49 protein-coding genes (2 of these 49 running past the window's edge) are annotated in these 57,671 nt (G+C 62.1%); 23 read left to right on the forward strand and 26 right to left on the reverse strand.

Features of this window, described 5'->3' with window-relative positions:
- Positions 1-90, forward strand: the final stretch of a protein-coding gene (gene rarD, locus ASD64_RS10800; protein ID WP_056105079.1) for an EamA family transporter RarD. 837 nt of this gene lie to the left of the window's left edge; only the last 90 of its 927 coding nucleotides appear in the window; its start codon lies beyond the left edge, outside the window; it ends in the stop codon at positions 88-90.
- On the opposite strand, the gene ASD64_RS10805 is transcribed toward rarD, so the two are convergent.
- Positions 74-685, reverse strand: a complete 612-nt coding sequence (locus tag ASD64_RS10805; RefSeq protein ID WP_056104785.1) for a TIGR00730 family Rossman fold protein — start codon at positions 683-685, stop codon at positions 74-76. The two genes, rarD and ASD64_RS10805, sit on opposite strands and share 17 nt — an antisense overlap.
- A gap of 111 nt (positions 686-796) precedes the next feature.
- Between ASD64_RS10805 and ASD64_RS10810 the strand changes: the two genes are divergently transcribed.
- The 6 genes from ASD64_RS10810 (at position 797) to pssA (ending at position 6,748) form a co-directional block, all read left to right on the forward strand.
- Positions 797-2,293, forward strand: coding sequence for a LysM peptidoglycan-binding domain-containing protein (locus ASD64_RS10810; RefSeq protein WP_056105081.1), 1,497 nt, complete (start codon positions 797-799; stop codon positions 2,291-2,293).
- Positions 2,294-2,393: 100 nt separating this feature from the next.
- Positions 2,394-2,726, forward strand: coding sequence for an ArsR/SmtB family transcription factor (locus ASD64_RS10815; RefSeq protein WP_056104787.1), 333 nt, complete (start codon positions 2,394-2,396; stop codon positions 2,724-2,726).
- Between the two features lie 45 nt (positions 2,727-2,771).
- Entirely contained in the window at positions 2,772-4,664 is a 1,893-nt protein-coding gene (locus ASD64_RS10820) for an ABCB family ABC transporter ATP-binding protein/permease (protein ID WP_056104790.1), read from the forward strand.
- An 86-nt stretch (positions 4,665-4,750) separates the two neighbouring features.
- A complete protein-coding gene (locus tag ASD64_RS10825) occupies positions 4,751-5,125 on the forward strand; it encodes a YciI family protein (RefSeq protein ID WP_056104792.1) in 375 nt (124 codons plus the stop codon).
- 91 nt (positions 5,126-5,216) lie between these two features.
- Complete coding sequence (locus ASD64_RS10830) at positions 5,217-5,915, forward strand: phosphatidylserine decarboxylase (protein ID WP_056104793.1); 699 nt, start codon at positions 5,217-5,219, stop codon at positions 5,913-5,915.
- Positions 5,916-5,923: 8 nt separating this feature from the next.
- Complete coding sequence (pssA, locus tag ASD64_RS10835) at positions 5,924-6,748, forward strand: CDP-diacylglycerol--serine O-phosphatidyltransferase (RefSeq protein WP_056104794.1); 825 nt, start codon at positions 5,924-5,926, stop codon at positions 6,746-6,748.
- Positions 6,749-6,842: 94 nt separating this feature from the next.
- On the opposite strand, the gene ASD64_RS10840 is transcribed toward pssA, so the two are convergent.
- The 3 genes from ASD64_RS10840 to ASD64_RS10850 form a co-directional block, all read right to left on the reverse strand.
- Positions 6,843-9,071 (reverse strand): AMP-binding protein, encoded by a 2,229-nt coding sequence (locus tag ASD64_RS10840; RefSeq protein ID WP_056104797.1) that lies wholly within the window; start codon positions 9,069-9,071, stop codon positions 6,843-6,845.
- A gap of 334 nt (positions 9,072-9,405) precedes the next feature.
- Positions 9,406-10,461 (reverse strand): pentapeptide repeat-containing protein, encoded by a 1,056-nt coding sequence (locus ASD64_RS10845; protein ID WP_056104798.1) that lies wholly within the window; start codon positions 10,459-10,461, stop codon positions 9,406-9,408.
- Positions 10,462-10,591: 130 nt separating this feature from the next.
- The gene (locus ASD64_RS10850) at positions 10,592-11,482 is read right to left on the reverse strand and encodes a DMT family transporter (RefSeq protein WP_056104801.1); all 891 of its coding nucleotides are present in this window, start codon (positions 11,480-11,482) and stop codon (positions 10,592-10,594) included.
- A 188-nt stretch (positions 11,483-11,670) separates the two neighbouring features.
- Between ASD64_RS10850 and ASD64_RS10855 the strand changes: the two genes are divergently transcribed.
- On the forward strand, positions 11,671-12,177 hold the full coding sequence (locus tag ASD64_RS10855; RefSeq protein WP_056104802.1) for an OsmC family protein: 507 nt from the start codon (positions 11,671-11,673) through the stop codon (positions 12,175-12,177).
- A 109-nt stretch (positions 12,178-12,286) separates the two neighbouring features.
- Here the strand turns inward: ASD64_RS10855 and ASD64_RS10860 are convergent, their stop codons facing one another.
- Positions 12,287-12,913 carry a hypothetical protein gene (locus tag ASD64_RS10860; RefSeq protein ID WP_056104804.1) on the reverse strand — a complete coding sequence of 209 codons (627 nt, stop codon included), beginning with the start codon at positions 12,911-12,913 and terminating at the stop codon, positions 12,287-12,289.
- A gap of 90 nt (positions 12,914-13,003) precedes the next feature.
- A complete protein-coding gene (locus ASD64_RS10865; RefSeq protein ID WP_056104806.1) occupies positions 13,004-13,765 on the reverse strand; it encodes an SDR family NAD(P)-dependent oxidoreductase in 762 nt (253 codons plus the stop codon).
- A gap of 309 nt (positions 13,766-14,074) precedes the next feature.
- On the opposite strand from ASD64_RS10865, the gene ASD64_RS10870 reads away from it, so the two are divergent.
- Positions 14,075-14,479, forward strand: coding sequence for a DoxX family protein (locus ASD64_RS10870; RefSeq protein WP_056104808.1), 405 nt, complete (start codon positions 14,075-14,077; stop codon positions 14,477-14,479).
- 39 nt (positions 14,480-14,518) lie between these two features.
- On the opposite strand, the gene purF is transcribed toward ASD64_RS10870, so the two are convergent.
- From purF to ASD64_RS10925, 11 genes are all read right to left on the reverse strand, one after another.
- Positions 14,519-15,988: an amidophosphoribosyltransferase gene (gene purF, locus ASD64_RS10875; protein WP_056104810.1), complete on the reverse strand. Its 1,470-nt coding sequence runs from the start codon at positions 15,986-15,988 to the stop codon at positions 14,519-14,521.
- Between the two features lie 81 nt (positions 15,989-16,069).
- Complete coding sequence (locus ASD64_RS10880; RefSeq protein WP_056105083.1) at positions 16,070-16,714, reverse strand: CvpA family protein; 645 nt, start codon at positions 16,712-16,714, stop codon at positions 16,070-16,072.
- A gap of 27 nt (positions 16,715-16,741) precedes the next feature.
- Positions 16,742-18,157, reverse strand: a complete 1,416-nt coding sequence (radA, locus tag ASD64_RS10885; RefSeq protein ID WP_056104812.1) for a DNA repair protein RadA — start codon at positions 18,155-18,157, stop codon at positions 16,742-16,744.
- 9 nt (positions 18,158-18,166) lie between these two features.
- Positions 18,167-19,657 (reverse strand): replicative DNA helicase, encoded by a 1,491-nt coding sequence (locus ASD64_RS10890; protein ID WP_056104815.1) that lies wholly within the window; start codon positions 19,655-19,657, stop codon positions 18,167-18,169.
- Positions 19,658-19,850: 193 nt separating this feature from the next.
- The gene (locus ASD64_RS10895) at positions 19,851-20,816 is read right to left on the reverse strand and encodes a small ribosomal subunit Rsm22 family protein (protein ID WP_056104817.1); all 966 of its coding nucleotides are present in this window, start codon (positions 20,814-20,816) and stop codon (positions 19,851-19,853) included.
- A 223-nt stretch (positions 20,817-21,039) separates the two neighbouring features.
- On the reverse strand, positions 21,040-21,363 hold the full coding sequence (locus ASD64_RS10900; protein WP_056104819.1) for a YnfA family protein: 324 nt from the start codon (positions 21,361-21,363) through the stop codon (positions 21,040-21,042).
- 81 nt (positions 21,364-21,444) lie between these two features.
- Positions 21,445-22,764, reverse strand: coding sequence for an SAM-dependent methyltransferase (locus ASD64_RS10905; protein WP_056104822.1), 1,320 nt, complete (start codon positions 22,762-22,764; stop codon positions 21,445-21,447).
- 169 nt (positions 22,765-22,933) lie between these two features.
- Entirely contained in the window at positions 22,934-23,512 is a 579-nt protein-coding gene (rplI, locus tag ASD64_RS10910; protein ID WP_056104824.1) for a 50S ribosomal protein L9, read from the reverse strand.
- A 240-nt stretch (positions 23,513-23,752) separates the two neighbouring features.
- Positions 23,753-24,001 carry a 30S ribosomal protein S18 gene (rpsR, locus tag ASD64_RS10915; protein ID WP_006203718.1) on the reverse strand — a complete coding sequence of 83 codons (249 nt, stop codon included), beginning with the start codon at positions 23,999-24,001 and terminating at the stop codon, positions 23,753-23,755.
- Positions 24,001-24,489 carry a 30S ribosomal protein S6 gene (gene rpsF, locus ASD64_RS10920; protein WP_056104826.1) on the reverse strand — a complete coding sequence of 163 codons (489 nt, stop codon included), beginning with the start codon at positions 24,487-24,489 and terminating at the stop codon, positions 24,001-24,003. Before rpsF ends, rpsR begins: the two co-directional genes overlap by 1 nt.
- A 288-nt stretch (positions 24,490-24,777) precedes the next feature.
- Positions 24,778-25,155, reverse strand: coding sequence for a YkvA family protein (locus ASD64_RS10925; RefSeq protein ID WP_056104827.1), 378 nt, complete (start codon positions 25,153-25,155; stop codon positions 24,778-24,780).
- A gap of 262 nt (positions 25,156-25,417) precedes the next feature.
- On the opposite strand from ASD64_RS10925, the gene ASD64_RS10930 reads away from it, so the two are divergent.
- Positions 25,418-26,578, forward strand: coding sequence for an iron-containing alcohol dehydrogenase (locus tag ASD64_RS10930; RefSeq protein WP_056104829.1), 1,161 nt, complete (start codon positions 25,418-25,420; stop codon positions 26,576-26,578).
- A gap of 4 nt (positions 26,579-26,582) precedes the next feature.
- Positions 26,583-27,017: an acyl-CoA thioesterase gene (locus tag ASD64_RS10935; protein WP_056104831.1), complete on the forward strand. Its 435-nt coding sequence runs from the start codon at positions 26,583-26,585 to the stop codon at positions 27,015-27,017.
- Here ASD64_RS10935 and ASD64_RS10940 read toward each other — a convergent pair.
- The 5 genes from ASD64_RS10940 to topA all read right to left on the reverse strand — a co-directional run bounded on the left by ASD64_RS10940 (position 27,014) and on the right by topA (position 34,616).
- Positions 27,014-28,195 carry an MFS transporter gene (locus tag ASD64_RS10940; RefSeq protein WP_056105085.1) on the reverse strand — a complete coding sequence of 394 codons (1,182 nt, stop codon included), beginning with the start codon at positions 28,193-28,195 and terminating at the stop codon, positions 27,014-27,016. The two genes, ASD64_RS10935 and ASD64_RS10940, sit on opposite strands and share 4 nt — an antisense overlap.
- Before the next feature lie 162 nt (positions 28,196-28,357).
- On the reverse strand, positions 28,358-29,098 hold the full coding sequence (locus tag ASD64_RS10945; protein ID WP_056104833.1) for an NUDIX hydrolase: 741 nt from the start codon (positions 29,096-29,098) through the stop codon (positions 28,358-28,360).
- A 135-nt stretch (positions 29,099-29,233) separates the two neighbouring features.
- The gene (locus tag ASD64_RS10950; RefSeq protein WP_056105087.1) at positions 29,234-29,668 is read right to left on the reverse strand and encodes a DUF983 domain-containing protein; all 435 of its coding nucleotides are present in this window, start codon (positions 29,666-29,668) and stop codon (positions 29,234-29,236) included.
- Positions 29,668-31,974: a ribonuclease R gene (gene rnr / locus ASD64_RS10955; protein ID WP_056104835.1), complete on the reverse strand. Its 2,307-nt coding sequence runs from the start codon at positions 31,972-31,974 to the stop codon at positions 29,668-29,670. The genes ASD64_RS10950 and rnr overlap by 1 nt, the downstream gene beginning before the upstream one ends.
- Before the next feature lie 5 nt (positions 31,975-31,979).
- Positions 31,980-34,616 carry a type I DNA topoisomerase gene (gene topA, locus ASD64_RS10960; protein WP_056105088.1) on the reverse strand — a complete coding sequence of 879 codons (2,637 nt, stop codon included), beginning with the start codon at positions 34,614-34,616 and terminating at the stop codon, positions 31,980-31,982.
- A 275-nt stretch (positions 34,617-34,891) separates the two neighbouring features.
- Here topA and ASD64_RS10965 point away from each other — a divergent pair, with 275 nt between their 5' ends.
- Positions 34,892-35,092: a hypothetical protein gene (locus ASD64_RS10965; protein WP_056104837.1), complete on the forward strand. Its 201-nt coding sequence runs from the start codon at positions 34,892-34,894 to the stop codon at positions 35,090-35,092.
- An 84-nt stretch (positions 35,093-35,176) separates the two neighbouring features.
- On the opposite strand, the gene ASD64_RS10970 is transcribed toward ASD64_RS10965, so the two are convergent.
- Positions 35,177-35,554 (reverse strand): hypothetical protein, encoded by a 378-nt coding sequence (locus ASD64_RS10970; RefSeq protein WP_056104839.1) that lies wholly within the window; start codon positions 35,552-35,554, stop codon positions 35,177-35,179.
- Between the two features lie 179 nt (positions 35,555-35,733).
- On the opposite strand from ASD64_RS10970, the gene ASD64_RS10975 reads away from it, so the two are divergent.
- From ASD64_RS10975 to ASD64_RS10990, 4 genes are all read left to right on the forward strand, one after another.
- A complete protein-coding gene (locus ASD64_RS10975) occupies positions 35,734-36,480 on the forward strand; it encodes a cytochrome c biogenesis CcdA family protein (protein WP_056104841.1) in 747 nt (248 codons plus the stop codon).
- 144 nt (positions 36,481-36,624) lie between these two features.
- Positions 36,625-37,974 (forward strand): bifunctional UDP-N-acetylglucosamine diphosphorylase/glucosamine-1-phosphate N-acetyltransferase GlmU, encoded by a 1,350-nt coding sequence (gene glmU / locus ASD64_RS10980; RefSeq protein ID WP_056104842.1) that lies wholly within the window; start codon positions 36,625-36,627, stop codon positions 37,972-37,974.
- Between the two features lie 157 nt (positions 37,975-38,131).
- Positions 38,132-39,958 carry a glutamine--fructose-6-phosphate transaminase (isomerizing) gene (gene glmS, locus ASD64_RS10985; RefSeq protein WP_056104845.1) on the forward strand — a complete coding sequence of 609 codons (1,827 nt, stop codon included), beginning with the start codon at positions 38,132-38,134 and terminating at the stop codon, positions 39,956-39,958.
- A 216-nt stretch (positions 39,959-40,174) separates the two neighbouring features.
- The gene (locus ASD64_RS10990; RefSeq protein WP_056104847.1) at positions 40,175-40,924 is read left to right on the forward strand and encodes a DUF502 domain-containing protein; all 750 of its coding nucleotides are present in this window, start codon (positions 40,175-40,177) and stop codon (positions 40,922-40,924) included.
- On the opposite strand, the gene recG is transcribed toward ASD64_RS10990, so the two are convergent.
- Positions 40,876-42,984: an ATP-dependent DNA helicase RecG gene (gene recG, locus ASD64_RS10995; RefSeq protein WP_056104849.1), complete on the reverse strand. Its 2,109-nt coding sequence runs from the start codon at positions 42,982-42,984 to the stop codon at positions 40,876-40,878. The genes ASD64_RS10990 and recG overlap by 49 nt on opposite strands.
- 285 nt (positions 42,985-43,269) lie before the next feature.
- Here recG and ASD64_RS11000 point away from each other — a divergent pair, with 285 nt between their 5' ends.
- Together ASD64_RS11000 and mfd are read left to right on the forward strand one after the other, a co-directional pair.
- A complete protein-coding gene (locus ASD64_RS11000; RefSeq protein ID WP_056104851.1) occupies positions 43,270-43,554 on the forward strand; it encodes a succinate dehydrogenase assembly factor 2 in 285 nt (94 codons plus the stop codon).
- Positions 43,555-43,575: 21 nt separating this feature from the next.
- A complete protein-coding gene (gene mfd, locus ASD64_RS11005) occupies positions 43,576-47,064 on the forward strand; it encodes a transcription-repair coupling factor (protein WP_056104853.1) in 3,489 nt (1,162 codons plus the stop codon).
- Between the two features lie 92 nt (positions 47,065-47,156).
- Here the strand turns inward: mfd and ASD64_RS11010 are convergent, their stop codons facing one another.
- Both ASD64_RS11010 and ASD64_RS11015 read right to left on the reverse strand, forming a co-directional pair.
- Complete coding sequence (locus ASD64_RS11010; RefSeq protein WP_056104855.1) at positions 47,157-47,837, reverse strand: DsbA family oxidoreductase; 681 nt, start codon at positions 47,835-47,837, stop codon at positions 47,157-47,159.
- A gap of 193 nt (positions 47,838-48,030) precedes the next feature.
- Complete coding sequence (locus ASD64_RS11015; RefSeq protein WP_056104858.1) at positions 48,031-49,848, reverse strand: extracellular solute-binding protein; 1,818 nt, start codon at positions 49,846-49,848, stop codon at positions 48,031-48,033.
- A gap of 235 nt (positions 49,849-50,083) precedes the next feature.
- Here ASD64_RS11015 and ASD64_RS11020 point away from each other — a divergent pair, with 235 nt between their 5' ends.
- From ASD64_RS11020 to ASD64_RS11040, 5 genes are all read left to right on the forward strand, one after another.
- Positions 50,084-50,707, forward strand: a complete 624-nt coding sequence (locus ASD64_RS11020) for an invasion associated locus B family protein (protein ID WP_056104860.1) — start codon at positions 50,084-50,086, stop codon at positions 50,705-50,707.
- A gap of 238 nt (positions 50,708-50,945) precedes the next feature.
- Positions 50,946-51,998 (forward strand): glycerophosphodiester phosphodiesterase family protein, encoded by a 1,053-nt coding sequence (locus ASD64_RS11025; RefSeq protein ID WP_056104862.1) that lies wholly within the window; start codon positions 50,946-50,948, stop codon positions 51,996-51,998.
- A 1,042-nt stretch (positions 51,999-53,040) separates the two neighbouring features.
- On the forward strand, positions 53,041-55,416 hold the full coding sequence (locus tag ASD64_RS11030) for a hypothetical protein (RefSeq protein WP_156460097.1): 2,376 nt from the start codon (positions 53,041-53,043) through the stop codon (positions 55,414-55,416).
- A gap of 113 nt (positions 55,417-55,529) precedes the next feature.
- Entirely contained in the window at positions 55,530-57,362 is a 1,833-nt protein-coding gene (locus ASD64_RS11035; protein ID WP_056104865.1) for a type I restriction-modification system subunit M, read from the forward strand.
- Positions 57,359-57,671, forward strand: the 5' end (the start) of a protein-coding gene (locus tag ASD64_RS11040; RefSeq protein ID WP_056104867.1) for a restriction endonuclease subunit S. 1,028 nt of this gene lie beyond the right edge of the window; only the first 313 of its 1,341 coding nucleotides appear in the window; it begins with the start codon at positions 57,359-57,361; its stop codon lies off the right edge, out of view. The genes ASD64_RS11035 and ASD64_RS11040 overlap by 4 nt, the downstream gene beginning before the upstream one ends.

The following is a 57,671-nucleotide window of genomic DNA, read 5'->3' on the forward strand; positions in this document are numbered from 1 at the left end:
TTCGCCCTGATCTGGGTGGCGCTTGTGATCTATTCTTGGTCGATGCTGAACGCCAAGGCCTCGGCGAACGCGATCACATCTTCTCAATAAGCGAAGGCACGCCTTCGGCGGGGCTGTCGGCGACGGACGCCGCAGCCAGGATCGCCGCCACGATGGCTTCGGGCTCCCGCACGACGATAGGCCTGACCTGATGCGCGGTGTGGATGAAACCTTCGGCAGCCATATGCGCGATCAGGGAAAGCATCGGATCCCAGAAGCCGTTGATGTTGCCGAACACCATCGGCTTGCGGTGATGGCCTAGTTGCGCCCAGGTCATGACCTCGACGATCTCCTCGACCGTGCCGATGCCGCCGGGCAGCGCCACAAAGGCGTCTGATTCCTCGAACATCTTCTGCTTGCGCTGATGCATGTTGTCGGTGATGACGATCTGGTCCAGACGGTCGAGCGCCGTTTCGGTCGCTTCCTTGTTCACCAGGAAGCGGGGAATGATGCCGGTGACCTTGCCGCCGGCTCGAATGGCGCCGTCCGCGACCGCGCCCATGATGCCCTTGGTGCCGCCGCCGTAGATGAGGCGCAGGCCCGAACGGGCAATCGAGCGGCCGAGCAGATGGCCCGCTTCAAGATAGGCCGCATCGCGACCCGGAGATGAGCCGCAATAGACACAGACGGATCGAATCGTGTTCATGTCTGATTGGTGCTGGTGCCGGCGGCGGCGGTCAAGTCCAATGCGGTCTTTTCTTGTCGGTTTCCGCAAAACAGGGTAGACCGCGTCAAGTGGCTAAGGGGCAAGAACAATATGGCGATTACACCGGTGAAGGCTTTTCTGTTTGCTGTTGGCGGCTGTGTCGCCGCCGCAGGCGTGGCCTATGTTTCTGGTGCCCTCGATCCCTATCTTAACCCACAGGCACCAAGCGTAGCATCGCTGTCCCAGCCTGCAACCACTGCACCGGGAGCGGAAGCGACGACCGAGACGCAATCCCGGCTTCCGGCTGCTTCCGGGACCAATGCGATGGCGCCCGCCGCCGATGCCATGAAGCCAGCCGCCGACGCGATGAAGCCGGCAGGGGAGGCTGCATCCACCACGCAACCGGCACCTCCCGGCGTGGTCGCGCCGACCTTCGATGTCGTGCGCGTCGAGGACAACGGTTCGGTCGTGATCGCCGGCAATGCTGCCCCGAACGCCAAGGTCGAGATCGTTCATGGCTCTACCGTGCTCGGCGAAACGACGGCCGGTTCAGATGGCGCTTTTGCCATCGTGCTGGACGATCCGCTGAAGCCGGGCGACTACCAGATCGTTCTGCGCTCGACCGCGCCGGACAGCGTTGTCGCCACCTCGACCCAGACCGCAGTCGTCTCCGTTCCGGAGCAACCGGGCGGGCAAGTGCTTGCCATGGTCGAGGAACCCGGCAAGCCGGCCGAGCTTCTGACGGTTCCGAAGCCGGCAGCCCAACCCCAGGCCGAAGGTTCGCAGGCTGAGCCCGGACCAACGGAAGCTCCGATCAACATTGCGCCTGCCGCACCTTCGGCCACCGGCGATGCGGCGGCGCCCGAAGCATCGGCAGCCCCGGCTGCCGGGGTCAAGATCGTCGTCGAAGCGGTTGAAATCGACGGCAGCAAGGTCTTTGTCGCAGGCTTGGCCGATGCCGGCCGCAAAGTGCGCGCCTATGCCAACGAAATCCTGCTCGGCGATGCCGTGACTTCACCTGACGGCCACTTCCTGATCGAGGCGGCGCGCGACCTGCCGGTCGGCGAATACACCATCCGGGTCGATGGGCTGGATGCCGATGGCGCCAAGGTCGTCGTGCGGGCCACCGTGCCGTTCCAGCGTGAGCCGGGCGAATCGATCGCTGCCGTTGCGCCGGCCGCACCGGCAACGACCGAAACCAAGCCTGCCGAGGCTGCTTCGGCTGGAGCCGCTGCTTCGCAGCCGGCTGCGCCGGAAACGCCTGCCGCATCCGGCGAACAGAAGCCAGCCGAAACGGCGGCAGCGGCCCCCGCCGCCTCGACATCGGCCAGCGAGCCGCCGGCCACGACCGTCGCGCCGAAGCTTGAACATGTCGACAGCGCCGTCATCATCCGGCGCGGCGATACGCTGTGGCGTATTTCGCGTCGCGTCTATGGCCATGGTGTGCGCTATTCGACCATCTATCTGGCCAATCAGGAGCAGATCAGCGATCCGGACCGCATCTGGCCGGGACAGGTGTTCAAGGTGCCTGAAACGTCCAAGGAAGGCGACACCGCCGACTACAAGGCCATGGGCGACCAGATCACCTCGACGCCTGCGCAACAGTAAAACCTGTTGGCAGGCGGCCCGGCCGCCTGCGCGACGCGCTTTGGATTTCCTGAAAACCGCACTTGCTGAAACGGTGTTCATCGTATATCGACGATAAACGATGAATATTTCCCTCTCCGACAACGGTTCGAACTTCGGCCTGTCCGAAGGGCCGGCGCTCGCGGCCAAGCTGACGGCTTTGGCGCATCCGACCCGCATCGAGATCCTGCGCCACCTTTCTGCGCACCGCTCATGCTGTTGCGGCCAAGTGGTCGAGCGGCTCGACCTTGCGCAATCGACGGTATCGCAGCACCTCAAGATACTGGTGGCGGCGGGGCTTGTGCGGTTCGAAGCCGATGGCCAGCGCTCCCGCTATGCCGTCGACCGGGAGGCGCTCTCTGCCGTTTCGAGCGCGGTCGCGACCTTCACCGAATCCTGCTGCTCAGGCTGCTGAACTCTTACCCCGCAAAGCGAAACGCTTTCTGCAAGGCAAACAATCGTGGCTAACAAGACCGTCTCCGCCGATTCCGGCTCGACCTTCAACACGCTGGTGAATCTCTGGCCTTACATGTGGCCGGCGGATCGGGCCGACCTCAAGGCCCGCGTCGTCTGGGCCAGCGTGCTGCTGGTTGCCGCCAAGCTGACGCTGGTGGCCGGTCCGTATTTCTTCAAGTGGGCGACCGACGCGCTTGCCGGCGACGCAAAGGTTCCGCCGCCGCTGCCGGCGTTCCTGCTGGTGCCGGTCATGCTGGTCGTGGCCTACAATGTCGTGCGCGTGGTGCAACTCGGCTTCAATCAGTTGCGCGACTCGCTGTTTGCCCGCGTCGGTCAGCATGCGGTGCGCCAACTCGCCTACCGCACCTTCGTCCATATGCACCAGCTTTCGCTGCGCTTCCATCTTGAGCGGCGCACCGGCGGCCTGTCGCGCATCATCGAGCGCGGCACCAAGGGCATAGAGACCATCGTGCGGTTCACCGTTCTGAACACGGTGCCGACGATCCTCGAATTCGCGCTGACGGCTGGCATCTTCGCCGTCGCCTACGGCTGGAAATATGTGGCCGTGGTGGCGGTTACGGTGTGGATCTACACCTGGTTCACGGTACGGGCGAGCGACTGGCGCATCGACATACGCCGCGACATGAACGACAGCGACACCGACGCCAACACCAAGGCCATCGATTCGCTGCTCAACTTCGAGACGGTGAAATATTTCGGCAACGAGACCATGGAAGCCGAGCGCTTCGACCGCTCCATGGCCCGCTACGAAATCGCCGCCACCCGCATCTGGACCTCGCTTGGCTGGCTGAATTTCGGCCAGGGCGTGATCTTCGGCATCGGCATGACGGTGGTCATGGCGATGTCGGCGCTGGAAGTGCAGGCCGGAACGCAGACGGTGGGCGATTTCGTCTTCATCAACGCCATGCTGATGCAGCTTTCGATCCCGCTCAACTTCATCGGCTTCATCTACCGTGAAATCCGCCAGGGCCTCACCGACATCGAGCAGATGTTCGATCTGCTCGATGTGAAGCAGGAGGTGACCGACAAGCCGGGCGCGAGGAATCTCACCGTCGGCGCGGGCAAGGTCGAGTTCCGCGATGTCCATTTCTCCTATGAGGAAAACCGAAAGATCCTGAAGGGCGTGAGCTTCGAGGTGCCGGCCGGCAAGACGGTCGCCATCGTCGGTCCCTCGGGCGCAGGCAAATCGACCATCTCGCGGCTGCTGTTCAGGTTCTACGATATCCAGTCCGGCGGGGTTCTGATCGACGGCCAGGACATCCGCGACGTGACGCAGGAAAGCCTGCGCGCCTCGATCGGCATGGTGCCGCAGGACACCGTGCTGTTCAACGACACCATTGCCTACAACATCCGCTATGGACGCCCTCAAGCGGCCGAGGCAGACGTGCGCCAGGCTGCCGAACTCGCGCAGATCGGGCCGTTCATCGAGCGCCTGCCGGACGGCTATCGCACCATGGTCGGCGAACGCGGGTTGAAATTGTCGGGCGGCGAAAAGCAGCGCGTGGCGATTGCCCGCACGATCCTCAAGGCGCCGCCGATCCTCATCCTCGACGAGGCCACGTCGGCGCTGGATAGCCATACCGAGCAGGAAATCCAGGCTGCTCTCGACCTGGTCAGCAAGGGGCGGACCACCATCGTCATCGCGCACCGCCTGTCGACGGTGATTTCGGCCGACGAGATCATCGTCTTGAAGGACGGCCAGATCGCCGAGCGCGGCACGCATGCGGCGCTGCTTCGCGAACATGGTCTCTACGCGTCGATGTGGGATCGCCAGCGCGAGGCGACCGAGGCGGAGGAGCGGCTGCGCATCGCCCGCGAATCCGACGAACTTGGCGTCGTCGTGCGCCGCCGTACCTCGGAGGTATCGCAAGACTGACACCGGGGGCTGGATCGCGCCGGGTGGAATGCGATAGTTTGGCGTTCTGGGACCGACGCCAACCCGCACGACGAAAGGTACATTGGATGTACTATGCAATCCTCGCTTATCACGTCGAAGACCTTGTCGAATCCTGGTCGCCGCAAGAGGATGCGGCCTTGATGACGGAACTCCACAAGGTCCACGACCGGCTGACGCATGAAAAGGCGCTTGGGCCGGCTGCCAGGCTGGGCGCAACCAACGAGGCCTGTACGCTGCGCGGACCGGGAGACGGAATGGTCATCGACGGCCCGTTCGCGGAAACCAAGGAGCAGTTGCTGGGCTTTTACGTCGTGGATTGCGCGACGCGCGAGGCTGCTGTCGAGGCCGCACGTGACCTGCGTCGCGCCAACCCTACGGCGGTCTATGAAATCCGGCCGGTCTTGCTTTACCTCCCGGGCACCTCTCTCGAGGCCGGCTAATTCGTCACTACGACAGTTCGATTGCCGCGTTGCGGCCAGGCATTGTTTCCGCTAGACAGGCCGCACCTGAAACGGCCCCGGTCCCGACTCGATGCAACTTGCCGATACGATCCGAAACGTATTCGTTCCGATCCATCGCGAAGGCTATCCGTTCATCGCCGTTTTCGCGGCGGTGACGCTGGTTGTCGGCTATTTCTCGTCGGTTCTGTTCTGGATCTGCCTCATCCTCACCGCCTGGTGCATCTATTTCTTCCGCGATCCCGAGCGGGTGACGCCTGTCGACGACCGGCTGGTCATCAGCCCTGCCGATGGCGTGGTGTCGGCGGTCGGCCCCGCTGTGCCGCCGCGCGAACTTGGCCTTGGCGGCGATGAGATGACGCGCATTTCCGTGTTCATGAACGTGTTCTCCTGCCACGTGAACCGCGCCCCGGTGCGCGGACGCATCACCCGCATCGAGCATCGGCCAGGCCAGTTCCTGAACGCCGAACTGGACAAGGCCAGCACCGAGAACGAGCGCAACGGCGTGGTCATCGACAGCCCCAACGGCACCGTGGCGGCCGTGCAGATCGCGGGTCTGGTGGCGCGCCGCATCGTCTGCTGGGCGGAAGCTGGCGGCGCCATTGCCATTGGCGAGCGCTTCGGCCTGATCCGTTTCGGTTCGCGCGTCGATGTCTATCTGCCGGCCGGTGCCGTGCCGCGTGTCGCGGTCGGCCAGACGGCGGTGGGGGGTGAAACCGTGATCGCCGAGTTCGGCGGTACGGCGTCCGCTCCCCTGGTCTGCGTCTCGTAGCCGGCCCGATGACGCCTCCCTTCAAGAAATTCGAGGCACACGGGTCCGGCGGGCCGCGCATCCGCGAAATCCCGCTGCGGCTGATGTTTCCCAATCTCATCACGGTGCTGGCGATCTGCGCCGGCCTGTCGGGTATCCGCTTCGCCTTCGAGGGCCGCTTCGAATCCGCCGTCGTGATGGTGCTGATTGCGGCTTTCCTCGACGGCGTCGATGGCCGGTTGGCGCGGCTGCTCAAGGCCACCTCCAAGTTCGGCGCTCAGATGGATTCGCTGGCCGACGTGATCAATTTTGGCGTAGCGCCCGCATTGGTGCTCTATGCCTTCCTGCTCGACCGGGCCGGTTCGCCGGGCTGGATCGCCGCGCTTTTGTTCGCGATCGCCTGCGGCATGCGCCTGGCCCGCTTCAACGTGCTTGAGGAAGATCAGGACCGCCCCACCTGGCAGGGCGAGTATTTCGTCGGCGTACCGGCTCCGGCTGGCGCAGTGGTGGTCATGCTGCCGCTTTACCTGTCCTTTCTGGGGCTCGAGCCGACCAATTATGCAGCCTTCATCGGCACCGCCTTCACCGTCATCATCGCCTTCCTGCTGGTCAGCCGCCTGCCGGTCTATTCGGGCAAGAGCGTGAAGATTCCGGGCGACCGCATGCTCCTGGTCATCCTCGCCGTCGTCCTCTACATTCTGCTTCTGGTGAGCTATCCGTGGTACACGCTGACCGCCTCGGTCGGCGTTTACCTGATTTTCCTGCCGTTCAGCGTGCGCGCCTATTCTCGCCGGGCCAAGAAGGAAGGCGAAGCCGAACTGCCGCCCGACGTCGATGCGCGGTCGTCGGAATAGCGGGCTCGAATAGCCGCGAACCCCTACATTATAGTTTAGCGAAAACAAAGGCTTGAATCGGTTTCCCGATTCAGGTTCTGAATTGTGCAAGCCGCTAAGCGGCGGCGCTCAGCCCCAGATGATCGAGCGCCAGCCGTCGCGCCGACATGTAGTCGGTCTTGCCCGAGCCGAGGACCGGGATCTCCTTGACCTTGATGATGTCGGCAGGCACCGCGAGTTCAGCCGCACCCGCCTTCTTGCCATATTGTCGCAAAGCCTCGGGGCTGGCGTCGGCCGCCGTCGTGACCAGTACGATGCGCTCGCCGCGCCGCTTGTCGGGCACCGAAACCGCCGCGTGATGTTCTTCCGGCCACAGCGACTGCACCAGCATCTCGACCGCGCCGAGCGACACCATTTCGCCGGCCACCTTGGCGAAGCGCTTGGCACGACCGCTTATGGTGATGAAGCCTTCCCGGTCGACCGACACGATGTCGCCTGTGTCGTGCCAGTTGCCGGTGACCGGCTGCAGTTCGCCGGGCCGGTCGGCGGTCATGTAGCCCATCATCAGGTTGGGGCCGGACACCCACAGGCTGCCCCCTTCGGCAATGCCCTCGACCGGCTCGAGCCTCATGCGCATGGCCGGCAGAAGCCTCCCGACCGTGCCTTCGCGGCCATGGATGGCGGTGTTGACGGCCACAACGGGCGCGGCCTCGGTGAGCCCATAGCCTTCAACGATCTCGGTCTGGAAGCGCTCGCGCCAGATGCGCCGTGTCTCCGGCTTTACCGCTTCGGCTCCCGCCACGACGAAGCGCAGGCTGGAGAAGTCGCCGTCCTTGGCGTTGCGCGCATAATTGGCCAGGAAGGTGTCGGTGCCGAACATCACCGTGGGGCGGATCTTGCCGGCGATTTCAGGGATGATCTTGTAGTGCAGCGGCGAGGGGTAGAGGAACAGTTTGATGCCGGCTACCAAGGGCAGGATTGTGCCGCCGGTCAGCCCGAACGAATGGAACACCGGCAAGACGTTGAGAAGTGTGTCGGCCGGCGACACGCTGATGCGCGCTTCGGCCTGCATGGCGTTGGCGACGAGGTTGCGGTGCGACAGCACCACCGCTTTGGGGGTTCCTTCGGAGCCCGATGTGAACAGGATAACGGCCGGCTTTCTTGCCTCCTGCACGCGCAGGGGCCTACGCCACAATAGCGCGGCGGCGGCCTTGTCGAAGACGGAAATTCCGGCTCGAATGTCCTCGAGCCAGAGCAATTTGGCGCCGCCGGCCTCGACCGCTTCGACGATATCGGCAAGCCCGGCTTTTTCGATGAAGGCGCGCGACGAAATCACCGTGTGGATCATTGCCGTGCGGATTGCGGCGGTAACGCTTGCCGGGCCGGCGGTGTAGTTGATCATTGCCGCGACCTGACCGGCGGACGAGAGGCCAAGCAGCGACAGGACGACGCCGTTGGTGTTGGGCAGCATCAAGCCGACTGCTTCGCCCGGCGCCGTTGCCCGCATGAAGCGGCTGCCGAGAATGCGGGAGCCGCTCAGCAGCTTGCGGTAGCTCAGCGCGCCGCTGACGATATCCTCCACGATCGTGTGTCCCGCGCCGACGCGGTCGGCGGCATCGCGCACGGCCTGAAACAGGCTGCGGTTGGGTTCGGTCGCAGAAAACCGCGCTTCCGCCACCCGGTCGAACAACGCGTTGGTCGAGCTTCCGGCCGGGTCCGGCGTCTGAGCCAGCATTTCCGCGACGGTCACCGGTTCAAGCACCGCAACCGAAAGGCTTGGGAACCAGTGGCGCGGTGCCTTGGCCGCTTCGATCCTGGAGAAGGGCAGCGAGCGCGCCCCGCCGACGAAGATCGGCACGATGCGGGCGTCCGACTGCAGGGCGATGCGGGCAAGGGCGCGATAAAGCCGGAAGGACTTCACATCCGGTTCGACGGCTTCGGGAATATAGACGGCAAGCCGGCCCTTGCCCTTCAAGACCCGCACCAGGCGGCGGCTGACGAAGACGTGCTCGGCATTGAAGGCGATTGTGCGGGCAAGTTCCCGCCACGGCTCCAGCCACGGCGATCTGGCCGACACCGGATCGAGGATGTGCAAAGTGTTGTCCGGCAGCAGGCAAAGCATCAGGGCCGGGTCGATGCGCGACTGGTGCGTTACGACATAGATCACCGGGGCAGCGGCCTTGCGCGCCACTTTGATGCGGCTGTCTTCGATCCGGTAGGCGAGCTTGAACGGCACATAGAGCAGCGCCTGGGTCAGGCTGAGGCCCAGCCGCACTTTTTCGATAACACCGATCAGGAACCAGGCTGCGGCGACACCAGCGAGCAACGCGAAGGTCAGGACCATGCGGGCATCACTCCCAACGTATCATAGCACGGTTCTTCCCGACCGTTCCGGCAGGAAAAGTAACGAAAGTAGGATCGGCGTCAACCAAAAGCATTAGAGTTTGGAAGGCCTCGCTTTTCTCGACTTTGCCCTCATGAAATGACGCTGGAAAGAAAAAGCCGGCGTTCGAGCCGGCTTTAAAGGAGGACGGGCAGGGGTTTGGGGGACTTGGGGACGCCCGTCGCGCCAACAATGCGCCGTTGGCGGAAAGGTTCCACAAAAAATCAGATTTCGGGCGACGGCATCTGTGCCGTCACCCCAGCGCGTCCGGTGGCTTCAACTCTTTCACAGAGTATCAGCGTTTGAAAAGCGCATCGCGGATCGAGCCGCGGAACTGGTAGGCGTTCGGGTACTTCGCCATTGCGTCTTCCGCTTTCATTGTTTGGCAAGGGCGATCCAATTGGTCAGCCAGCAATTGTCTGCTTTCTAGCGGCAATGGATTGCCATGAAGATCGGTTGGCGGGGTGCACAGCGAAATCTTCCTGAGCACTTCGATCTTCACGATACGGCGCGGCACTTTGTAGATCTCCGTCGGGAAAATCCTGTCTTCGTTGTCGAATGTCAGGGGTGGATAGTCCGCCCAGGCGCGCAACCCTAGAAAATGGGCGCGTGGGTTTTCGATCCAGTTCAAGGTCGCTCCGCTTATGTTGCATCGTATCAGGTCGGGTGGCGTGTCGAAGGTATATATGGCGGACTGGATGAGGTCGCATCGAGCGAACCGCGCGCCATCGAAGCGACCGGAGAGGAGAGAATTCCTCATCTCGATCCCGTCGATCTCGGTACCCTGGAAATCGGCATCCGGGAAATGCACCCAATTCATCTTCCAGTCGCGAAGCTTGGCGCCGGCCAGCCGAATCCCTTTGGGGGCGTTGGCGAACGCATTTGCCAATTCGTCGCCGCTCCTATTGCCATGGTCGAGTGTTACCTTGTGGAAGCGCGGGGGCGTTCCGCATTTGCCTTGCGCGCTATCCCAACTGCCTACCGCCTTGCAGGAAAGGTCGAGCTCCTCGTCAATCTCGCCGGCGCCATAAACGAGCGTCAGGGCAGCACCCTTGCCGATATTGCCGCCGGTCGGCTGGAGCAATCTATCCCACGCCTTGTTGATTTCTTCAGCGTGTCTCGTTGTGCGTTCCACCTCGCGATCCTGAAAGTCGTTGCGAATCTGGATAAACGTCAGGACGACGGCAAGGAAGCCAACGAAGCTCGCGATGGCCACAATTGTCTTTGCGGCTTCGCCCCCGATGAAGCGGGTGTTCAGCGCCTTTAGGTCATTTTCTGGCACGTGAAAGATCACGACGACAATAAGCGCCGCCACCAACGGCCACACCCAAAGAGGAATGTCGCTCAGCATCTGTCCCCCAGTCGAATGCCGCGACGCCATGGTGCGCCTGGCGTCGTGCGATGTCCATCCGGTTGCGGCTACGTGGTGTGGTGTGCTGCGCAGCGACGCGCGTGCTGACACCCTTGTGTCAGGTGAACGGCTAGCCTGCGGGCCTGCCGAACCGCTCGCTGGCGACGATGATCAAGCCGGCGCCTACGATCAACGCCGCGCCGATGAACACCTCGGCTCGCGGCACGTCGCCCCAGATGGCGAAGCCAAGCGCGAAAGCCCACACCAGAGACGTGTATTCGAACGGCGCGATGATCGACACGGGCGCCCGTTTCATGCCCTCGAACAGCAGGAACTGCGCCAGGCCGCCAAGCACGCCGACGCCGACCAAAAGGGCAAGAGAGCGTGGATCGGGCGTCTGCCAAAGTTGCAGCAGCGGCAGGCCGGCAATGACCAGGAAAAAAGCGTTGTTGAGAATGAGCTGGATCAGCGTGCGTTCCTGCAGGGCGATCTTGCGCAAAAGCACGATGGACAGCCCCCAGAGGAAGGCTGCCGCCAGCACGAGCAGAACCGGCATGGAAAATCCGAGCCGAGCCGGGTCGCAGGCGATGAATACGCCGACGAAGCCCAACAGCACGGCTGCCCACCGAATGGCCGGCACCTTCTCGCCGAGCAGAGCGATCGACAGCACGGTGACGATGATGGGAGCGGCGAAATAGATCGTCGTCAGCTCGGCCAATTGCAAATGCTTGGCCGCCGTGTAGTAGCAAAGCCAGGCGATGAGGATGAGGAAGCTGCGCAACAGCATGGCCCGCACGATGGGCGAGCGGGCGGCTTGTGCATAAACCTTCGCGCCTCCGACAAGGCCGCAGCCGATCAGGATCGTGGCGCTGCGGAAAAACAGGATCTGCAGGACGGTGATGTCGGCTACCAGCAGCTTGATGGCCGCATCCTGGGTGGAAAAAAGCAGGTAAGCCAGGCTGGTCAACAAAATGCCGGCCAACACGCTTTGACGCGACTCCAATATGGCGACGTTGGTCATGCGATCTCCCGGCATGGAGGCGTGGCCGGAAAATCGGCCAGACATGCACGCTTCACGCTTACACGATGCCGATGCCCCGAACTGCTGTGCCAGGCCGGCTCATGCTTTGGCTCAGAGCGGTGCGATATTGTCGTGCCGGCCTGTTCGGTGCGTAGTAGAGTGCGAAAAACGCCGAGCGGGAGTGGGCAATGGACGCCGCCGAATTGAAAGCCATGCAATCGCCGCTCAAGGATGCCTATCGCGAGGATGCTGCGCAGGCGGTCATCACGCTGCGGGCGAAGGGTACGCTCGACGATCAGAAGATCGCCTGCAAGGTGGAGACGGGTAGGGCGCTGGCCGTGGCCGGGCTGCACCCCGCCACCGGCGGTTCAGGGCTTGAATTGTGCTCCGGCGACATGCTGCTCGAAGCGCTGGTGGCCTGTGCCGGGGTGACGCTGAAGGCGGTTGCCACGGCACTGGAGTTTCGGTTGGGTTCGGCCACGGTCGAGGCCGAAGGCGACCTCGATTTTCGCGGCACGCTTGGCGTCGCCAAGGATGCGCCGGTTGGGTTTCGCGCCATTCGGCTGGCGTTCCGTCTCGACACGGACGAACCGCAGGAGCGCATCGACGCGCTGCTCAAGCTTACCGAGCGCTATTGCGTGGTGTTCCAGACGCTCAACTCCCGACCGCAACTGTCAGTCAGCGCCGAGCGCTGACATCTGGATTCCCAAAGTGAACGGGCGGACCGGATATCCGGTCCGCCCGTGCCAGGGCTTTCAACGCAACACCGGCCGCGTCGTTGTAGACGCGGCCTCGGTGCGATCCTCAATTGGCGGCGAAGCAGTAGAACAGGCCGTCGCCGCCCGTGCCTTTCAGCGCTTCCTGGCTGCAGCCGCCGCGCGAGGCGTGCGAAGAGTTCCACGATTTGGCGGCTGCCGAATCGTCAAGCCCAGTACGGTCGGAATGGCCCAACATCGCCACCCCTTCCGCGCCGCTCAACGTCCAGTCGCCGCACGTCTGGTCGAGGACTTTGGTCCCGTCCGCATTGGAGCCGGTCAGGATATCGTGGCGGTTGGGGGTGTCGCCACGCCCGTTGATGACTTCGCCCTTCTCGCTGAGCGCCGTCTGCTTGGTCAGGTTGTTGGCGTCGCCATGCAAGGTGGCGACATCGTCGGCGATCTTCTCGCCCTTGGCGTTGAACCATGGACCGCTGCCGATGCGGTCGCGGGCGTCGGTGTCGCTGGTCGAAAGATAGGCATGCCATGTCTTGCCGGTCGCGCCGGCGGCTTCCGCAAGCGACGTGCAATGCGCATCGGCGCCGGCAAGGCCGCCAAGATCGGCACCCTTGCCCGAGCCGGCGCTGGTCACGAAGAAACTCATCGAAGTGTCCTGGGCGAATGCTGCGCCGCCGGCAGCAAGGGTCAGGGCAGTCAGGATCAGCAATGTTCGCATGATGGTGTCCTCCAGCTTGTTGACGGTCGTTGCCTGCTGGAAAACGATAGGGGGCGGCGGAATCGTCCACCAATCACGACTTCGTGTGGCTTATTCCGGCATGCGGTAGGACACCCAGCGGTCGTGCCTGGCTTGGTAGATCATGCCGGTCTCGGTCAGTGCGGGGCTGGCGAGCGTGACGATGCGGGCGGCAATGTCGGAAGGATGCGGCAGCGTTTCCGGATTTTCGCCGGGCACGGCCTGCGCGCGCATCGCTGTGCGCGTGGCGCCCGGATCGACCGCGTTGACGCGCAACGGCATGTTGCGGGTTTCGTCGGCCCAGGAGCGCGCCAGCGCTTCGACCGCGGCCTTGGAAGCGGCGTAAGGGCCCCAGAAGGCGCGAGCCGAATGCGCCGCACCCGATGAAATGAGGATGGCGCGGCCGGCGTCGGACAGCCTAAGCAGCGGATCGACCGAGCGGATCATGCGCCAGGTTGAGGTGACGTTGACGGTCATGACCTTGTCGAAGGTTTTGGCTTCGACATGGCCGAGCGGTGATATGGTGCCCAGCACGCCGGCGTTGGCGACGAGGATGTCGAGCTTGCCCCAGCGCTCGTGGATGGCGCCGCCGAGGCGGTCGATGCCGTCCATGTCGGCCAGATCGAGCGGAACCAGCGTTGCCCCGCCCTTGCCGGTCCTGTTGCGCTCGGCCTTGATCTCGTCGTCCAGTTCTTCCAGTCCGCCGACCGTGCGCGCCACGGCAATGACATGCGCGCCGGCAGCGGCCAGATGCCTTGCAATGAAATAGCCTATGCCGCGCGAAGCGCCGGTAACGACGGCGGTGCGGCCGGTGAGGTCGAGGGCAGGGGTCATTCGGCTATCCAACTGAAGCGTGGGCACCAGATAGGACGAATCCGCCAAAGAAGGAACCCTGTGAGGGGTGATCCATTTTGCCCCAGTCCACTGCATGTCTCCCGAAAGTGGGAGCCGGTTTCGGGACAAAGACATGCATGAACGCAAGTGGCTAAAGCATCGGACCGAAAAGTGGATCCGGTTTTCGGAAATCTGATGCTCAAACAAAGGATCGCGAGACGCTCTAGCGGAATTTTCGGGCCCGGATGTCGGGAATGCCTGCCACTCGGCGTCCTTGGAGCGAAACACGCATTGTTGGAGAAGCAACCCATGGGCAGAACCGTAGCAATCCTGATCGCAAGGCTGATCTTCGCCGGCGTCTTCGCCATGGCCGCCGCCTTCAAGTTCGCCGGCATGGCGGATACGGCAGCCTATATTGCCGCTGCCGGATTTCCGTTTCCGTTGCTTCTGGCTTGGCTCGCGGCGTTCTTCGAAGTGGGGCTGGTCTTGGCATTCCTGACCGGTGCCTTCTTTTCCGAGGCATCACTTCTGGCAGGCGTCTATGTGATCTTTCTGGCGTTCGCCTTCCACGGCCCGTCGCATTGGGAAGGCAACCAGGCCGAGTTCGGCTTCTTCGTCGATCACTTCACCTTCCTGGCCGGGCTGCTCTATGCAGCCATGCACGGGCCGGGCGGGAAGTTCACGGTGAACCACGGCCTGATCTGGAAGCCTTGAGCGATCCGCAAGGCACTTCGACGATTGAAGCCAGGAAGCTTACGATCCGCCCGCCGCCAGCAGCGACAGGGTGCGCACATTGTCGGAGCCTTCGAAATCGGCCAGCCGGGTCGGGTAATCGCCGGTGAAGCAGGCATCGCAGAACTGCGGCTGTTCATTGTTGCGGCCAGCCTCGCCGACAGCGCGGTAGAGACCGTCGATCGACAGGAAACCCAGCGAATCCACGCGGATGAAGTCGGCCATCTCCTCAACCGACATGCGCGAGGCGAGCAGCTTCGACTTTTCGGGCGTATCGACGCCGTAGAAGCAGGAGGCGCGCGTCGGCGGGGATGCGATGCGCATGTGAACTTCCCTGGCGCCGGCGTCGCGGACCATCTGCACGATCTTCTGGCTGGTGGTGCCGCGCACGATGGAATCGTCGACCAGCACGACCCGCTTGCCCTCGAGCATGCGGCGATTGGCATTGTGCTTCAGCTTGACGCCCATGTGACGGATGGAATCGCCGGGCGAAATGAAGGTGCGTCCGACATAGTGGTTGCGGATGATGCCGAGTTCGAACGGCATGTTGGCTTCCTGGGAAAAGCCGATTGCCGCAGGAGTGCCGGAATCCGGCACCGGCACGACGAGGTCGGCCTCCACCGGGTTTTCGCGGGCAAGTTCGGCGCCGATGCGCTTGCGCACCTCATAGACGTTGCGGCCTTCGACGGAGGAGTCCGGGCGCGCGAAATAGACGTATTCAAAGATGCAGAAGCGCGTCTTCTGCTGCTCGAAGGGGAACAGGCTTTCGACGCCCTTGGTGGTGACGACCACCATCTCGCCGGGCTTCACGTCGCGCACGAAGCGCGCGCCGATGATGTCGAGCGCACAGGTTTCGGACGCGAGAATCCAGGCGCCGTCCAGATCGCCCAGCACCAGCGGGCGGATGCCGAGCGGATCGCGGCAGCCGATCATCTTCTTGGACGACAGCGCCACCAGCGAGAAAGCGCCTTCGATCTGGCGCACCGCATCGATGAAGCGGGCGTTGAGGTCGCGCTCCTTGCTGGTCGCCACCAGATGAAGGATGGTTTCGGTGTCCGATGTGGACGAAAAGATCGAGCCCTGTTTCTGCAGCACGCGCTGCACGGTCATGGCATTGGTGATGTTGCCGTTGTGGGCGATGGCAAAGCCGCCGTCCGCCAGTTCGGCGAAGAAGGGCTGGATGTTGCGCATGCCGGCCCCGCCTGTGGTGGCATAGCGGGTATGACCGATGGCGCGGTTGCCTTTCAGGCTGTCGATGACGCGCTGCTTGGTGAAGGTGTCGCCGATCAGGCCAACATGGCGCTCGACGTGGAACTGGGTGCCGTCATAGCACACGATGCCGGCGGCCTCCTGGCCGCGGTGCTGGAGCGCGTGCAGGCCAAGCGTTACGATTGCCGCGGCATCCTGCCGGCCGAAAATACCGAACACGCCGCATTCGTCGTGGAAATGGTCGTCGGCCTCGGCTGAGAGAACGCCCTGTTCGTCTGCCATCAAGGTCAAGCTCCGCTAAAGCCGGTATATAGACTTGTGATTGCCTTAGGGCAACGTGAAGTTCTCAAGTCTTGCCGCGCCTCAGTTGTTGGTCGCCGGCGTCTCTTCGTTCGGCGGTGCATCGGCGCCGTCGTCAGGTGCCGCCGTACCGTCGCTGCCGGGTGCGGGAGCTTCGGTCACAGGCGGAGCCGCGGTGCCGCTATCGGGCGTCTGCTGGCTCTGATTGAGGCGCTTCAGTATGGCGTTTTCCGGATCTTCCGGCAGCAGGCTTTCAAGCTTGGCGCCGACCGATTCCAGCAGCGGCCGCGACTTCGCGGCTTCGATCCAGGCAGGCGCCTTGTCGCCGGCCAGCCAGTTGAAGAACAACAGCCCGACGGCCACCACCAGGATGCCGCGCGCCGCGCCGTAGAGGAAGCCCAGCGTGCGGTCGAGCGCGCCGATGCGCGAATCGATGATGAAGTCGGCAATCTTCATGGTGACGACCGTCACCACGATCAAAGCGACGATGAAGACGATGCCGGCGGCGGCGGCCATGGCGATCTTTTCATTGTCGATATAGGGCTGAACGTAGGGCAGGATCGGCTTGTAGAAGAAGAAGGCCGCCGCTGCGGAAGCCGCCCATGAGGCGATCGACAGCACTTCGCGCGAAAAGCCGCGGACCATCGCCAGCATCGCCGAAACCAGGGTGAAGCCGACGAGAATTCCGTCAAGCAGCGTAATCGGCATGGTCATCGCCCCACTTCATGAGCCGCGTCATTCGTCTTCCTGGGCGCGGCTGCGGCGAGTGCCGGCGATGCGCGCCACCAGGTCTGCAAGCTCGGTGGGTCGAAAAGCACCGGCCCCTATTCCGCCGGTGATCTCCTCACTGCCTTTCGAGCTTGCCAAGGGCAGCACCGCGCTTCCAAAACCCAGCTTTTCGGCTTCCTTCAGACGTTGTTGCGCGTGCGCAACGGGTCTGATGGCACCCGAAAGGCTGATTTCGCCGAAATAGACGCAATCGGCGGGAAGGGCAATACCGGTGAGCGAGGAAACCAGGGCGGAGGCGACCGCAAGATCGGCGGCCGGTTCGGAAATACGGTAGCCGCCGGCGACGTTGAGATAGACGTCATGCTGGGAAAAGCGTACCCCGCAATGGGCTTCCAGCACGGCCAGGACCATGGAGAGCCGCGCGCCGTCCCAGCCGACCACGGCGCGGCGCGGCGTGCCGAGCGAGGAGGGCGCGACCAGAGCCTGGATTTCGACCAGCACGGGCCGTGTGCCCTCCATGCCGGCAAAGACCGCGGCACCGGGCGATTTGGCATGGCGCTCGCCGAGGAACAGTTCCGACGGGTTCGCCACCTCGCGCAGGCCCTTGTCCGACATTTCGAACACGCCGATCTCGTCGGTCGGGCCGAAGCGGTTCTTCACGGTGCGCAGGATGCGGTAGTGGTGGCCGCCTTCGCCCTCGAAATAGAGCACGCCGTCGACCATGTGCTCGACCACGCGCGGGCCGGCGATCTGGCCTTCCTTGGTGACATGGCCGACCAGAACGATGGCGGCACCGGTCGATTTGGCATAGCGGATCATCGCCTGCGCCGCCGCGCGCACCTGGGTTACGGTTCCGGGCGCCGAATCGGCAAGGTCGGTCCACAAGGTCTGGATCGAATCGAGGATGACGAGGTCAGGGCGCTTGCCGTCGGCTATCGTGGCAAGGATGTCCTCGACATTGGTTTCGGCGGCAAGCTCGACAGACGTGTCTGCAACGCCAAGCCGCTGCGCGCGCAGCCTGATCTGGGCCACGGCCTCTTCGCCCGATACATAGACGATGCGATGGCCCCGGCTGGCGAGTGCCGCCGCCGCCTGTGTCAGCAGCGTCGATTTGCCGATGCCGGGGTCGCCGCCGACCAGCAGCGCCGAGCCGCGCACGAAACCGCCGCCGGTGGCGCGGTCAAGCTCGCCGATGCCGGAGACGATGCGCGGCGCATCTTCGATCTCGCCCGACAGCGTGGTGAGCACCACCGCACGCCCTTTGCGGGCGTTGCGGGCCGAAGCCGGACCCGAGCCGATGCCGCCGCTGGTGCCTTCTTCAACCAGTGTGTTCCACTCGCCGCAGGCATCGCACTTGCCGGCCCAGCGCTGATGCACCGAGCCGCAATTCTGGCAGATGAACTGAACGCGGGGTTTTGCCATGCGAGGGGCTTACTCGAACCTCTCCGGCAGGTGGCTGTCCTCGGCCAGGTCGAAGAAGCGGGTGAATTCGCCCTGGAAGCCGAGGCCGATCGTGCCGGTAGGGCCATGGCGCTGCTTGGCGATGATGACTTCGGCCTTGCCGCGGGCCTCGTTCATGTCGTTCTCCCACTGCACATATTCTGGCGTGCCGTGCTTGGGCTCCTTGTTCTTGAGGTAATATTCCTCGCGGAACACGAACATCACCACGTCGGCGTCCTGCTCGATCGACCCGGATTCGCGCAGGTCGGAGAGTTGCGGGCGCTTGTCGTCGCGGTTTTCGACCTGACGCGACAACTGCGACAGCGCAATGATCGGCACCGACAATTCCTTGGCCAGCGCCTTCAGGCCGGTGGTGATTTCTGTCACTTCCTGCACGCGGCCCTGGCTGGCCTTGGCGGACGACCCCTGCATCAGCTGGATATAGTCGATGACGATGACGTCGAGGCCGCGCTGGCGCTTCAGCCGCCGCGCCCGCGCCGCAAGCTGCGCGATCGAGATGCCGCCGGTCTGGTCGATGAACAGCGGCAGCTTCTGCATGGTCTGCGAGCAGGCGACCAGCTTTTCGAAATCCAGTTCGCTGATCTCGCCACGGCGGATTTTTGACGACGGAATTTCGGTCTGCTCGGAAATGATGCGCGTGGCGAGCTGTTCCGACGACATTTCGAGCGAGAAGAAGCCGACCACGCCGCCATTGGCCGCCTTGAACGAGCCGTCCGCCTGCTGCGCCGGTACATAGGCTTCGGCGATGTTGAAGGCGATGTTGGTGGCCAGCGACGTCTTGCCCATGCCGGGGCGGCCGGCAAGCACGATCAGGTCGGAGGACTGCAAGCCGCCCATGCGCCGGTCGAGGTCGCGCAGGCCGGTTGCGACACCGGAAAGGCCGCCGTCGCGCATATAGGCGGCATTGGCCATGTCGACGGCGGTCTTCACCGCATCGGTGAAACTTTCGAAGCCGCCATCGTAGCGCCCGGTTTCGGCCAGTTCGAACAGCCGCCGCTCGGCGTCCTCGATCTGATCGGAGGGCGACATGTCGACCGGCGCGTCATAGGCGATGTTGACCATGTCCTCGCCGACCGTGATCAGCGCCCGGCGCGTGGCCAGATCGTAGATGGCGCGGCCATAGTCGGCGGCGTTGATGACGGTGACGGCTTCGGCGGCCAGCCGGGCGAGATAATGGGAAACCGTCATGTCGCCGACCTTCTCGTCGGCCGGCAGGAAGGTCTTGATGGTCACCGGATTGGCCATCTTGCCCATGCGGATCAGTTCGGCCGAAACCTCGAAGATCTTGCGGTGCAGGGGCTCGTAGAAATGCGCGGCCTTGAGGAAATCGGAGATGCGGTAGAAGGCGTCGTTGTTGACGAGGATGGCGCCGAGCAGCGCCTGCTCGGCCTCGATGTTGTTGGGCGCCTCGCGATAGAGCGGTGTTTCTGGTGTCCCGAACTTGCGCGCTGCCTCAGCCATGATTCCCTCTGACTAAAATCAGGCTCCTCGATATCAGAACGGCGAAAAGGGGTGCTGACATATCTGCATCACAACCAACTGAATGACCTTTCTTGCCCGCGATTCACAGCCAGATGGCTCCGGTGGAAAGAATCTGCATTGACTCGAATCGAGGTCGGGATTTGCAAGAACAAAACAGGAATATATAGCCGCGTCAATCGATGAGCGCATCGCCCCAGTCGACGCGCCGGGCGCGCTTGAAGGCATCGCCGTCACGCTTGGTAAAAAGGCGCTGGCTCGCCTGTCCATCCAACCCGCACAGTTTCAGGTCGACCTTGCCCGATCCGGCCCTGGGCGGGGCAAGCACGCGCGGCCCCGGTGGAGCGACGGGTTGGCGAGTGGCGGCAAGGTAGACGAATTTCTCGTCTTCCCACGGCACGTCGGCATCCTTGGCCAACCGGTGCAGCCGTGAACGCGCCACGCGCCGGGCGAAATGGCACCAGTCGGGCGCTGCAAGCGGGCAGGGACGCTGGTGCGGGCAGGGGGCCAGGATGTGGGCACCAGCGGTGATCAGTTGCGCACGCGCCGCCATGACCCGCTCCCATCCAGCCGGCGTGCCGGGTTCGACGATGAGCAGCGTATCGGTGCTCAACTGCCACAGCCGCTCGATCAGTTTCGGCAGCGCCGAAGGCACGATCTCGTCCAGCACATAGGCAGCGGCGACGAGGTCCGCTGCCGGCAACTCGGCCATGTCGATGGTGGCGTCGCCGCTTTTCCAGTCTGTCGGAAGGGCAAGCAGTCCGGCCAGCCTTTCACCGGTGCGCCGAGCAGCCGTGCTTGCCTCCAGCAAGGTGGCGCGCTCAAGCACCGGCCAGGCGTCGGCAACGGCCCAAAGCACTGTTCCAGGACCGGCGCCGATGTCGAGCAGGCTTGCCGGCGTCCAGTCCGGTCGTGTCTCACCGATGGCGTCAAGGCTGGCGCGCACTGCTGCATAGGTGGCAGGCAGGCGGGTGGCGAGATAGGCCTTGACCGCGAGGTCCTCGCCCATGTGCAGCCGACCGTCGCGCGTCTCTGCCCGGTAGCGCTCCGACAGGGTTTTCGCCGCCGTCTTGATGGTATTCAGCGGCGTATTTTCCAAAAGTTCATCGACGGCTTGCCGAAGCTGTGCGGGCAGTTCCAAGAACTAGGACCAGTCGACATTCAGGTTTCGGGCGTGGCGCGAGCCGGATTTCGGTCCTGAAAAGGAGAAAAGCGCAAGGCGGTGTCGACCACCGTCGAGCATTTTCGACGCAGTCGGGGCTGAAATCCGCTGCGTCCCGCAGGGATATGGCCAAAATCGCCCATTTCCACGTCGCGAAGCCTCGACGGTGGGCAAGCTCCAAACCCTGAATGTCGATTGGTCCTTAGGCTCCGCGTGGCGCAAAAAGAATGACCGAAGCGCCCGTCAGACACACCACGGCGCCGACAAGGTCCCAACGGTCGGGCCGCACGCCTTCGGCCAGCCACAGCCAGCCAAGCGACGCGGCGATGTAGATACCGCCATAAGCGGCATAGGTGCGTCCCGCCGCATCGCTGTCCACCAGCGTCAAAAGCCAGGCGAACAGGATGAGCGAAACCAGCCCCGGCGCCAGCCACAGCGGCGACTTGTCCAGCCGCAACCATGCCCAGAATGCGAAGCATCCGGCGATCTCGGCCAGTGCGGCCGCGGCGTAGTAAACATAGGTCATGAGCGGGCCTCGATGATAGCGAGATCTTATTCGCCGCAATCGGCCCGGTTTACAAGCCGGAACGTGCCGCCGTTTCAGTGCCTATTTCCGACCCGAGACATTGCGGCTGCGAACCGTCTTCGGCGCGGGCTTGGCCTTGCTCGCCGGCCTGTCCTGCGCGACTGCCTTGCCATGCGCCATCTCATGCATCCCCAGCGTCTTCTCGCATTTGGAGATGTAGTCGCGCGTAATCGGCAAGACATCGTTCTTGCGCGTCAGCTGGATCTGGAAATTGACCAGATCCTGCCAGCGGAACGAGGCTTCCGACCCGGACAGGTAGAATTCCCACATGCGGCAGAAGCGTTCGTCGTAGATCGCCTTGACCTTGTCGCGGTTGGCCAGGAAGCGCTCGCGCCAATGCTTGAGCGTTTCGGCGTAGTGCAGCCGCAGGATCTCGACATCGGTGACCGCAAGTCCGGATTTCTCGATGGCCGGCATGATTTCCGACAGCGCCGGGATATAGCCGCCGGGGAAGATGTGCTTGCGGATGAAGGCGTTGGTGGTGGTGGGCGGCGCGGTGCGGCCGATCGTGTGCAGCAACATCACCCCGTCCGGCTTCAGCAGGGTCGCGCATTTGTCGAAATAGGTCTGGTATTGCGTGATGCCGACATGCTCGAACATGCCGACCGAAACGATGCGGTCGAAGCGCTCCGAAAGGTCGCGGTAGTCGCGCAGCTCGAAATGAACGTTGCGCTCCAGCCCCTCCGCATGCGCGCGGTCCGTCGCCACCTGGTGCTGCTCGCTGGAGAGCGTGATGCCCAGAACGTCGGTCTCGAAGGTCTTGGCGATGTAGAGGCCGAGCCCGCCCCAGCCGCAACCGATGTCCAGCACCGTATGGCCCGGCTTGATGCGCAGCTTTGCGGCGATGTGGCGCTTCTTGGCCAGTTGCGCCTCTTCCAGCGTCATGTCCGGCCGCTCGAAATAGGCGCAGGAATACTGCATGTCCTCGTCGAGGAAGAGTTTGTAGAGCGCTCCCGACAGGTCGTAGTGGTGTTCCACGTTCTTCTTGGAGCGGCGGGTCGTGTTCAGCTGTTGCAAGGGGCGGAACGCCAGCCGCGCCGAATTGACCAGCTTGCCCCAACTGGAATCGGTCCACGTGATGCCGACATTGCTGTACACGAGGTTGAGGAAACCCAGGACGCCGCCTTCGACGAAGTCGAGTTCCTGGTCCATGAAGGCTTCGGGAATGGCAAGCGACGGGTGGAGCGCGATGGCTCGCTCGGCGCGCTTGGTGTGGATGACCATGTGCACCTTGTCGCCGGAACCGTCGCCGTAGGTTCTGGTGGCGCCCGTCGGTCCGGTGACGGTCAGATTGCCGGTATGAATGACCCTATCGATAATCTGTTGCAACAGGATGTTCATGGCTCGCCCTCTGTCAGACAGCGCTGCTGGCTGATCTTGCTAAAAAGCGAAGGCTTTGAAAAGTTCCATCTGGCACAAAAAACCCGGGCGCCAGGCCCGGGTTCTTGGTCCAGAAATCGCTTTCCGGAAGTCAAAAGGCTAAAAAGCCGGAATGGAGAGGCCGTAAGGCCTATTCCCCTTCGCCTTCGTCCTCTGCGTTCGGGTCAAAGAAATTGTCCGGCCGGGCGTTGTCGTTGATGTCATCGCCATAGATGGCCTCGGCGGTGGTCAGTTCTTCGCCATGCGCCTGCCGCTCCGCCTCGTCGGTGGAACGTGCGATGTTGAGGGTGATGGTGACCTCGACTTCCGGATGCAGGGAGATCGCCACGTTGGTCAGGCCGATGGTCTTGATCGGGTGGTTCAGTTCGACCTGGTTGCGGGCGACGCTGAAGCCCTCGGCGGTCAACAGGTCGGCGATGTCGCGCGTCGAGACCGAGCCGTAGAGGAGGCCGGTTTCACCAGCCGAGCGAACGGCCACGAAGCTCTTGCCGTCGAGCTGGTCGGCGACCGACTGGGCCTCCGACTTGCGCTCGAGGTTGCGGGCTTCGAGCTGCGAGCGCTGGCCTTCGAACTTCTTCTTGTTGGCTTCGTTGGCGCGCAGCGCCTTGCCCTTGGGCAGAAGGAAATTGCGGGCGAACCCGTCCTTGACCTTGACGGTATCGCCCATCTGGCCGAGGCGCGAAACGCGTTCGAGAAGGATGACTTCCATGTTCTTGTCCTTTCTTGAGCAATTCCGGGAAAAGACGAAACGGTGTTCCGTCCGGAATTGCGTGAAACAAAGTGACAGGCAGAGGAAGCTTGGCGGCGCGTGTCGCGTCCTTTTCGCTGTCCTGCCCGTCTGTGGCAGTTAGAGACGGCAAGCCGGTCTCAACTCGGGATTTTCAGGTTTCCAGCCGTGCCCGTCACGGAGGGAAGGAGACGGGCGGCAAGCCGCCCGCTCCGGAGGGTGTTAACGGACCACGTAGGGCAAAAGGCCGAGGAAGCGGGCGCGCTTGATCGCCTTGGCGAGTTCACGCTGCTTCTTCTGGCTGACGGCCGTGATGCGCGACGGCACGATCTTGCCGCGCTCGGAAATGTAGCGCTGCAGAAGACGCACGTCCTTGTAGTCGATCTTCGGTGCATTGGCGCCGGAGAACGGGCAGGTCTTGCGGCGGCGATGGAAAGGGCGCCGGGTCGGGATCTGGTTGATGTCGACCATTATTCTGCACCTCCTTCAAAGCTGCGCGGGGCGCGCGGAGCACGCTCGCCGCCACCATCGCGGTCGCCGAACGAACGGGCCGGGCGATCACCACGGTCACGGTCGCCGAAGCCGCGCGACGGGCGGTCGCCACGGTCGCCGAAGCCGCCACGATCGGAGCGCTCTTCGCGCTTCTGCATCATGGCCGAGACGCCTTCCTCATGCGCTTCGACCTTGACGGTCATGAAGCGCAGCACGTCTTCGGACAGGCCCATCTGACGCTCCATCTCGGCGAGCGCCGCCGGCGGGCAGGTGAGGTCCATCAGCGTGTAGTAAGCCTTCCGGTTCTTCTTGACCCGGTAGGTGAGGGATTTCAGTCCCCAGTTCTCAACCCGGCCAGTCGAGCCGCCGCCTGCGGTGATGACGCCCTTGAAACGTTCAACGAGCTCATCGACCTGCTGCTGCGACAGATCCTGCCGGGCAAGGAACACATGTTCGTAAAGAGCCATTTGTCTTGCCTTTCTTCGTTTCTCTCCCGGTCCCCGGCGGCAAAAGCCTCTGCAACTTCTCTTGACCCGCCGATTTCCCTAAAAGGGGGCGGTGAAGAAAGGAGCATTTCGAGACGGTCGAGAGCGGAGACACGGGAGGCAAAAGCACTTCTGGCTTCCTGTCGTGGGTTTTGCAAACCTACGGCCCTCCGTTCAGCCCCCAGCCAGGACCGGCAGATTGCGGGCGTCTATACAGGAAATTGGCCGGATGGCAAGCGTCGCGCTGCCGGCGTGCCACCGTGCCGCGCCTCAGCGGCCGACCCGGAATACCCAATATGCTAGCGCGGCAAGCGCCAACACCCAAATCATTGCGATTGCCGCTGCTGCAACAAGGCTTCTGGGGCGGGTTGCGATCAGGGCAGCCTTCGCTCGGTATTCTGCCATGAGTTCGGGCGGAACAAGGCGGATGGCAAGCGCTATGCCCAAAGGCACGATGACCAGATCATCGAGATAGCCAAGCACAGGCACGAAGTCCGGAATGAGATCGATCGGGCTCAGTGCATAAGCAGCCACGGCTCCGGCGACCAGCTTGGCGAGCCAGGGAGTGCGCGAGTCGTGCGTGGCGATCCACAGCGCGACGACATCCCGCTTAAGGCTTTGCGCCCAACGCTTTGCTTGTTTCAACACCGGACGGCGTATACATTGTCTCGCGCATCTCTCGTCGGAAACGCATCCATCGACCCCCAGTGCCATATCATTCTAAAGAAGGGGTAGCGAACGGGTAAATGCGCCTGACCGGGCGTTGCCCATCGATGTTTCCAGTCTGTAAGGTGCCGATGCGATCCGTTTCGCCCGCTGCAGCTTCGGGGGAACGGCTTCGACGATCCGGCAAGCGCGACTGCGTCGATCTGAAAGCACGCCGCAGCCGTCCGCAGATGGAATAACCGACATGACCCCGTTTACTTTCAGCACAACTCCTTCCGTCGTTTTCGAGGCGGGAGCGTCCAGGCGCCTGGGCAAACTTGCCGGGCGCAAGCTTGGCGCCCGCGTCCTCGTCGTCACCGATCCGGGCCTGCGCAAGCTCGGCCTTTGCGACAACGCCATCCGCTCACTGGAGGAGGAAGGCATTGCCGTGACCGTTTTCGACGCGGTCGAAGCCGATCCGTCCCTGGCGACGCTCAACAAGGCGGTGGAAGCCGGCCGCGCCGCTTCGATCAGCGGTGTCGTCGGGTTCGGCGGCGGCTCGTCGCTGGACGTCGCCAAGCTCACCGCCCTGCTGGTCGGCTCGGGCGAGGCGCTCAACGACGCATGGGGTGTTGCCAATGCCAAGGGGCCGCGCCTGCCGCTGGCGCTGGTGCCCACGACCGCCGGCACCGGCTCGGAAGTGACCCCGGTATCGATCATCACTGTGGGCGAGGAGGAAAAGCGCGGTGTCTCGTCGCCGGTCATCCTGCCGGATATCGCTGTGCTCGATGCGGAACTGACGCTCGGCCTGCCGCCTGCGATCACCGCCGCCACAGGCGTCGACGCCATGGTGCATGCGATCGAGGCCTATGCCTCGATGAGCGCCAACAACAATCCGCTGTCGAAGATGCTGGCCCGCCAGGCGCTGCAACTGCTGGGCGCAAACATCGAAACCGCCGTCCACAACGGCAAGGATATCGCCGCGCGCGGCGCCATGCTGCTGGGTTCGATGCTGGCGGGGCAGGCCTTCGCCAATTCGCCGGTCGCTGCCGTGCATGCGCTGGCTTACCCGATCGGCGGCACCTTTCATGTGCCGCACGGCCTGTCCAATGCTCTGGTGCTGCCGCATGTGCTGCGCTTCAATGCACCGGAGGCGGCGCACCTTTATGCCGAGATCGCGACCGATGCCTTTCCCAAGCTCGATGGCGGCGAGGGCGTTCAGGGGCTCTGTGCGGCATTCATCGAGGAACTGGCGTCGCTGTCACAGCGGCTCGGCCTGCCGCCACGCCTGCGCGATGTCGGCATCGGCGAGGCGCATCTGGCCAAGATGGCCTTCGACGCCATGAAGCAGACCAGGCTTCTGGTCAACAATCCCCGCACACTCGGCGAGGCCGACGCGCTGGCGATCTACAAGGCGGCCTGGTGAAACGATGAGCGAGCGCCCGGCACCGTCCACACGCGACGCCTACAAGGTGTTTCGCACCATTCCCACGCGCTGGCTCGACAACGATGTCTACGGCCATCTCAACAATTCGGTCCACTACACCTTGTTCGATACGAGCGTGAACTCTTGGCTGATCGAAAACGGCCTGCTCGACATTCATGGCGGCGACCGTATCGGCTTGGTGGTTGAGACCGGCTGCCGCTATTTCGCGGAGATGGGCTATCCGGACACGATCACGTCCGGTCTGAGGGTGGCGAAGCTCGGCACGTCGTCGGTGCGCTACGAGATCGGCCTGTTTCGCAACGATGACGAGCGCGCGGCGGCCGAAGGCTTCTTCGTCCACGTCTATGTCGCGCGTCAGACGAAGCGTCCGAGCCCTATCGGCGAACAGCTTCGCGCCGCGCTGACGCAGATTGCCTAACCCTTGCTCACCTTGAAGATCATCCGCCCGACAGCCAGAACCATGTAGCCGCCGAAGAAGAACGCCAGCGACCAGCCGAAGCCGGAGGGACCCAGCAGGTCCATGCCGATGCCGATGGCCTGCGGCCCAAGCACCATGCCGATGCCGTAGCACAGGACGAAGGCGGCATTGGCCGAGGCAAGTTCGTGGCCGGACAATTGCGAGCCGAGATGGGCAAGGCCGACCGTGTAGAGCGCCGCCACCACGCCGCCCCACACGAACAGCAGCCCCGCCATCAGGTGCCAGTTCTGCGCGAACAGCGGCATGAAGACCGTGCCAAGCAGGCCGACGGTGGCGCAAATCAGCAAAATGTAGCGGCGATCCCTGACCCGGTCGCTGACCATGCCGATCGGAATCTGCAACAGCACGTTGCCCAGGCCGATCATCGTCAGTAGCAGTGCGGCATCGGCTTCCGAATAGCCGATCCGGCTGCCGTAGACCGGAAAGAGCGCGAAGCCGCCGGTTTCGACTGCGCCGAACACCAGCACGGCCGCCGTCGCGGTCGGCACCAGCCAGATGTAGCGCAGGAAGCCGCTATGCTCCTCTTGCGGCGCGATGACGGGGCTTTCGTTGCGCGCCGCCAGAACCGGGATCGCCGCCAGCGTCACGAAAACGATGGTGACGCCAAACGGCAGGAACCCGCCGCTGCCAAGATGGGCGAACAGCCATGGCCCGGCGGCAAAGCCGAGCGACAAGACGGTCGCATAGATGCCGAGAACCAGGCCGCGCCTTTGCGGCGGCGCCGACGTGCTGATCCAGAATTCGGACAGGATGAACAGGATAGTCAGCGCCAGATGCAGCATCGCGCGAAGCGGAAACCACATCCAGAAAGCCGGGGCGAAATAAAAGCCGACGAAGGCGAGCGCTCCCAGCGCGATCATGGCCAGCATCGTCCAGGCAACCCCGAAGCGCGTCGCCAGCGGCGTGGCAAAAGGGGCTGCGGCAATGGAAGCGATGCCGGCAACCGCCGTGTTGAGGCCGATCATCGAGGCCGAATGGCCGCGAGCCTCGAGGATCACGCTGAGCAGCGGCATGCCGAGGCCGATGGCGATGCCCACCACACTGATCGAGGAAATGGCTGCGATCATCGGCAGCCAGTGAACGCGTTCCTCGGCCTGCGTCTCGATACCAGCCGTCATGCGAGAGGCGTCCATTGGCGATGAGAGCGGCTAACCGGTTGATTCTTGGCCGCTATCGAGAGTCGAAGCGGAAACGATAGCTGATCTGCCTCGAGGGGGCGACCGGCAGGATATAGAGGTGTGTTGTGAACCGCCAAGACGACAAATCCGTTTTGCGAGGATCTAAAGAAGATCGCGAATGAAGCGGTTGTGCAGCATGCGGTAGAACGGAACCGCTCCACCGGGCTGCAACGAGGGGTCGTCGGCAAGGCGCTTTTCCACTTCACCCAATATGGTGCGGGTGATGGTCGGAACGTCCGTTTCCCTGGCTTCGGCAAGCGGCAGCCAGACAAGTTCCTGAAGCTCGTTGGTCGGCCCGCCGCCTGGCAGTTCCACAGCCACGTCGCTGCGCCAGGCGGCAAGGAAGCGTGTGTCGAAGCGCCGGACGCGTCCAGGCGGCGTGATCGCGCGGGCCACGAAACGCACGCCTTCGAGCGAGGGCTGCACGCTGTGGTCGGCAAAGCCCTGCCAGTCATGCTTGCGCGTCGAGAAGGGGCCCTTGTTGCCGATCAGCAGCCCCGCTTCCTCATAGGTCTCGCGGATGGCTGAAAGCGCGATGGCCCTTGCCCGCACAGCACTGGTGCGGCCCGCTCCTGCCGTCAGCTTGGTTTCTTCTGCGGGGTGGAGGTTGGAGACGACCTCGATGCGGCTGTCGGCCGGGTCGGTGCGGCCACCGGGAAAGACGAACTTCCCGGGCATGAAGGCGTGCCTGGCATGACGGCGGCCCATCAGCACCAGGATGTCGCTGCCCTGGCGGTCGAGCAGGAGCAGCGTCGCCGCGTCGCGCGGGCGCAAGGGAGCGGCCTTGACGTCCATTTCGGCGCTTTCGACCTTGTCGACTTCCGCTCTTGTCAATCCATGCATGTGTTCGACCCAACGCACGTCGCTAGAAAGAGGTGGCCGGTTTCGGGGCCGCGACATGTGTAAAAACAGAAACGTATGCCGAAACTGGCCCGGCATGAAAGAGGCGATCGGCAGTGCACCGTTGCGCCGGCTTTTCTAAAGCTCCGGGTGAGCTTCCAGATGATCGACCTCGCCGCCGAAGCCGTGCATATAGTTCGCCCATTGCAGGCCGATGACGGCGCCCTTGATCGGCTGCAAGAGCCCGAGCGCCATGATCAGCGTCAGCGGGACCCAGACGCCGAGGTGCTGCCACGTCGACCAGGCCGAGGTCATCTCCACCGCCAGGAAGCCGCCCAGCACGACGTGCCCGACGATGACGATCACCAGATAGGCGGGAAGATCGTCGGCGCGGTGATGGTAAAGGTCCTCGCCGCAGACGGCGCATTTGTCGACCGATTTGACGAAGGCGCGAAACAGCTTGCCCTCGCCGCAATGCGGACAACGTCCCAGCATTCCGCGCTTCATCGCCGTCCACAACGGCCGCGCTTCCCTGCCGGATTGGTGCTCGCCACCGAAAACCTGTTGTTCCATCATCGTCTCCTGCCGCGCGGGCCCGGTCGATTCTGCGAGGCGCGGGCACGGCCCTTCGCCTTGTGGAACGATCGTTTCGATCCCGGCAGCGGCTTCGGTTCGCTCAGCATCTCGAAGCGCATGGCGCCTGCCAGAGGAGCCACTTCCACGAGACGAACCTCGACGCGGTCCGCAAGCTGATAGCCTTTTCCGCTGCGCTCTCCGAAAAGCGATCGCGCCGTTTCGTCGTAGATATAGTAATCGCCACCCAAGGACGACACCGGAATAAAGCCATCTGCGCCGTACTGCGGCAATTGGACAAATAGTCCCGCCTTGGTCACGCCTGAAATGCGGGCGTCGAAGCGGTCATCGATGCGCTCGGCGAGATAGGCGGCGATCAGCCGGTCGACCGTGTCGCGCTCCGCCGCCATGGCGCGGCGTTCGGAAGCCGAGATCAGCGCCGAGATTTCTTCCAGCCGCGCCTCTTCCTCGCGGGTAAGCCCGCCTTCGCCAAGGCCAAGCGCTGCAATCAGCGCCCGGTGCACGGTGAGATCGGCATAGCGCCGGATCGGCGAGGTGAAATGCGCGTAGCGCTTCAGGTTGAGGCCGAAATGGCCGATATTGGCCGGTGAATACTCGGCCTGGCTCTGCGAGCGCAGCACCACCTCGTTGACCAGCGCCTCGTTGTCGGCGCCGCGCACGCGCTCCAGAATGCCGTTGAACTGCGAAGGCCGCAACTGCGCGCCGCGCGCCAGCGACAGGCTGAGCGTCTGCAGGAATTCGCGCAGCGATTCCTGCTTGGCCAGCGACGGCGCGTCGTGGATGCGGTAGATCAGCGGCTGCTTCTTGTTTTCCAGCGTCTCGGCTGCGGCCACATTGGCCTGGATCATGAACTCTTCGATCAGCTTGTGCGCATCAAGCCGCTCCGGCACCACGACCTTGTCCACCGTGCCGTCTTCCTTGAGCAGGATCTTGCGTTCGGGCAGGTCGAGTTCCAGCGGCTCACGGGAATTGCGGCCGCGCTTGAGCACGCCGTAGGCTTCCCACAACGGCTTCAGCACCGTTTCGAGGAGTGGATTGGTCTTGTCGTCTTGTACGCCGTCGATGGCCGCCTGCGCCTGCGGATAGGCAAGCTTGGCAGCCGACTTCATCATGATGCGGTGGAAGGAATGCCTGACCTTTCTGCCATCCGCTGAAAAAATCATGCGCACGGCGATCGCCGGCTTGTCCTCGCCTTCGCGCAGCGAGCACAGATTGTTGGAGATGCGCTCCGGCAGCATCGGCACGACGCGGTCGGGGAAATAGACCGAATTGCCGCGTTTCAGCGCCTCGCGGTCGAGTGCCGAGCCCGACCGGACATAGGCCGATACGTCGGCGATGGCGACCGTGACGACAACGCCGCCGACATTGTTGTCGTCGGTATCCGGCTCGGCGAACACAGCGTCGTCATGGTCTTTGGCGTCGGCCGGGTCGATGGTGATCAAAGGCAGGTCGCGCCAGTCTTCGCGCTTGCCGAGCGCGACCGGCTTCAGCGCTTCTGCTTCGTCCAGCACGTCCTGCGGGAAGATGTGAGGAATATCGTGGGCATGGATGGCGATCATCGAGACCGCCTTTTCGCTGGTCAGCGAACCAAGCACCGAGATCACCTTGGCGCGCGGCAGGCCGTAGCGGTTGGCGCGCGCCGGCTCGACCTCGACAAGGTCGCCGTTCTTGGCGCCGTTCCGGAATTCCTCGTCGACGATCAGTTCCGGTTGCCGCCGCTCGACCGGCTCGATGCGGAAGCTGCCGTCGGAGAGCACGCGAAACACGCCGAGCACGGCGTCGTTGCGCTTCTCGAATATCTTCATCACCCGCGCCGTATAGGCGGGACCGGACGGATCGTCGGCAGGGAAGGTCTTGGCCAGAACGCGGTCGCCGATGCCGGGCGCAACGCCGCCGCGCGAGACGCGGATCGCCACCACAGGCGGGGTGCCGTTGCCGGAAAACTCCGTCGGATGGGCCAGAAGCACGCCGTCGCCGTCGCGGCCGAATATGTCGAGCACCGCCACATGCGGCACGGCCCCGGCGCGTGACAGGCGCTTGCGTTCCTTGGTCAGCAGGCCTTCGTCGGCCAGGTCGCGCAGCAGGTCCTTCAGCCAGATGCGGTCGTCGCCGCGCAGCGAAAACGCCTTGGCGATGTCGCGCTTGCCGGTCCTGTCCGGGTTTTCCGCGATGTAGCGCAGGATTTCGTCGCGTGAAGGCCGGTAGGTGTCCTTGCCGCCCGTCTTGGGGCGGGTATCGGCTGCGCGCGGATCGCCATGGCTTCGTCCCGAGATCCTGCGCGCCACGCCGGCTAGTCCTTCTTCTTCGATGCCGGCTTTTTCGCCGCGGGCTTCTTGGCGGCTGCCTTCTTGGCCGTAGGCTTGCCGGCTGCCGCTGCCTTACGGAACGGCTTCTTGCCGCCGCCGCCCTTGGCTTCCTTCTCGGCGATGAGCACGAGAGCCTCTTCCAGGCTGACGGATTGCGGGTCCTTGCCCTTCGGCAATGTGGCATTGACCTTGCCGAAATTGACATAAGGCCCGTACTTGCCGTCGCGAACGACGATCTTGCCGCCGCCGTCCGGGTGGTCGCCGAGTTCCTTCAGCGCTGCCGGGGTGCCGCCATTGCGGCCGCCTTTGCCCTTGGACTGCTTTTCCGCGATCACCGTCACGGCGCGGTTGAGGCCGATCGAGAATACATCCTCGATCGTCTCCAGATTGGCGTAGGTTCCGTCATGCAACACGAACGGCCCATAGCGGCCAAGCCCCGCAGAAATCATCTTGGCCGTTTCCGGATGCTGGCCAACGTCGCGCGGCAATGAAAGCAAGGCGAGTGCCTTTTCGTGATCGATCGAGTCGGCGCTCCAGCCCTTGGGCAGGCTCGACCGCTTGGCTTCCTTGCCGTCGCCGCGCTGCACATAGGGGCCGAACCGGCCGGAGCGCAGGGTGATTTCCTCGGCGGTGTAAGGGTCCTTGCCCAAAATCTTGGTGCCGTCCTCGCCGGCCCCGTTTTCGCCGTTGCCATTCTCCGCATCGCCGAGCTGGCGCGTATAGCCGCATTCGGGGTAGTTCGAGCAGCCGACGAAAGCGCCGTATTTGCCAAGCTTCAGCGACAGGTTGCCGGACCCGCATTTCGGGCAGATGCGCGGGTTGGAGCCGTCTTCCCGTTCCGGGAACACCAGCGGTGCCAACGCCTCGTTCAGCGCATCGAGCACGTCGGTGACGCGCAGTTCCTTGGTGTTGTCGACGGCGCTGGAAAAATCCTTCCAGAAGTCGCGCAATACGTCTTTCCAGGCGAGCTTGCCGTCGGAAATCTCGTCGAGTTTCTCTTCCAGTCCGGCCGTGAAGTCATATTCGACGTAGCGTTCGAAGAAGTTTTCGAGGAAGGCCGTCACCAGCCGCCCCTTGGCGTCGGGCACCAGCCGGCGCTTGTCGATGGTAACGTACTGGCGGTCTTCCAGCGTCTTCAGCGTCGAGGCATACGTGGAGGGGCGGCCGATGCCGAGTTCTTCGAGCTTCTTGATCAGCGAAGCTTCGGAATAGCGCGGTGGTGGCTCCGTGGTGTGCTGCGTGGCGTTGATCGCCTCACGCGCCATCTGCTCGCCGGACCGGATTTCCGGCAGGCGGCGGTTTTCCTCGTCTTCGGAATCTTCTTCCTTCTGGTCGGTATAAGCGGCGATGAAGCCGTCGAAGCGGACAACCGAGCCCACGGCGCGCAGGTTGGCGGTGCGCGCGCCGTTCACGGCCTCGATCTCGACCGTGGTGCGCTCGATCTCGGCCGGGTTCATCTGGCTGGCGATGGCGCGCTTCCAGACCAGTTCGTAGAGCCTTGCCTGGTCGGCATCGAGATATTGCCTGACGGAAGCCGGCGTGCGGAAGAAGTCCGTCGGCCGGATCGCCTCGTGCGCTTCCTGGGCGTTCTTCGCCTTGGTGGTGTAGTAGCGCGGCTTTTCCGGCAGGTATTTGTCGCCGAATTCCTTGCCGATGGCGGCGCGGGCGGCAGAAATCGCCTCAGGCGCCATCTGCACGCCGTCGGTTCGCATATAAGTGATGAGACCGGCGGTCTCGCCGCCGATGTCCATGCCTTCGTAGAGCTTCTGCGCCACCTGCATGGTGCGGTTGGCCGAAAAGCCGAGGCGCGACGATGCCGCCTGCTGCAAGGTCGACGTGGTGAAGGGCGGGCCGGGATTGCGCCGGGTCGGCTTGGCTTCGACGGAAACCGCCTTGAAGGTCGCGCCCTCCAGCATCGTCTTGATGCCGTCGGCCTGGTCCTTGTTCTTGATGTCGAGCTTTTGCAGCTTCTTGCCCTCATAGGCAGTCAGCCGGGCCTCGAAATTTTCCTTGCGCGGCGTGCCGAGGATGGCGGCGATGTTCCAATACTCTTCGCGCACGAAGCGCTCGATTTCCGATTCGCGTTCGCAAACGAGGCGTAGCGCGACTGACTGCACGCGGCCGGCAGAGCGGGCACCGGGCAATTTGCGCCACAAAACCGGCGACAGCGTAAAGCCGACCAGGTAATCGAGCGCCCGGCGCGCCAGATAGGCGTCGACCAGCGGCACATCGATCTGGCGCGGATTGGCCATGGCATCGAGCACCGACTGCTTGGTGATGGCGTTGAAGACGACGCGGCTGACCGGCTTGTCCTTCAGTACGCGTTTTTGCTTCAAAACCTCGAGAACGTGCCAGGAAATCGCCTCGCCTTCGCGATCCGGGTCGGTGGCGAGGATCAGGCCGTCGGCATCCTTGACCGCCTTGGCGATATCGGCAAGCCGCTTGCCCGAGGCGGTGTCGACCGACCAGGACATGGAAAAGTCGTCATCGGGCCTGACCGAGCCGTCCTTGGCGGGCAGGTCGCGGACATGGCCGAACGAGGCCAGAACCTTGTAGTTCCGTCCGAGATATTTGTTGATTGTTTTCGCTTTGGCCGGCGATTCGACGACGACGACGTCCATTTCTGCCTGTTCTTTTCGGGTGTAGCGGCTGAAAATGCAGCCATGCCAACATTTTTTGAGATCGTTCGTCAAATGGCCGTGCTTTTCCATCCGGTCAAGGGTCATCCCTGAATTTGGCCCATATACAACCAAAGATTGCATAAAAAGAAACGTTTGCAATTTTAGATAAGCGATCTAGACTTCCGGCTCACTCGAAAGGTGCAAATCACTCTCGGGTCGATTGAGGTGAATTCGGTCGCGCGGTGACGCCGAACGACCGGGCAGGGGCTATTTCGATGCGGCACACCTACACCAGACGGCGCACGGAGACGCTTGATTATATGCAGTCGATGCTTGGCCAGTTGCGCACCATGGCCGAAGCCGAGCGTTGCGACATGCTCGCTTACCTGATCGAGATGGCCTATGTCGAAGCAAGCGACATCATCCGCGGCGAGCGCCCCGCTCGGGTCCAGGATGGCCGCAAGGGCGTTGCGTAGGGTCAGGACCTATTAATTTTGCAGGCCTTGGCAGTGAAACGGCGCTGGCCACGTGAGCGGCCAGCGCCGGAATCAAGGTCGATCTCAGTCCGGCTTGGCGATGTGCCAGACGCCGCCGACGCCGTCGCCGGTCAGGTCGCCGGCCTTCTGGTCTTTGATGAACGTGTAGACCGGCTTGCCGTCATAAGCCCACATCTTGGTGCCGTCGGTGCGGTCGACAAGCGTCCAGTCGCCTTCGGCCTTGGCGTCTGCTTCCGCCTTCAGCGGCGGCCAATTGGTCGCGCATTTGTCGTAGCAGTTGGTCTTGCCGGCTTCGTCCTTGTCATAGGTGTAAAGCGTCATGCCCTTGGCATCGGTGAAGATCTTGCTGCCGCCGGCATCGGCCTCCATCCATGCCGTTGCCGCAAAGCTCGCCGCTGTGCTGAGCAAGAGCGCGGCCAGTCCGACTGTGATCGCCTTCATGATTATTCTCCCTGGGATCGCTTGAAAGGGTCAACGAGGCGCACGCGCCTGCGCGGCCTCACTGTACGAACGTGCTGCCGTCCGGCTTTCTTCCCGGCAGCGGCGACTTGCCACGCAACTGTGACTGGAAGACCTGCCTGCCTGCGGCTATGTGAAAGTCGGCAAACTGGAACGGCGACATGGCTTTGGACATCGGTTACGTCAGTGCGGTCGCAGCTGGGGCGCTCTCGTTCCTGTCACCCTGCGTGCTGCCACTGGTGCCGCCATACCTGTGTTATATGGCAGGCGTTTCGGTCGATGATTTCCGCGGCAATGCCGGCGCTGCCGCCAAGGCTGGTGCGCGCGGCGCGCTGATTGCCGCCTCGGTCGCCTTCGTCCTCGGTTTCTCGACGGTGTTTGTGGCGCTTGGCGCCGGCGCTTCCACCATCGGTCGGCTGCTGCGCGTCTGGCAGGAGCCGTTGGCCATGGCCGCCGGCGTTCTCATCATCGTCATGGGCCTGAACTTCCTCGGCGTTCTGCGCATTCCGCTTTTGTCGCGCGAGGCCCGCTTCCAGAGCCAGGGCAAGCCGGCCAGCGTCGTGGCGGCCTACGTCATGGGCCTCGCCTTCGCCTTCGGCTGGACGCCGTGCATCGGGCCTGTGCTGGGACCGATCCTGACCCTTGCCGGCGGGCGTGAAACGGTTGGCGAAGGCGCGCTGCTGCTTGCCGCCTATTCGCTTGGGCTTGGCATCCCGTTCCTGATAGCCGCGCTGTTTTCCGGTGCCTTCATGCGCTTCCTCGGCAGGTTCCGCGTCCATCTCGGCCGTGTCGAAAAGGCGATGGGCGCGCTTTTGGTGGTTGCCGGCGTGTTCTTCCTTACCGGAGGTGTCCAGGCGGTGTCCTACTGGCTTCTGGAGAACTTCCCCGTACTGGGACGGCTGGGATAGCGATAGGTCCCGTCGTCGGGCGACCCGCTGATCAAGTGTCGGCTGCTCTGCCGATACTCACCCGAATTTAACCGCATTGGTGCAGCAAGGCGGCGGTGCTACATAGCGCTGATCCGTGCAATCAAATTCCCCCGGTTGTCATCCATGAGCCAACGTTCCTGCCTGTCGATCATCCTTGCCGCCGGCGAGGGCACGCGCATGAAGAGCGCTGTGCCGAAGGTGCTGCACAAAATTGCCAGTTTACCGATGGTGGCGCACGTCATCAAGGCCGCCGAAGATGCGGGCACGGGCAAATTGGCGCTGGTCATCGGCCACGGCGCCGACCAGATGCGCGAGGCGGCGGCGAAATTCGCTCCACAGGCAGAGACCTTCGTGCAGGAACAGCGCCTCGGCACCGCACATGCTGTGCTCGCCGCTCGCGCCGCCATCGGGCGCGGTCACGACGACGTGCTGGTGATGTTCGGCGATACGCCCTTGATCGATCCCGGTGCGCTCACCGTCGCCAGGCTCAAGCTCGCGGAAGGAGCGGCGGTGGTCGTCATCGGCTTTCGCACCGACAACCCGTCCGGCTATGGCAGGCTGATCGAGAAAGGGGGTAGGATCGTCGCCATCCGCGAGGAAAAGGATGCCAGCGCCGACGAGCGCGCCATCACCTTCTGCAATGGCGGCCTGATGGCGCTCGCCGGCAAGCATGCGCTTTCCCTGCTCGATGCGGTCGGCAACGCCAATGCCAAGGGCGAATACTACCTCACCGATGTTGTCGAGATCGCAAGCCGCAGGGGCCTCGAAGTCGTCGCCACCGAAGCGAGCTTCGAAAATGCGCTGGGCATCAACAACCGTGCCGAGTTGGCCGAGGCGGAAGCCATCTGGCAAAAGCGCCGCCGCCGCGAGGCGATGCTTTCCGGCGTGGCGCTGATTGCGCCCGATACGGTGTTTTTCTCGCACGACACCGAGATCGGTGCCGATACCGTGGTCGAGCCCAATGTCTGGTTCGGCCCGGGTGTCCACATCGAGACGGGAGCCACGATCCACGCTTTCAGCCATCTGGAAGGCGCAACAGTCGCATCCGGCTGCGAGGTAGGCCCCTTTGCCCGCCTGCGCCCCGGAGCCGACCTCAAGACCAAGGCCAAGGTCGGCAATTTCTGCGAGGTCAAGAAGGCGGTGGTCGAGAAGGGCGCCAAGGTCAACCACCTGACCTATATCGGCGACGCGGTCATCGGCGCAGGCGCCAACATCGGCGCGGGAACCATCACCTGCAATTACGACGGCTATTCGAAATTCCTCACCGAGATCGGTGAAAATGCCTTCATCGGCTCGAATTCCTCGCTTGTCGCGCCGGTTTCGATCGGCAATGGCGCTTATGTCGCCTCGGGCAGCGTCATTACCGAAAGCGTGCCGGACGACGCGCTGGCGTTCGGGCGCGCCCGCCAGAAGACGCTGCCCGGCAAGGCGAAGGAACTGCGGGCACGGCGTGCCGATGCTGCGAAGAAGTAAGCAATTCTGCTAACTGGATCGCAATGGCGATCTGGAAACATGTTGGGCTGCGGCGCGCTCTAAGCCATTGCTACGCAGCGAAATGGAATGTGACTTTCTGGGATGAGCGGCGCTTCCTAAACAGCGCCCATCGGATATCGGGTCGGGGGCAAGTCAAATGTGCGGGATTGTAGCGATTGTTGGTCACACGCCGGTGGCGCCGCTGATCGTCGATGCGCTGAAGCGGCTGGAATATCGCGGCTATGATTCGGCCGGCGTCGCCACCATCGAACGCGGCGAACTTGCCCGCCGCCGGGCAGAGGGCAAGCTGGTCAACCTGGAAACGCGGCTGAAGAACGAACCGCTGTCGGGCACCATCGGCATCGGCCATACGCGCTGGGCAACGCACGGCGTTCCCAACGAAACCAATGCGCATCCGCACTTCTCCAACGGCGTCGCCATCGTCCACAACGGCATCATCGAGAATTTCGCCGAACTGCGCGATGAACTCATTGCCGATGGCTACGAATTTTCCTCGCAGACCGACACCGAGGTCGTCGCCCATCTGATAGCCCGCGAAATGGCGCGCGGCGCCAAGCCGATCGAAGCCGCGCACAAAACCTTGAAGCGCCTGCAGGGTGCCTTTGCGCTCGCCATCATGTTCAAGGGCGACGAGGATCTGATCGTCGGCGCCCGCAACGGTCCGCCGCTGGCCGTCGGGCACGGCCAGGGCGAGATGTTCCTCGGCTCCGACGCCATTGCGCTCGCCCCCTTCACCAACTCGATCACCTATCTGGAAGATGGCGACTGGGCGGTCGTGCGCCGCAACGCGGTGTCGATCTTCGACATGGAAGGCAATGCGGTCGAGCGCAAGCGCCAGCAGTCGCTCGGCACCTCCTATCTGGTCGACAAGGGCAACCACCGCCATTTCATGGAAAAGGAAATCCATGAACAGCCGGAGGTGATTTCACACACGCTGGCGCATTACCTCGACTTCACCAACGGGGCGTCAAAGCCGCTCGACCTGCCGTTCGACTTCGCCAGGATCAACCGCCTCGCCATCTCGGCCTGCGGCACTGCCTATCTCGCCGGCCTCATCGGCAAATACTGGTTCGAGCGCTATGCCCGACTGCCGGTCGACATCGATATCGCCTCGGAATTCCGCTACCGCGAAATGCCGCTGTCGGCCAACGATGCCGCCCTGTTCATTTCGCAGTCGGGCGAAACCGCCGACACGCTGGCCTCGCTGCGCTATTGCCGCAAGGCGGGCATGAAGATCGGCGCGGTCGTCAATGTGCGCGAATCGACCATCGCCCGCGAAGCGGACGTGACCTTGCCGACACTGGCCGGCCCGGAAATAGGCGTCGCCTCGACCAAGGCCTTCACGTGCCAGTTGTCGGTGATGGCGTCGCTTGCGGTGCGTGCGGCGGTCGCGCGCGGCACCATTTCCGCCGACGAGGAAAAGGCGCTGGTGCGCGCGCTCTCCGAAGCGCCGCGCTTCACCAACCAGGTGCTGCAGAAGCTGGACGGCCAGATCGAAAGACTGGCCCGCGAACTCACCCGCTACGAGCACGTCCTCTACCTTGGCCGCGACACCAACTTCCCGCTCGCCATGGAAGGGGCGCTGAAGCTCAAGGAAATCTCCTATATCCACGCCGAAGGTTATGCGGCGGGCGAACTGAAGCACGGTCCGATCGCGTTGATCGACGAGAAGATGCCGGTCATCGTCATCGCGCCGCACGACCGGATTTTCGAGAAAACCGTGTCGAACATGCAGGAAGTGGCGGCGCGCGGCGGCAAGATCATCCTCATCACCGACGCCAAGGGTGCCGCGCAGGCGAGCGTGAACACGCTGGAGACGATCATTCTGCCGGACGTGCCCGAAATCATCACGCCGATCGTCTATGCGCTGCCGATCCAGTTGCTGGCCTATTTCACCGCCGTCTTCATGGGCACCGACGTCGACCAGCCCCGCAACCTCGCCAAGTCGGTGACGGTGGAGTAGGGAGTGTCGGGAATCCAGGCTTCGAAGCTGGCAACGCAGGAAGCTTGAACGTCACACCAGATGCGATGAAATGTCGTGCCAGTCAGGGTTGTTCTCCTTGATCGGCTTGATCTTCCGCTGACTGCGGCCTGAATCCCCAGGCCGTGCGCCGACAACTTCGCTGTTTCAAACTGCGGGCTGCTCGCCTAATGTTGCATTGCAACGAAGCGGGGAGCGATGTCGGACATAGTCAAGACCTCAGCCATGACACGGCTCAGGAATTATTTCCTGACCGGGTTCATCGTCTGTGCCCCGCTGGCGATCACCGCCTACATCGCCTGGTCGTTTATCGGCTGGGTCGATTCCTGGGTGAAGCCCTATATCCCGGCCCGCTATAGCCCTGAAACCTATTTGTCGTTCCAGGTTCCCGGCTTTGGCCTGATCGTCGCGCTCGTCCTCATCACGCTGATCGGCTTCCTCACCGCCAACATCGTCGGCCGCGCCATCGTCAATTTCGGCGAGCGCCTGCTTGGCCGCATGCCCTTGGTGCGTGGCATCTACCGCTCGCTCAAGCAGATCTTCGAAACCATCCTGTCCAACAAGGGCGACATGTTCAGCGAGGTCGGCCTGGTCGAATATCCACGCAAGGATGTGTGGTCGCTGGTCTTCGTCGCCGGCGAAAAGCAGACCGAGATCAACGAGAAGCTGGATGCCGACGGCGACCCGCTCATCGCCGTTTTCATGCCGTGCACGCCCAATCCGACCACCGGCTTCCTCATGTATGTGCGCAAGTCCGAAGTCGTCATGCTCGACATGTCCATCGAGGAAGGCGCCCGCCTCATCGTCTCTGCCGGCCTTGTGCCGCCCGACATCAAGAAGAAACAGGTTGGTGCCAAGGGCGCGCCGCTGAAGATTTCCAACCCGACCCTGGAAGAAGCTCAGCCGGCGCGCAACAAACGCACCGCTTCGTCCCTGCCGAACAAGTAAAGCAAAAGCCGCAAGGCTTCGCCGCGCTGCGATTGCAGTTCGGGGTCTTGCGACAGGATCAGCCGCGCATCGTCGCGCGCCGCTTCGAGCAGGTCGCCATGCGCCTCGATGCGGGCGATCTGGAAACCCGGCGTTCCGGACTGGCGCGTGCCCAGCACTTCGCCTTCGCCGCGCAGCTTGAGGTCTTCTTCGGCGATGACGAAGCCGTCTTCCGTCTCGCGCATCACCGACAATCTGCGCTTTGCCGTCTCGCCAAGCGGGTCCTTGTAGAGCAGTACGCAGGAGGAGGGCTTGTCGCCGCGCCCGACCCGCCCGCGCAACTGGTGCAGTTGGGCGAGCCCGAACCGCTCGGCATGCTCGATCACCATGATGGTGGCGTCCGGCACGTCGACGCCGACTTCGATGACTGTGGTGGCGATGAGGACTCGCGTGTCGCCTTCCTTGAAGGCACGCATCGCCTCGTCCTTGTCCGCGCCCTTCATGCGGCCATGGACGAGACCGAGCCGGTCGCCGAAAATCGGCTTCAGCGAAGCGAAACGGTCCTCCGCCGACATCAGCTTGATTTCTTCCGATTCTTCGACCAGCGGGCAGATCCAGTAGATCTTCTGCCCCTCCGCCACCGCATCGCGAATACGCCCGACAAGTTCGTCCAGCCGTTCAAGCGGCAGGGTGACGGTGCGGATCGGCTGGCGGCCGGCAGGTTTTTCGGTGAGTTTCGAGGTGTCCATGTCGCCGAAGGCGGTGAGAACCAGCGTGCGGGGAATTGGGGTTGCCGTCATCACCAGCATGTCGGGCGCATCGCCCTTGGCTGTGATGGCAAGCCGCTGGTGCACGCCGAAACGGTGCTGCTCGTCCACCACGGCAAAGACAAGGTTCCTGAACGTCACGCTTCCCTGGAACAGCGCATGCGTGCCGACGACGATGTCGATCGATCCGCCGGCAAGACCGGCAAGCGTCTCCGTGCGTTCGCGGCCCTTTTCGCGGCCGGTCAGGATGGCCGTCTTCAAGCCCGCCTGCGCCGCCAGCGGCGCGATGGTCGCCAGATGCTGGCGGGCGAGAATTTCGGTCGGCGCCATGAGAGCCGCCTGTCCGCCTGCTTCCACCGCGCGCGCCATGGCAAGCAGGGCGACCACGGTCTTGCCGGAGCCGACATCGCCTTGCAGCAGGCGTAGCATGCGTTCCGGTTCGGCGAGGTCTGCAAGTATCTCGGCAAGCGCTGCTTCCTGCGATCTGGTCAGCGAGTAGGGCAGGGCGGCGCGCAGCTTTTCCACGACGCGCCCGTCGCCGGTCAGCGGTCGCCCCGACAGGCGGCGCACCTTTGCCCGCACCAGCGCCAGCGACACCTGGCCCGCCAGCAATTCGTCATAGGCGAGCCTGCGCCAGGCGGCTCCCTCCACCGCGACGTCAAGCGGGTCGGCGGGGTTGTGGACGCGTTCCAGCGCGGCGCGGAAGTCGGGAAAGCTGTGCTTGCGCATGAAGGCGCCGTCCTGCCATTCAGGCAAAACAGGCACCCGCTCCAGCGCCTGGGCGACGGCGCGGCGCAGCACCTTGCCGGACAATCCCGCCGTCAGCGGATAGACCGGCTCGACCAGCGGCAGATTGTGCGCCTCGCTGGCCAGCGCGATATGGTCGGGGTGTACCATCGACGGGCGGCCGTTGAACCACTCCATGCGGCCCGACACCACGACCTGCTCGCCCTCCGGCATCGCCTTGTCCAGATAAGCCGCATGGGCATGGAAGAAGGTCAGCGTGATCTCGCCGGTATCGTCATGCGCATAGACCCGGTAGGGCACCGATCTGTTTCCGCGCGGCGGCGGCTGGTGGCGGTCGATGCGCACGTCCAGCGTCACGATCGCGCCCTCCGCCGCATAGGCGATGCCCGGCCGGTTGCGGCGGTCGATCACCGAATTGGGCAGCAGGAACGGAAGATCGCCAGCCCGCGCCGCCCTGTCGCCGAGGTCGGCCGGCAGCACGCGTTCGATCAGCGTCGCCACCTTCGGCCCGACGCCGGCCAGCGAAGTTATCGGCGCAAACAACGGATCGAGCAGGGAAGGGCGCATGGCCAATGTCTATCGGCCAGAAGGGTTTAGGCAAGCGGAATGTCGCCGCCAAGTTTATGAAATAACTACACTTCTCGCATTTTCTGTCGCTTCCTTTTCAGTCGTCTACGCGCCCAAGGTGTGGCATATTAATCTGGGAGCGACCTATGCACCCACAAGTCGCTTAATGCGTGGATCGAAACCTTTTGAGTCGTCTATGAGTATGACATATGAACCCCCGATACTCATTCGGGGGTTCTGTCATGCCACAGTGGGTGACATGCAGACTCTTGCCGGAGACGCCAAATGACCGGAACGACGAGAACGAGCGCAGGGCTGGAGCCCCGGCGCGCCAAGCTTCTGTTCCGTTCCTGGCATCGCGGCATGCGCGAGATGGATCTGATCCTCGGCCGCTTCGCCGATGCCCAGATCGACGCCTTGACCGGCGACGAGATCGACCAATATGAAAGGCTCCTCGACATTTCCGACACCGATCTTTTGCCGTGGATCACCGGCCAGCAGCCGATTCCCGAAGATCTCGGCCTGCCTGTCCTGCAAAAAGTTCTCGCCGCGCGCGACGCCTCCATCTGAACGTCTTCGAAAAGCACCTTCATGAGCCTCATCCCCAAAATCGGCCTGCCGAAGTCCGGCCTTGGCTCGTTCATCGTCGACGGCGTTGCCGACGGCTATGAGGCTTTTGCCATCGCGCAGGTCCTAAGGGAGACAAGCCCGGACGGCCCGCTGCTGTTCGTGGCCCGCGACGGCCAGCGCCTGCCGGCGATCGTCGAGGCGCTGTCTTTCGTCTCGCCCGGCCTGCCGGTGCTCGAACTGCCGGCCTGGGACTGCCTGCCTTACGACCGTGTGTCGCCCGGTTCCGAGGTCGCCGCCCGGCGTCTCGATTCGTTCACGGCGATGATTGCGCTGGCAGCCAAGCCGCACCGCGCCGTCATCCTCACCACCGCCAATGCGCTTTTGCAGCGCATTCCGCCTGCCGATCTGGTCGAGGCGCAGACCTTCCATGCCAGGCCCGGCAACCAGATCGACATGAATAGGCTGGTGGCGCGGCTGGAAATCTCCGGCTTCGAACGCGTGCCGACGGTGCGCGGCGTCGGCGAATTCGCCGTGCGCGGCGGCATCCTCGATCTCTTCGCGCCGGGCTGGAGCGAGGCGCTTCGCCTCGACTTCTTCGGCGATACGCTGGAATCGATCCGCGTCTTCGATGCCGCCACGCAGCTTTCCACCGGCCAGCGCAAGTCGATGTCGTTGCAGGCGATGAGCGAGGTGGCGCTGACACCCGAAACCATCAGCCGCTTCCGCCGCGCCTATATCGAAGCCTTCGGCGCGCCCTCGCGCGACGACGGGCTCTATGCCGCCGTCAGCGAAGGCCGCCGCTTTGCCGGCATGGAACACTGGCTGCCCCTGTTTTACGAGCGGCTGGAGACGGTGTTCGACTATCTGCCGGGCGTGCCGGTGGTGTTCGATCACCTGACGCATGAATCGCTTGCCGAGCGCCACAAGCTGATCCTCGACCACTATGAGGCGCGCAAGGCGCAGGCCGATGGTTCGCTGAAGGAGGCGGTGCCCTACAAGCCGGTCGAACCGTCGCTGATGTACCTGGCGCCCGACGATGTCACGGCCTCGCTGCAGGACCGTATCGCCATCGAACTGACGCCGTTCGACGCGCCCGATGCGGGTGGGCGCAAGGTGTTCCACGCCGGCGCGCGCGCCGGACGCAGCTTTGCCGAGGAACGCGCCGATCCCAACGCCAATGTCTTCGACGTGGTGGTGCGCCACATCGCCGAGGAACGCGCCAGGAACCGCCGCATCGTCGTTGCCGGTTGGACGGAAGGCTCGCTCGACCGGCTCACCCAGATCCTCGACGAGCATCATCTGGGCGGTCTGAAGGCCGTCGCCACGCTGGCCGATGTCGGCAAGCTCGACAAAGGGCAGGCGGGCCTTGCCGTCCTGCCGCTGGAAACCGGCTTCGAGACGGACGATCTGGTCGTCGTCGCCGAGCAGGATATTTTGGGTGACCGCCTCATCCGCCGTTCCAAGCGCAAGAAGAAGGCGTCCGATTTCATTGCCGAGGCCGCGTCGCTGTCGTCCGGCGACATCGTCGTCCATGCCGATCACGGCATCGGCCGTTTCATCGGCCTGAAAACCATCGAGGCAGCGGGTGCGCCGCACGATTGCCTGGAAATTCACTATGCCGGCGACGACCGGCTGTTCCTGCCGGTGGAAAACATCGAGCTTCTGTCGCGCTACGGTTCGGATTCCGCCGAAGCCTCGCTGGACAAGCTGGGCGGCGGTGCCTGGCAAGCCCGAAAAGCAAGGTTGAAGAAGCGCCTGCTCGACATGGCGGGCGGGTTGATCCGCATCGCCGCCGAGCGCCAGATGCGCGCTGCCCCCGCGATGATCCCCGCCGACGGACTCTATGGCGAGTTTTCCGCCCGCTTCCCCTATGAGGAGACCGACGACCAGCAGACGGCGATCGATTCGGTTACGGCGGATCTATCGGCCGGCAGGCCGATGGACCGTCTGATCTGTGGCGATGTCGGCTTCGGCAAGACCGAGGTTGCGCTGCGCGCCGCCTTCATCGCCGCAATGGAAGGCTTCCAGGTCGCCGTCGTGGTGCCGACCACGCTTTTGTCGCGCCAGCACTTCAAGACATTCTCGCAGCGCTTTTCCGGCCTGCCGATCCGTGTTGCTCAAGCCTCGCGGCTGGTCGGCGCTAAGGAACTGGCCGAAACCAAGAAGGCCATTGCCGAGGGCACGATCGATATCGTCGTCGGCACCCATGCGCTGCTCGGCTCCTCGATTTCGTTCAAGCGGCTTGGCTTGCTCATCATCGACGAGGAGCAGCATTTCGGCGTCAAGCACAAGGAGCGGCTGAAGGAACTGAAGAGCGACGTGCATGTGCTCACCCTTTCGGCCACGCCGATCCCGCGCACGCTGCAACTGGCGCTGACCGGCGTGCGCGAACTGTCCCTGATCGCCACGCCGCCCGTCGACCGCATGGCCGTGCGCACCTTCATCTCGCCCTTCGATCCGCTGGTCATCCGCGAGACGCTGCTTCGGGAGCGTTATCGCGGCGGCCATTCCTTCTACGTCGTGCCGCGCATCAGCGACCTGTCGGAAATCCAGGATTTCCTGAAGCACTCCGTGCCGGAACTGAAGGTCGCGGTCGCACACGGCCAGATGCCGCCCGGCGAACTCGACGACATCATGAACGCCTTCTACGACGGCCAGTACGATGTTCTCCTGTCCACCACCATCGTGGAGTCCGGGCTCGATATCCCGACCGCCAACACGCTGATCGTGCACCGCGCCGACATGTTCGGGCTGGCGCAGCTTTACCAGTTGCGCGGGCGTGTCGGCCGCTCGAAGGTGCGCGCCTATGCGCTGTTTTCGCTGCCGGCCAAGAAGAAGCTCACCGACACCGCGGAGCGCCGGCTGAAAGTGCTGCAATCGCTGGATACGCTGGGCGCGGGCTTCCAGCTTGCCAGCCACGATCTCGATATCCGTGGTGCGGGCAACCTGCTTGGCGAAGAACAGTCCGGCCATATCAAGGAAGTTGGCTTCGAGCTTTACCAGCAGATGCTGGAGGAAGCCGTCGCCGAGGTGAAGGACAGCGGCGAGGTCCAGGACGGCGGCTGGTCACCGCAGATCGCCGTCGGCACCGCCGTCATGATCCCGGAAGGCTACGTACCCGACCTGCAACTGCGTCTGGCGCTCTATCGCCGCCTGGGCGATCTCGAAACGCCGGAGGAAATCGATGTCTTCGGCGCCGAACTGATCGACCGCTTCGGCCCGCTGCCGGACGAGGTCAAGCACCTGTTGAAGATCGTCTTCATCAAGGCGCTGTGCCGCAAGGCCAATGTCGAGAAACTGGATGCCGGGCCGAAGGGCGTCGTCATCCATTTCCGCAAGCGCGAGTTTTCCAACCCGGCCGGGCTGGTCAAGTTCATCTCGGAGCAGGGCTCCATGGCCAAGATCAGGCCGGATCAGTCCGTCGTCTTCATTCGCGACTGGCCGAACTCGGACAAGCGGCTGGCCGGCTCCGCCGTTATCATGACGCAACTGGCCAAGCTGGCGGCTTGAGCCGCCGCTTTTACCCTCTCCCTTGCGGGGAGGGTCGATGAGCAATTGGCAGCGTAGCGGAAATCGCGAGACGGGTGGGGATGAAATCCTGGCTACTCGGCCTTTTCCAACTCCCCCTTCGCCTTCGCCGCGGCGATCTGGCGGATGGCGTCGGTGAGTGTGGCGGCATCCTGCGCGCCCATCACCGCATATTTGCCTTCGATCAGAAAACAGGGGACACCGGTGATGCCCATGCGCGATGCGGTGGCGATTTCGTTCTGCACGTCTTCCACATCGGCGTCGGTCGGCAGCAAGGCTTCGACCACGGAAACGTCCATTCCCGCCTCTCGCGCAGCCTCGATCAGCACGGCATGGTCGCCGAGATTGCCGCCTTGTTCGAAATTGACCTGGAACAGCCGTCGCACCAGCCGGTTCTGCACCTCTTCGCCCATCGCGCCTGCCCAGCGGATCAGCCGGTGGGCGTCCAGCGTATTGGGCGCGACCTTGATGGCGTCGAAGGCGAAGTCGATGCCCTCGGCTGCTCCAAGCGGTTCGATACGGGCATGGATTTCGCGGATGCGTTCTTCGCTGCCGAATTTGCCCAGCATATATTCGCGCCGGCTCTTTCCCTCGCGCGGAATCGTCGGATCGAGCTGGAAGGGCCGCCAGTTCACGTGAACGTCGATTTCACTGGCTTCGGCAATAGCCTTGTCCAGCCGCTTCTGGCCGATGAAACACCACGGGCATACGACATCGGATACCACGTCGACGCTGATGGAGACCGGTTGGCTCATGGTGCTGTCCTTTCGGGAAAATCCTCGCCGGGAGATTGGCCGGCGCAACCGATTTGCGTCATCCGGAACGCGGGCGGCAAAGCCGAACCGCGTATCCGGGAACCATTCCGGGACCTTGGAGATGCTCGGGAATGGATCCCGGCCCTGCGCTCGCTGGCTCGCTTGGCCGGGACGACACCCAATTCGTCCGCACTCAGTCGGTCCTTCGCCACCATGTAGGAAGCTGGTATCCGAAAAGCGAGGTCTTGTCCGGGTGCGCCATATAGGTCCAGTAGGCGATCCATTGTTCGCTATTGTACTGCATCGGCACCATGTAGTTCCCTGAAATCAGCAGCCGGTCGAGCACGCGCACCGCGGCCACGAAGTCGTCCTTTTGCCTGGCGTTCAGCATCGCGTCGATTGCAGCGTCGACTGCCGGGTCGGCGACGCCGGCCAGGTTGAACGAGCCTTCGATATTGGCCGCTTCCGACCCCCAGCGCCCGATCTGCTCGATGCCCGGCGAAAGCGAATTGTTGAAGCCGGTGGCGCCGATCAGCACGTCGAAGTCGAAGCGCTGCTTGCGCGCCTGGATCTGGTCGCCGTCCAGCGCCCGGATCGTCACCTCGATCCCGAGCTTTGCCAGTGTGCGCTGGTAGACGGCAGCCAGCCGCTGCTCGTCCTGCGAGGCCGTCAGGATCTCGAAGCCGAAGGGCTGGCCCTTGGGATCGAGCAGCACGCCCTCATTCATCTTGTAGCCGGCACCGCGCAGCACATCGAATGCGGCGCGCAGCACCTTGCGGTCCTGACCCGAGCCATCGGTCACCGGCGGACGCCAGGTGCCGTCCATCACGTCGGCGGGCACGCGGTCGGGGAAGGGAGCCAAAAGCGCCTTTTCCTTGTCCGTTGCCGGGTGGCCGAGCGCCGACAGTTCCGAATCCTGCCAGAAACTCATGGTGCGCTTGAACTTGTCGCCGAACAGGTTCTTGTTGGCCCACTCGAAGTCGTAGAGCATGGCGAGCGCGCGTCGCACGGTCGGATCGGAAAACTTTTCCAGCCTTGTGTTGAACAGGAAGCCGGTCACCACAGGCGGGATGCCGCTCTGGAAGTTTTCGGCCACCACCTTGCCTTCCTTGAAAGCGGGGAAATCCATGTCGCGGTCGCGCTTGACCGGATCGCTCTCGGTGTTGATGGCGCAAAGGCCCTTCTTGAATGCTTCCAGTTGCGCATTGGCGTTGAGGAAATATTCGATGGTGATCTTGTCGTAATTGTCGAAGCCGCGCTTGGCGGGAATGTCCTTGCCCCAATAGTTGGGATTGCGCTTGAACACGATGCGCTGGCCGGGCACCACCTGGTCGATGACATAGGGACCGCTGCCGATCACCGGCTTCAGCGTCGTGCGGTCGAAGGTTTCCTTGTCGAAGGCATGCTTGGGCAGGATCGGGGTTAGCGCGATGATCAGCGGGAATTCGCGGTCGGCCTTGTCGTTGAAGGTGAAGCGCACGCTGTTGTCGCCGGTCTTTTCCAGCTTGGCCACCTTCTTCATGCGGTCGGAATAGGGAGGGCGGCCCTTTTCGGTGAACACGTCATAGGTGAACAGCACATCTTCCGGCGTGACCGGCTGGCCGTCCGACCATTTGGCGTTCGGGTTTAGATGGAACTCGATCGACGTGCGTTCATCGTCCATGTCGGCGGTGTCGGCCAGCAGTCCGTAGAGGCTGAAAGCCTCGTCGGCATTGCGCTGCATCAATGGCTCGAAGACGAAATTGCCGTAGATTGTGTCGATGACGCCGCGCGCGGTGGTGCGCAGGCTCTTGATGATGAACGGGTTGAGGTTGTCGAAGGTGCCGACCACGCAATAGGTGATCTCGCCGCCCTTCGGTGCGTCGGGGTTGGCGTAGGAAAAATGCGTGAAGTCTGCCGGCAGCGCCGGCTCGCCCTGCATGGCGATTCCGTGTTTCGGTTCGGCCAGCGAGGATTGCGGCGCAAGAACGTTAAAAGCGGCGACGGCCAGCCAGGCAATGGTACGGCGCATAGCGGACTCCGATTGTGGGACCCTGTTCTGGAACCTGCGGGATGATTCGAGAACGAGCCTACCATCCTACAAGCTGTGCTCCCGCTCAAGAATTGCACTGAACAGGCTGGATTTGGCAACGCTGTCAGTGTAACACGCCCGCCAAGCCATTCTGTTGCCTCATTTCGGCAACAGGTAGCGGGGCCATTCGGCGCCGGGAATGCGTCGCAGGCAAAGTCGAGAGGAAGCACGCCACATGAAGAGCTTGAACTCCAACGCTTACCGCCTGTCGGTCATTGCTGCCGGCGTTGCCGGTTTCCTGGGCGTGGGTCTCATGGAAGTGTCCGCTCAGCAGCAGGTCCCGCAAGGCTGGTTCAAGGCTTGCACCAAGCAGGAAGACGTCGATATCTGCAACGTGCAGAACATCGTCACCGCCGGCAACGGCCAGCTTGTCACCGGCGTCAGCCTCATCGACCTGCGTGGCAAGGTCAACCGCAAGGTCTTCCAGGTGACGGTGCCGACCGGCCGTCTGGTTCCTCCCGGCATCGGCTTGCAGGTCGACGGCGGCAAGGCGCAGAAGCTCGACTACGTGATCTGCTTCCCGGATCGCTGTGTGGCCGAAGTGCCGATGACCGACCAGCTCGTCGCCTCCTTCAAGAAGGGTTCCGAACTGACGCTGACCTCGGTGAATTTCCAGAACCAGCCGAACCCGATCAAGGTTTCCCTGCAGGGCTTCAGCGGTGCGTTCGACGGTCCTGCCATGCAGCAGTCCGACCTCGAGGATCGCCAGAAGAAGCTGCAGGAATTCGTCAACAAGAACAACCAGGACTTCGCCAAGAAGCTCAAGGAAGAGCAGGACAAGGCCAAGTCCGGCAACTGATCCGGCACGCCTGCCGGCGCGAAGCTTCACGGCACGATTTTCTGGAAAGGCTCCGGTTCGCCGGGGCCTTTTTCGTTTTAAGCTTGGCAAAGCGCAGGTCGTGGGATCTGCAAAGGCCGCATTCTGATCCCGACTCCGGCTGAATGGCCCTGTCCTGAAGCCGGCTTCGTTCACGGCGCCGTCATGGCGTTCGCTTAATTCACGGCCCGACACGTTCGGCAAAGTGAGTCTGATGCGAATGGCACGGTTGGCTTGGGCGCTTGCGGCCCTGTTCTTGATGTCGGCCGGCGCCGTACAGGCTGCGGAGACGCGCGCCGGCCTGATCCTCGAACGTTTCGAACATGCCAACCAATGGCGCGACCATGTCATGGTGGTTGCCCACCGCGCCGGCGGATTGCAGGCCGACAAGACGCTCCATGCGGAAAATTCGCTCGCCGCGCTCGAGGCCGCGATCGCCGCCGGTGCTGAAATGGTCGAGGTCGATGTCCGCCGCTCTGCCGACGGCGCTTTCATCGTCATGCACGACAGTTGGCTCGACCGCACAACCACCTGCCGGGGCGAGGTCGTTCGCCGGGCGCTGGCAGAACTGCGGCAATGCCGGCTGGTGATCGAGGGAACCGGCGCGGCTACCCCGGAAGCCGTATCGACTTTGAGCGAATTCCTGGCGGCAGCGAAGGACCGCATCCTGGTCAACATCGACAACAAGCTGGCCTTGGCCGACCTGCCGGGGATGATTGCCATCGCCCGCGACATGGGCATGGCCGACCAGATCGTGGTGAAGGAAAATTTGTGGAACGACGCCCGCATTGCCGAAGCGCGAAAAATGCTGCGCCTTGCGGGCGGCGGATTCCAGTTCATGCCGATCATCGCCGACGATGCGGTCAGCGACGCCCGTTTCGTCGAGACGGTCGGTACGGCCTTGCCGGCGAATGCCATGGAGATGATCAACTGGCGCGCCGGCGCGCAAACCCTCACGCAAACCGGCGGGCCGTTGTTTTCCAACCGCATGCGCGCCGCTGCCGTGCGCGGTGACTGGCACATCTGGGCCAACACCTACGCCATCGTCAACAAGCCGGGCGGCTATCTCGCCGGCGGGCGCGGCGACGAATTGGCGACGACCGCCAGCCTGCCTGCCGAAAGCTGGGGCTTCTGGGCCGAGCGCGGCGTCACCATCATCCAGACCGACGAGCCGGCCGCGGCAATCGAATGGCTCTCTGCCAATGGCTACCGGGTGCCTTATCGCGAAGCGCCGGCGCCAGCTGCATCCGGCCAGACCGCCAGCATCAACTGACGAGCGGGCCTCGGCACAGCTGACCCCTTCCAGCCCGCCACCCTGCGAGCGGGAGAAGGGTGGAACTCCCACAATATGGACGCCTCTCTCCGTTCTTGATGTGGAAGAGGGTGCGGGCCAATCTCCCTCGCGCCAAGCAAAAAGGCCGCCCGAAGGCGGCCTTTCCAATCTGTGCGAGTTCGTAGCGCTTAGCGCTTGGAGAACTGAAGTCTATAAAAAGTATTGTTTTCCAATATGATAAGAGAAGGGTTTTTCTTTGTAAAACTTTTGTTAATTATTGAGGCTGAGTTGCGAGCCCGTCGATGCAAGCGGGGGAGTCTGGCACAGGGTCCACGCCGGCTAGTCCCAAGCCCACAAAAAAAGCCGCTCCGAAGGACGGCTGAATCGGAGACTTGGTAGAAGGTGAGACCCGGCACGCATGGTCAATGCGGGGGATAGCCGGGTCTCGTGCTGTCGGTGGAGGGGCAGCAGCAACATAGTACAGTTTCAGCGGTGGAGGGACAAGCAAAGTCCCGGCGGCGGGCCAGAGGCAGGCTCATGCTCTCAGTCTTGCTCATCGGCTGTGCCTCTGCTGGATCGAACACCGTTAAGGTGGCAGACAGAACCGCCAATCGACCTTAGTACTCTGCGCAAACTGAAACTCCCGCTTGAGCGTTCGAACGCTGGCTGGCTCGGTCTCGCTCATCTTGGTCGGCTCCTTCGTAAGCTAGGTTTATATAAGGTGGTAAGAAGCATTGATCAACCGTAAGTAAGCAAAAAGCAAAATTATTCCTGCAATTACCTAAAATATTCTACAGTTGAAAAATGTATAGAAAATGCGCCTTTCGTGGCATCTGCTTCGCCAATTATTAGATTATTATTCTAATAAGCATGATTTCCTATCGAACATAAGCGTGATGAGTACGTTAAATCGGATTATTCCTCTTGACATACCCTGCGTACAGCCTTACATGCGGCGAGTTATCTTGATTGAATACAACTTGCCTAGTCAATTTATATATTTGAACAATATTTAAAAGACACTGCATACATGATAAAATATTTGAACGCACCGGCTGGTTCCGGTAAATCCTATGCCGCCATTCTGAAATGCGCCCGTGAGCGAGCCATGGCCGGCGATCGAATTCTGATTGCCATGCCAACCAAGCAGGTCATTGCTGAAACAATGGCTGCGCTGAAGGGTGGATGCTCTACAAATGTTCTGGTTCAAGAAATCGTATCTGATGACAATGACGAGCAGACCGATACGGTCATCAGTCGTCTGCGTCCGTGTCTGACTAAGCCTCAGATGAACGTCGGGGAGATGGTTTTCATCACTCACGAGGCTCTGAAGATGCTGCGCTACCATGGCAAGCTTGATTGGCATCTCATCATTGATGAAGCGCCGCAGGTTCACCATGCCTTTGATCTGATGATCGATACGGAAGTCCTGAAACTGGCGAGTGCCTGTTCGAAGTCACCAACCCCTTGGGGTGATCTGACGCAACTATTGCTGCGCAAGCATCCGGAAAAGGTCATCAACTTTCCAGAAAATGTAACGGAAAGGGCCGATATCCATAAACTGGCGTGGAATGCTCATGCCGAACATATCAGCGTGTTCGTTCCGAAGACCAGCATTGAAGCGCTAAACTCGGATGCGTCATTTGAAAAGAAGCTGATTGCCTTTTCGCTGGTTCGCCCGGAAGTGGTGAAGCCGTTCCAGAGCACCATCATTCTGTCGGCTAATTTCCAGAACACCCTGATATATCAATTATGGTCGATGCTTGGGGTTAGCTTCGTTGAGGACAAGAAGCTGGCAGCTGGACTGCGATTTCATGAACATCATGGAAGCCGAGCGACAATCCATTACGTCATGGATCAATCATGGTCCGGAAAGCTTCAGGACAAACAATCAGTGATTGATGGTTCATCTCTCCATCAACAGATTGTTCAAAAAATCTCCGACCATTTCGGCGATGAGCGGTTTCTCTGGGTGGCCAATAAGGTACATGGCGAGAACCTATTTCCGAACAATCCAAACGCAAAGCATCTGGCAAACATCTCCCATGGCCTGAACTGCTATCAGGATGTGAACAATGTGGTCTTTCTGTCGGCCTTGAATCCAAGTCCGTCTGAAACGGCCTATTTCAAGACGCTGGGTTTGACTGACGAGCAGGTGAAGATCGCCCGATTTTATGAAACCGCCTATCAGTCGATCATGCGCTGTTCACTGCGATCGAACGATGACACGCATCCCGTCCAGATTATTGTGGTGGATAAAGCGACCGCCGATCATCTCCATCAGTTGTTGCCCGGATCGACAATCGAGAAATTGGATTGGTTATCCGCCGATCAGACCGAGCCAAAGAAATCTGGTAGGAGAAGGAGATACAACAGCGGTGCAGCAAGACAAGCTGCATACAACTACAGAAAGAGGTCAGCAAAGATTCATGATGAGTTAATCAACAAATGTAATAAAATAGTATTAAATGATTTCCCTGATATTTCTCGTTGTTACGAAACATATATTAATAATTATATACAAAACGTAACAAGCCTGTTTTATGGAACGCAATTCCAATCCATAACGGCAAAAATACCAGAAGATTATAATCTATATGAATCCAGTCACGAATTTATCGAATTCTTGAAGCAGGAATCGCAAAGAACCATCTCCAGTCGAGAAGACAACTCGTTGATCAGTCCAGCCTATTTCAACCCAAAGGATGGAGTTGACACCCAAAGGGGGATTCCGAATATCGAATTTCTTCGAGGGATTTGGCTAGATAACGATGGTGGTGATCTCCATCCGGAAAAATTGGCCGACCTTTTTCCCGATCTCGAAATGGTGATTTTCAACACCTTCAGTTCCACCAAAGCCAAGCCACGATATCGGGTCTACATTCCGACCACGACCATTTTCAGTGTCCAGACCCTTGAAACAATCATGAGAAAATTCTGGTCACGGTTTGAATTGGTTTCCATCGACCATGGCTTTGACCCGAGCAAGAAGAACGCAGCAAGCCTGTTCTATCTTCCTTGTCAGGCCGCCGATCCGTCTGGGAATATTTTCCTTGAGTTCAAAGGCGGAAAAAGGAAGCCATTGGAACCAAGGGATTGGATTCAAAAATATCAACAAAAACCGGCAGAAGCAGAACTTCCGATCCCGGCCAATGATTGGGTGATGGATGTTGCGATCGAATCCATCACGGAAGATTGGCGGAAAGTGGCCAAGATTCCGAATGCTGGAAATGACAATTTCTTTGAATTTGCCCTGAAGTTGCGATCTGCCGGCGTGGACGATGCGACCCTCAAGCTGATCCTGAATCAAGAGGCCGCTTATGCTCACCATCCCGAGGAACGCAGGCGACAGATTTCATCGATCTTCCAATCATTGAGAACCTATGGAAAGGGCGATGCCGGTGGGCGGGCAGCATAGGAGCGCTGTCGGTAACCTTCGGCACAGTTTCATGGCCTATCGTGCGACAATGGTTGTCTTGATGAACGGCGTCTCTGCTGGTCAGATGGGCTTGGAACTGCCCGGAGCATAGCATGAATCACCAAACCCTATCCGCCTTCATCTGGTCAGTGGCCGACCTGCTTCGTGGTGATTTCAAGCAATCCGACTATGGCAAGGTCATCCTGCCGTTCACGGTCCTTCGCCGGCTCGATTGCGTCTTGGAGTCGACCAAGGCTGAGGTTCTGACGGAATTTGCAGATAGGTCGAAGGCCGGCATCAATCCTGAACCGTTCCTTTTGCGGAAATCCGGGCAAAGTTTTTACAACACGTCCGAAATGGACATGAAGCGCCTGATGGGCGATCAGGACCACATCCGGGAAAACCTGTTCGCATACATCCAAGCCTTTTCCGAGAATGTGCGGGATATTTTCGAACGGTTCGATTTTGCCACTCAGGTCGATCGGCTGGCCAAGAACGGTCTGCTCTATCAAGTCGCCGAGAAATTCGCCGGCATCAACCTGCATCCCGATAATGTCTCCAACACCCAGATGGGGCAGGTCTTCGAAGAGCTGATCCGGAAATTTGCGGAAATTTCCAATGAAACCGCAGGTGAGCATTTCACGCCTCGTGAAGTGATTCGGCTTATGGTCAACCTGATTTTCGTTGAAGATGATGATGTGCTGTCAAAGCCGGGTGTGGTGCGCACAATCTATGATCCGACTGCCGGCACCGGTGGCATGTTGTCGGTTGCCGATGAACATTTGTCCAACATGAATCCAAATGCTCGACTGACCATGTTTGGTCAGGAACTCAACGACGAGTCCTATGCGATCTGCAAAGCGGACATGCTGATCAAGGGTCAGAACGTTGGCAACATCATCGCCGGCAATACACTCTCCGATGATGGCCATCATGGCCAGAAATTCGATTACATGCTGTCCAATCCGCCCTTTGGCGTCGAATGGAAGAAGGTCGAAAAAGAGGTACGGAAGGAACACGAAAGCCAAGGTTTCAATGGCCGGTTTGGTCCGGGTCTACCAAGGGTTTCGGACGGATCACTTCTGTTCCTGATGCATCTGCTCGCCAAAATGCGACCGGCATCCGAAGGCGGTTGCAGGTTCGGCATCGTGTTGAACGGATCGCCACTGTTCACCGGTTCTGCCGGGTCTGGCGAAAGTGAAATCCGTCGCCATCTGCTCGAAAACGATCTGGTCGAGGCAATCATCGGATTGCCTACGGATATGTTCTACAACACCGGCATTTCCACCTATGTCTGGATCGTGTCCAACCGGAAGCCTGCCCATCGCAAGGGCAAGGTTCAGTTGATCGATGCATCGTCCATGTGGCGGAAGATGCGCAAAAGCCTTGGTTCAAAACGCCGAGAAATGGGCGACGACGGTATAGCCACGGTTACCAGCCTGTTTGGCGAATTTGTCGAAGCGCAATTGGCGACGATAATTGACGGGGATGGCAAGGAAGTTGGCCAGATGATTTTGCGGGCTGATGAACCGCCTCTCATTCCCGCTGAAGGCAAGGTGAAACTCGCTCCGATTTCTCGCATCTTCCCCAATGAAGTATTTGGCTATCGGACTATTACGGTCGAGCGCCCATTGAAGGACACTGATGGGAAAATAATCCTTGGTGAGCGAGGCAGGCAGAAGGGCAAGCCACAGCCTAATTCTTCGCTGCGGGATACAGAAAATGTGCCGCTGTCGGAAGATGTCGAAACCTATTTCAAGCGGGAAGTTTTGCCTCATGCGTCCGATGCGTGGATAGATCACGACAAGACCAAGGTCGGCTATGAAATCCCGTTCAACCGGCATTTCTATGTGTTCGAACCGCCACGGGCACTGGATGAAATCAACGCCGATCTGAAAGTGGTCACCGACCGGATCAAAGCCATGATCGAGGGGCTGGCGGCATGAGCTTTCCAAAATACGAAAGCCACAAGGATTCATGCGTCGAGTGGCTTGATGAGGTGCCAGCTCATTGGAGAATCAGCAGGTTAGGCTATGAGGCATGGGTGCGTGCCCGGCTTGGCTGGAAGGGGCTAAAGGCGGAAGAATACGTTGATGACGGGTATGCATTCCTAGCAACTCCGAACATTAAGGGTAGCGTGATTGACTTTGGCAATGTGAACTTCATCGATCACTTTCGCTACGAGGAATCTCCAGAAATCAAACTTAGAGTCGGAGATATTCTCTTGGCCAAGGACGGTTCTACCCTTGGCACTG

The sequence above is a fragment of the Mesorhizobium sp. Root157 genome (genome assembly GCF_001427385.1).
Lineage (GTDB): Bacteria > Pseudomonadota > Alphaproteobacteria > Rhizobiales > Rhizobiaceae > Mesorhizobium.

Coding starts and splice junctions, on each gene's coding strand:
- ASD64_RS10805 (WP_056104785.1), bottom strand. CDS start 685: ATGAACACGATTCGATCCGTCTGTGTCTATTGCGGCTCATCTCCGGGT.
- ASD64_RS10810 (WP_056105081.1), top strand. CDS start 797: ATGGCGATTACACCGGTGAAGGCTTTTCTGTTTGCTGTTGGCGGCTGT.
- ASD64_RS10815 (WP_056104787.1), top strand. CDS start 2,394: ATGAATATTTCCCTCTCCGACAACGGTTCGAACTTCGGCCTGTCCGAA.
- ASD64_RS10825 (WP_056104792.1), top strand. CDS start 4,751: ATGTACTATGCAATCCTCGCTTATCACGTCGAAGACCTTGTCGAATCC.
- ASD64_RS10830 (WP_056104793.1), top strand. CDS start 5,217: ATGCAACTTGCCGATACGATCCGAAACGTATTCGTTCCGATCCATCGC.
- pssA (WP_056104794.1), top strand. CDS start 5,924: ATGACGCCTCCCTTCAAGAAATTCGAGGCACACGGGTCCGGCGGGCCG.
- ASD64_RS10840 (WP_056104797.1), bottom strand. CDS start 9,071: ATGGTCCTGACCTTCGCGTTGCTCGCTGGTGTCGCCGCAGCCTGGTTC.
- ASD64_RS10845 (WP_056104798.1), bottom strand. CDS start 10,461: ATGCTGAGCGACATTCCTCTTTGGGTGTGGCCGTTGGTGGCGGCGCTT.
- ASD64_RS10850 (WP_056104801.1), bottom strand. CDS start 11,482: ATGACCAACGTCGCCATATTGGAGTCGCGTCAAAGCGTGTTGGCCGGC.
- ASD64_RS10855 (WP_056104802.1), top strand. CDS start 11,671: ATGGACGCCGCCGAATTGAAAGCCATGCAATCGCCGCTCAAGGATGCC.
- ASD64_RS10860 (WP_056104804.1), bottom strand. CDS start 12,913: ATGCGAACATTGCTGATCCTGACTGCCCTGACCCTTGCTGCCGGCGGC.
- ASD64_RS10865 (WP_056104806.1), bottom strand. CDS start 13,765: ATGACCCCTGCCCTCGACCTCACCGGCCGCACCGCCGTCGTTACCGGC.
- ASD64_RS10870 (WP_056104808.1), top strand. CDS start 14,075: ATGGGCAGAACCGTAGCAATCCTGATCGCAAGGCTGATCTTCGCCGGC.
- purF (WP_056104810.1), bottom strand. CDS start 15,988: ATGGCAGACGAACAGGGCGTTCTCTCAGCCGAGGCCGACGACCATTTC.
- ASD64_RS10880 (WP_056105083.1), bottom strand. CDS start 16,714: ATGCCGATTACGCTGCTTGACGGAATTCTCGTCGGCTTCACCCTGGTT.
- radA (WP_056104812.1), bottom strand. CDS start 18,157: ATGGCAAAACCCCGCGTTCAGTTCATCTGCCAGAATTGCGGCTCGGTG.
- ASD64_RS10890 (WP_056104815.1), bottom strand. CDS start 19,657: ATGGCTGAGGCAGCGCGCAAGTTCGGGACACCAGAAACACCGCTCTAT.
- ASD64_RS10900 (WP_056104819.1), bottom strand. CDS start 21,363: ATGACCTATGTTTACTACGCCGCGGCCGCACTGGCCGAGATCGCCGGA.
- ASD64_RS10905 (WP_056104822.1), bottom strand. CDS start 22,764: ATGAACATCCTGTTGCAACAGATTATCGATAGGGTCATTCATACCGGC.
- rplI (WP_056104824.1), bottom strand. CDS start 23,512: ATGGAAGTCATCCTTCTCGAACGCGTTTCGCGCCTCGGCCAGATGGGC.
- rpsR (WP_006203718.1), bottom strand. CDS start 24,001: ATGGTCGACATCAACCAGATCCCGACCCGGCGCCCTTTCCATCGCCGC.
- rpsF (WP_056104826.1), bottom strand. CDS start 24,489: ATGGCTCTTTACGAACATGTGTTCCTTGCCCGGCAGGATCTGTCGCAG.
- ASD64_RS10930 (WP_056104829.1), top strand. CDS start 25,418: ATGACCCCGTTTACTTTCAGCACAACTCCTTCCGTCGTTTTCGAGGCG.
- ASD64_RS10935 (WP_056104831.1), top strand. CDS start 26,583: ATGAGCGAGCGCCCGGCACCGTCCACACGCGACGCCTACAAGGTGTTT.
- ASD64_RS10940 (WP_056105085.1), bottom strand. CDS start 28,195: ATGACGGCTGGTATCGAGACGCAGGCCGAGGAACGCGTTCACTGGCTG.
- ASD64_RS10945 (WP_056104833.1), bottom strand. CDS start 29,098: ATGCATGGATTGACAAGAGCGGAAGTCGACAAGGTCGAAAGCGCCGAA.
- ASD64_RS10950 (WP_056105087.1), bottom strand. CDS start 29,668: ATGGAACAACAGGTTTTCGGTGGCGAGCACCAATCCGGCAGGGAAGCG.
- topA (WP_056105088.1), bottom strand. CDS start 34,616: ATGGACGTCGTCGTCGTCGAATCGCCGGCCAAAGCGAAAACAATCAAC.
- ASD64_RS10965 (WP_056104837.1), top strand. CDS start 34,892: ATGCGGCACACCTACACCAGACGGCGCACGGAGACGCTTGATTATATG.
- ASD64_RS10970 (WP_056104839.1), bottom strand. CDS start 35,554: ATGAAGGCGATCACAGTCGGACTGGCCGCGCTCTTGCTCAGCACAGCG.
- ASD64_RS10975 (WP_056104841.1), top strand. CDS start 35,734: ATGGCTTTGGACATCGGTTACGTCAGTGCGGTCGCAGCTGGGGCGCTC.
- glmU (WP_056104842.1), top strand. CDS start 36,625: ATGAGCCAACGTTCCTGCCTGTCGATCATCCTTGCCGCCGGCGAGGGC.
- glmS (WP_056104845.1), top strand. CDS start 38,132: ATGTGCGGGATTGTAGCGATTGTTGGTCACACGCCGGTGGCGCCGCTG.
- ASD64_RS10990 (WP_056104847.1), top strand. CDS start 40,175: ATGTCGGACATAGTCAAGACCTCAGCCATGACACGGCTCAGGAATTAT.
- recG (WP_056104849.1), bottom strand. CDS start 42,984: ATGCGCCCTTCCCTGCTCGATCCGTTGTTTGCGCCGATAACTTCGCTG.
- ASD64_RS11000 (WP_056104851.1), top strand. CDS start 43,270: ATGACCGGAACGACGAGAACGAGCGCAGGGCTGGAGCCCCGGCGCGCC.
- mfd (WP_056104853.1), top strand. CDS start 43,576: ATGAGCCTCATCCCCAAAATCGGCCTGCCGAAGTCCGGCCTTGGCTCG.
- ASD64_RS11010 (WP_056104855.1), bottom strand. CDS start 47,837: ATGAGCCAACCGGTCTCCATCAGCGTCGACGTGGTATCCGATGTCGTA.
- ASD64_RS11015 (WP_056104858.1), bottom strand. CDS start 49,848: ATGCGCCGTACCATTGCCTGGCTGGCCGTCGCCGCTTTTAACGTTCTT.
- ASD64_RS11020 (WP_056104860.1), top strand. CDS start 50,084: ATGAAGAGCTTGAACTCCAACGCTTACCGCCTGTCGGTCATTGCTGCC.
- ASD64_RS11025 (WP_056104862.1), top strand. CDS start 50,946: ATGGCACGGTTGGCTTGGGCGCTTGCGGCCCTGTTCTTGATGTCGGCC.
- ASD64_RS11035 (WP_056104865.1), top strand. CDS start 55,530: ATGAATCACCAAACCCTATCCGCCTTCATCTGGTCAGTGGCCGACCTG.